The 47,747-nt window shown below is 68.5% G+C and carries 47 protein-coding genes, 2 tRNA genes and 1 other RNA gene; 30 read left to right on the top strand and 20 right to left on the bottom strand.

Annotated features, from left to right (window positions below; all coding sequences use genetic code 11):
* Positions 1 to 43: 43 nt before the first annotated feature.
* From VHL31_RS02280 to VHL31_RS02250, 7 genes are all read left to right on the top strand, one after another.
* Positions 44 to 841 (top strand): ATP-binding cassette domain-containing protein, encoded by a 798-nt coding sequence (locus VHL31_RS02280; protein WP_414653627.1) that lies wholly within the window; start codon positions 44 to 46, stop codon positions 839 to 841.
* Positions 842 to 1,094: 253 nt separating this feature from the next.
* Positions 1,095 to 1,592 (top strand): cupin domain-containing protein, encoded by a 498-nt coding sequence (locus VHL31_RS02275; protein WP_349262342.1) that lies wholly within the window; start codon positions 1,095 to 1,097, stop codon positions 1,590 to 1,592.
* A 231-nt stretch (positions 1,593 to 1,823) separates the two neighbouring features.
* Entirely contained in the window at positions 1,824 to 2,837 is a 1,014-nt protein-coding gene (gene cysP / locus VHL31_RS02270; RefSeq protein WP_329659578.1) for a thiosulfate ABC transporter substrate-binding protein CysP, read from the top strand.
* Between the two features lie 86 nt (positions 2,838 to 2,923).
* Positions 2,924 to 3,748 carry a sulfate ABC transporter permease subunit CysT gene (gene cysT, locus VHL31_RS02265; RefSeq protein ID WP_329659577.1) on the top strand — a complete coding sequence of 275 codons (825 nt, stop codon included), beginning with the start codon at positions 2,924 to 2,926 and terminating at the stop codon, positions 3,746 to 3,748.
* 3 nt (positions 3,749 to 3,751) lie between these two features.
* The gene (gene cysW, locus VHL31_RS02260; RefSeq protein ID WP_329659576.1) at positions 3,752 to 4,597 is read left to right on the top strand and encodes a sulfate ABC transporter permease subunit CysW; all 846 of its coding nucleotides are present in this window, start codon (positions 3,752 to 3,754) and stop codon (positions 4,595 to 4,597) included.
* Between the two features lie 16 nt (positions 4,598 to 4,613).
* Positions 4,614 to 5,615, top strand: a complete 1,002-nt coding sequence (locus VHL31_RS02255; protein WP_329659575.1) for an ornithine cyclodeaminase family protein — start codon at positions 4,614 to 4,616, stop codon at positions 5,613 to 5,615.
* A 26-nt stretch (positions 5,616 to 5,641) separates the two neighbouring features.
* Positions 5,642 to 7,102 (top strand): HAL/PAL/TAL family ammonia-lyase, encoded by a 1,461-nt coding sequence (locus tag VHL31_RS02250; RefSeq protein ID WP_329659574.1) that lies wholly within the window; start codon positions 5,642 to 5,644, stop codon positions 7,100 to 7,102.
* A 45-nt stretch (positions 7,103 to 7,147) separates the two neighbouring features.
* Here VHL31_RS02250 and VHL31_RS02245 read toward each other — a convergent pair whose 3' ends face one another.
* The 4 genes from VHL31_RS02245 to VHL31_RS02230 all read right to left on the bottom strand — a co-directional run bounded on the left by VHL31_RS02245 (position 7,148) and on the right by VHL31_RS02230 (position 11,783).
* Positions 7,148 to 9,790, bottom strand: coding sequence for a valine--tRNA ligase (locus tag VHL31_RS02245; RefSeq protein WP_329659573.1), 2,643 nt, complete (start codon positions 9,788 to 9,790; stop codon positions 7,148 to 7,150).
* A gap of 190 nt (positions 9,791 to 9,980) precedes the next feature.
* Positions 9,981 to 10,559 carry a DUF2497 domain-containing protein gene (locus VHL31_RS02240; RefSeq protein ID WP_329659572.1) on the bottom strand — a complete coding sequence of 193 codons (579 nt, stop codon included), beginning with the start codon at positions 10,557 to 10,559 and terminating at the stop codon, positions 9,981 to 9,983.
* Positions 10,560 to 10,708: 149 nt separating this feature from the next.
* Positions 10,709 to 11,044 (bottom strand): rhodanese-like domain-containing protein, encoded by a 336-nt coding sequence (locus VHL31_RS02235; protein WP_329659571.1) that lies wholly within the window; start codon positions 11,042 to 11,044, stop codon positions 10,709 to 10,711.
* A gap of 16 nt (positions 11,045 to 11,060) precedes the next feature.
* A complete protein-coding gene (locus VHL31_RS02230; protein ID WP_329659570.1) occupies positions 11,061 to 11,783 on the bottom strand; it encodes a protein-L-isoaspartate O-methyltransferase in 723 nt (240 codons plus the stop codon).
* A gap of 82 nt (positions 11,784 to 11,865) precedes the next feature.
* Here VHL31_RS02230 and VHL31_RS02225 point away from each other — a divergent pair.
* The 5 genes from VHL31_RS02225 to VHL31_RS02205 all read left to right on the top strand — a co-directional run bounded on the left by VHL31_RS02225 (position 11,866) and on the right by VHL31_RS02205 (position 16,130).
* Positions 11,866 to 11,940 (top strand) — tRNA-Cys (locus tag VHL31_RS02225).
* 162 nt (positions 11,941 to 12,102) lie between these two features.
* Positions 12,103 to 12,768, top strand: a complete 666-nt coding sequence (locus VHL31_RS02220) for a DUF1003 domain-containing protein (protein ID WP_329659569.1) — start codon at positions 12,103 to 12,105, stop codon at positions 12,766 to 12,768.
* Between the two features lie 105 nt (positions 12,769 to 12,873).
* Positions 12,874 to 13,548 carry an SOS response-associated peptidase gene (locus tag VHL31_RS02215; RefSeq protein ID WP_329659568.1) on the top strand — a complete coding sequence of 225 codons (675 nt, stop codon included), beginning with the start codon at positions 12,874 to 12,876 and terminating at the stop codon, positions 13,546 to 13,548.
* Between the two features lie 248 nt (positions 13,549 to 13,796).
* Positions 13,797 to 15,683: a potassium transporter Kup gene (locus VHL31_RS02210; protein ID WP_329659567.1), complete on the top strand. Its 1,887-nt coding sequence runs from the start codon at positions 13,797 to 13,799 to the stop codon at positions 15,681 to 15,683.
* A gap of 138 nt (positions 15,684 to 15,821) precedes the next feature.
* Positions 15,822 to 16,130: a hypothetical protein gene (locus tag VHL31_RS02205; protein WP_329659566.1), complete on the top strand. Its 309-nt coding sequence runs from the start codon at positions 15,822 to 15,824 to the stop codon at positions 16,128 to 16,130.
* 27 nt (positions 16,131 to 16,157) lie between these two features.
* Here VHL31_RS02205 and VHL31_RS02200 read toward each other — a convergent pair whose 3' ends face one another.
* Positions 16,158 to 17,108 (bottom strand): glyoxylate/hydroxypyruvate reductase A, encoded by a 951-nt coding sequence (locus VHL31_RS02200; RefSeq protein ID WP_329659565.1) that lies wholly within the window; start codon positions 17,106 to 17,108, stop codon positions 16,158 to 16,160.
* 97 nt (positions 17,109 to 17,205) lie between these two features.
* On the opposite strand from VHL31_RS02200, the gene VHL31_RS02195 reads away from it, so the two are divergent.
* Positions 17,206 to 17,281, top strand: a tRNA-Asn gene (locus VHL31_RS02195).
* Between the two features lie 168 nt (positions 17,282 to 17,449).
* Here VHL31_RS02195 and VHL31_RS02190 read toward each other — a convergent pair.
* Positions 17,450 to 18,394 (bottom strand): nucleoside hydrolase, encoded by a 945-nt coding sequence (locus VHL31_RS02190; RefSeq protein WP_329659564.1) that lies wholly within the window; start codon positions 18,392 to 18,394, stop codon positions 17,450 to 17,452.
* 130 nt (positions 18,395 to 18,524) lie between these two features.
* On the opposite strand from VHL31_RS02190, the gene hisG reads away from it, so the two are divergent.
* From hisG to VHL31_RS02155, 7 genes are all read left to right on the top strand, one after another.
* Positions 18,525 to 19,391, top strand: coding sequence for an ATP phosphoribosyltransferase (gene hisG, locus VHL31_RS02185; RefSeq protein ID WP_329659563.1), 867 nt, complete (start codon positions 18,525 to 18,527; stop codon positions 19,389 to 19,391).
* 39 nt (positions 19,392 to 19,430) lie between these two features.
* Positions 19,431 to 20,021, top strand: coding sequence for an imidazoleglycerol-phosphate dehydratase HisB (gene hisB, locus VHL31_RS02180; RefSeq protein WP_329659562.1), 591 nt, complete (start codon positions 19,431 to 19,433; stop codon positions 20,019 to 20,021).
* Positions 20,018 to 20,611: an imidazole glycerol phosphate synthase subunit HisH gene (gene hisH, locus VHL31_RS02175; protein WP_329659561.1), complete on the top strand. Its 594-nt coding sequence runs from the start codon at positions 20,018 to 20,020 to the stop codon at positions 20,609 to 20,611. The genes hisB and hisH overlap by 4 nt, the downstream gene beginning before the upstream one ends.
* 1 nt (position 20,612) lies before the next feature.
* A complete protein-coding gene (gene hisF, locus VHL31_RS02170; protein ID WP_329659560.1) occupies positions 20,613 to 21,365 on the top strand; it encodes an imidazole glycerol phosphate synthase subunit HisF in 753 nt (250 codons plus the stop codon).
* The gene (gene hisE / locus VHL31_RS02165; RefSeq protein ID WP_329659559.1) at positions 21,362 to 22,606 is read left to right on the top strand and encodes a phosphoribosyl-ATP diphosphatase; all 1,245 of its coding nucleotides are present in this window, start codon (positions 21,362 to 21,364) and stop codon (positions 22,604 to 22,606) included. The genes hisF and hisE overlap by 4 nt, the downstream gene beginning before the upstream one ends.
* 99 nt (positions 22,607 to 22,705) lie before the next feature.
* Positions 22,706 to 23,737, top strand: a complete 1,032-nt coding sequence (locus VHL31_RS02160; RefSeq protein WP_329659558.1) for an SDR family oxidoreductase — start codon at positions 22,706 to 22,708, stop codon at positions 23,735 to 23,737.
* Positions 23,738 to 23,802: 65 nt separating this feature from the next.
* Positions 23,803 to 25,428 (top strand): alpha-amylase family protein, encoded by a 1,626-nt coding sequence (locus tag VHL31_RS02155; RefSeq protein ID WP_329659557.1) that lies wholly within the window; start codon positions 23,803 to 23,805, stop codon positions 25,426 to 25,428.
* A 15-nt stretch (positions 25,429 to 25,443) separates the two neighbouring features.
* Here the strand turns inward: VHL31_RS02155 and VHL31_RS02150 are convergent, their stop codons facing one another.
* From VHL31_RS02150 to VHL31_RS02140, 3 genes are read right to left on the bottom strand one after another with little or no spacing between them, the layout of a single operon-like run.
* Positions 25,444 to 27,063, bottom strand: coding sequence for an acyl-CoA dehydrogenase family protein (locus VHL31_RS02150; RefSeq protein ID WP_414653626.1), 1,620 nt, complete (start codon positions 27,061 to 27,063; stop codon positions 25,444 to 25,446).
* On the bottom strand, positions 27,063 to 27,575 hold the full coding sequence (locus tag VHL31_RS02145; RefSeq protein ID WP_329659555.1) for a macro domain-containing protein: 513 nt from the start codon (positions 27,573 to 27,575) through the stop codon (positions 27,063 to 27,065). Before VHL31_RS02145 ends, VHL31_RS02150 begins: the two co-directional genes overlap by 1 nt.
* Positions 27,572 to 29,005 (bottom strand): FAD-binding oxidoreductase, encoded by a 1,434-nt coding sequence (locus VHL31_RS02140; protein WP_329659554.1) that lies wholly within the window; start codon positions 29,003 to 29,005, stop codon positions 27,572 to 27,574. The genes VHL31_RS02145 and VHL31_RS02140 overlap by 4 nt, the downstream gene beginning before the upstream one ends.
* A gap of 76 nt (positions 29,006 to 29,081) precedes the next feature.
* Here VHL31_RS02140 and dapD point away from each other — a divergent pair, with 76 nt between their 5' ends.
* From dapD to VHL31_RS02125, 3 genes are read left to right on the top strand one after another with little or no spacing between them, the layout of a single operon-like run.
* On the top strand, positions 29,082 to 29,924 hold the full coding sequence (gene dapD, locus VHL31_RS02135; RefSeq protein ID WP_349262340.1) for a 2,3,4,5-tetrahydropyridine-2,6-dicarboxylate N-succinyltransferase: 843 nt from the start codon (positions 29,082 to 29,084) through the stop codon (positions 29,922 to 29,924).
* Positions 29,924 to 31,105, top strand: coding sequence for a succinyl-diaminopimelate desuccinylase (gene dapE / locus VHL31_RS02130; RefSeq protein ID WP_329659552.1), 1,182 nt, complete (start codon positions 29,924 to 29,926; stop codon positions 31,103 to 31,105). The genes dapD and dapE overlap by 1 nt, the downstream gene beginning before the upstream one ends.
* Positions 31,102 to 31,674 carry a hypothetical protein gene (locus tag VHL31_RS02125; protein ID WP_329659551.1) on the top strand — a complete coding sequence of 191 codons (573 nt, stop codon included), beginning with the start codon at positions 31,102 to 31,104 and terminating at the stop codon, positions 31,672 to 31,674. The genes dapE and VHL31_RS02125 overlap by 4 nt, the downstream gene beginning before the upstream one ends.
* Here the strand turns inward: VHL31_RS02125 and truA are convergent.
* The 7 genes from truA to ffs all read right to left on the bottom strand — a co-directional run bounded on the left by truA (position 31,641) and on the right by ffs (position 36,980).
* Positions 31,641 to 32,405: a tRNA pseudouridine(38-40) synthase TruA gene (gene truA, locus VHL31_RS02120; protein WP_329659550.1), complete on the bottom strand. Its 765-nt coding sequence runs from the start codon at positions 32,403 to 32,405 to the stop codon at positions 31,641 to 31,643. The genes VHL31_RS02125 and truA overlap by 34 nt on opposite strands.
* Positions 32,405 to 33,352 (bottom strand): methionyl-tRNA formyltransferase, encoded by a 948-nt coding sequence (gene fmt, locus VHL31_RS02115; RefSeq protein ID WP_329659549.1) that lies wholly within the window; start codon positions 33,350 to 33,352, stop codon positions 32,405 to 32,407. The genes truA and fmt overlap by 1 nt, the downstream gene beginning before the upstream one ends.
* Positions 33,342 to 33,854, bottom strand: a complete 513-nt coding sequence (def, locus tag VHL31_RS02110; protein WP_329659548.1) for a peptide deformylase — start codon at positions 33,852 to 33,854, stop codon at positions 33,342 to 33,344. The genes fmt and def overlap by 11 nt, the downstream gene beginning before the upstream one ends.
* A gap of 240 nt (positions 33,855 to 34,094) precedes the next feature.
* Positions 34,095 to 34,703, bottom strand: coding sequence for a recombination mediator RecR (gene recR, locus VHL31_RS02105; protein WP_349262339.1), 609 nt, complete (start codon positions 34,701 to 34,703; stop codon positions 34,095 to 34,097).
* 13 nt (positions 34,704 to 34,716) lie between these two features.
* Complete coding sequence (locus VHL31_RS02100) at positions 34,717 to 35,040, bottom strand: YbaB/EbfC family nucleoid-associated protein (protein ID WP_329659547.1); 324 nt, start codon at positions 35,038 to 35,040, stop codon at positions 34,717 to 34,719.
* Complete coding sequence (locus VHL31_RS02095; RefSeq protein ID WP_329659546.1) at positions 35,037 to 36,809, bottom strand: DNA polymerase III subunit gamma/tau; 1,773 nt, start codon at positions 36,807 to 36,809, stop codon at positions 35,037 to 35,039. The genes VHL31_RS02100 and VHL31_RS02095 overlap by 4 nt, the downstream gene beginning before the upstream one ends.
* Before the next feature lie 75 nt (positions 36,810 to 36,884).
* Positions 36,885 to 36,980, bottom strand: an RNA gene (ffs, locus tag VHL31_RS02090) — signal recognition particle sRNA small type.
* 80 nt (positions 36,981 to 37,060) lie between these two features.
* On the opposite strand from ffs, the gene nudC reads away from it, so the two are divergent.
* The gene (nudC, locus tag VHL31_RS02085) at positions 37,061 to 37,954 is read left to right on the top strand and encodes an NAD(+) diphosphatase (RefSeq protein ID WP_329659545.1); all 894 of its coding nucleotides are present in this window, start codon (positions 37,061 to 37,063) and stop codon (positions 37,952 to 37,954) included.
* A 3-nt stretch (positions 37,955 to 37,957) separates the two neighbouring features.
* Here nudC and purN read toward each other — a convergent pair whose 3' ends face one another.
* Positions 37,958 to 38,605 (bottom strand): phosphoribosylglycinamide formyltransferase, encoded by a 648-nt coding sequence (gene purN, locus VHL31_RS02080; RefSeq protein WP_329659544.1) that lies wholly within the window; start codon positions 38,603 to 38,605, stop codon positions 37,958 to 37,960.
* Positions 38,578 to 39,672 carry a phosphoribosylformylglycinamidine cyclo-ligase gene (purM, locus tag VHL31_RS02075; RefSeq protein WP_329659543.1) on the bottom strand — a complete coding sequence of 365 codons (1,095 nt, stop codon included), beginning with the start codon at positions 39,670 to 39,672 and terminating at the stop codon, positions 38,578 to 38,580. Before purM ends, purN begins: the two co-directional genes overlap by 28 nt.
* Before the next feature lie 119 nt (positions 39,673 to 39,791).
* Here purM and VHL31_RS02070 point away from each other — a divergent pair, with 119 nt between their 5' ends.
* From VHL31_RS02070 to VHL31_RS02050, 5 genes are read left to right on the top strand one after another with little or no spacing between them, the layout of a single operon-like run.
* A complete protein-coding gene (locus VHL31_RS02070) occupies positions 39,792 to 40,910 on the top strand; it encodes a DUF2066 domain-containing protein (RefSeq protein ID WP_329659542.1) in 1,119 nt (372 codons plus the stop codon).
* A complete protein-coding gene (locus VHL31_RS02065) occupies positions 40,859 to 41,491 on the top strand; it encodes a CDP-alcohol phosphatidyltransferase family protein (protein WP_329659541.1) in 633 nt (210 codons plus the stop codon). The genes VHL31_RS02070 and VHL31_RS02065 overlap by 52 nt, the downstream gene beginning before the upstream one ends.
* Positions 41,492 to 41,516: 25 nt before the next feature.
* Positions 41,517 to 42,224: an HdaA/DnaA family protein gene (locus VHL31_RS02060; RefSeq protein ID WP_329659540.1), complete on the top strand. Its 708-nt coding sequence runs from the start codon at positions 41,517 to 41,519 to the stop codon at positions 42,222 to 42,224.
* 5 nt (positions 42,225 to 42,229) lie between these two features.
* Complete coding sequence (locus VHL31_RS02055) at positions 42,230 to 43,009, top strand: SDR family oxidoreductase (protein ID WP_329659539.1); 780 nt, start codon at positions 42,230 to 42,232, stop codon at positions 43,007 to 43,009.
* Positions 43,006 to 44,133 carry an anhydro-N-acetylmuramic acid kinase gene (locus VHL31_RS02050; protein WP_329659538.1) on the top strand — a complete coding sequence of 376 codons (1,128 nt, stop codon included), beginning with the start codon at positions 43,006 to 43,008 and terminating at the stop codon, positions 44,131 to 44,133. Before VHL31_RS02055 ends, VHL31_RS02050 begins: the two co-directional genes overlap by 4 nt.
* 15 nt (positions 44,134 to 44,148) lie before the next feature.
* Here VHL31_RS02050 and cobA read toward each other — a convergent pair whose 3' ends face one another.
* Complete coding sequence (gene cobA / locus VHL31_RS02045) at positions 44,149 to 44,997, bottom strand: uroporphyrinogen-III C-methyltransferase (RefSeq protein ID WP_329659537.1); 849 nt, start codon at positions 44,995 to 44,997, stop codon at positions 44,149 to 44,151.
* Positions 44,994 to 45,650 carry a histidine phosphatase family protein gene (locus VHL31_RS02040; RefSeq protein ID WP_329659536.1) on the bottom strand — a complete coding sequence of 219 codons (657 nt, stop codon included), beginning with the start codon at positions 45,648 to 45,650 and terminating at the stop codon, positions 44,994 to 44,996. The genes cobA and VHL31_RS02040 overlap by 4 nt, the downstream gene beginning before the upstream one ends.
* A gap of 349 nt (positions 45,651 to 45,999) precedes the next feature.
* Here VHL31_RS02040 and VHL31_RS02035 point away from each other — a divergent pair, with 349 nt between their 5' ends.
* On the top strand, positions 46,000 to 47,208 hold the full coding sequence (locus VHL31_RS02035; protein WP_329659535.1) for an FkbM family methyltransferase: 1,209 nt from the start codon (positions 46,000 to 46,002) through the stop codon (positions 47,206 to 47,208).
* Positions 47,209 to 47,747 lie beyond the last annotated feature (539 nt).

Genomic DNA, 47,747 nt, shown 5'->3' with positions numbered 1-47,747 from the left:
CGCGGGACGTGCTGCGGGCTCAGGCCCCGGCGGAAGCGCTGCCATGACCATGCAGCCGGCGGTCGAGATCCGCGACCTCGAGAAGGCCTATCCCGCGCGCTTCTCCCTGTTCGGCCAGACGAGGCCGGCCGTCCACGCGCTCAAGCGGGTGTCGATGGCCGTACCGGCTGGCCGGACGCTGGGCATCGTCGGCGAATCCGGCTGCGGGAAGACCACGCTCGCCCGCTGCCTTGTCGGGCTCATCCGGCCAAGTGGCGGCGCGATCCAGGTGGAGGGGCGGCCGATCGCCGAGCTTGCGGCGGCGGGTCCCAAGGCATTGGGCACCACGGTGCAGTATGTCTTCCAGGACCCGCTATCCTCGCTCAATCCGCGCAAGACGATCCGCCAGATCCTGTCCGCTCCACTCCGATTCCTGGTGGGCATGGGCGCCGGCGATCGCGAGGCCCGGCTGGTCGAGCTGATGCGCTCGGTCGACCTGGAGCCGACATTCCTCGATCGCTACCCGCACGAGTTCTCCGGCGGCCAGGCCCAGCGCGTCGGCATTGCCCGGGCACTGGCGGCGGGTGCGCGGATCATCGTGCTGGACGAGCCTGTCTCTGCCCTCGACGTCTCCGTCCAAGTGCAGGTGCTCCGCCTGCTCGTGGACCTCAAGCGCCGGCATGGCCTGACCTATGTCTTCATCAGCCACGATCTCGCGGTCGTGGAGGCCATCGCCGACGAGGTGGCGGTGATGCAGGCGGGTGAGGTCGTTGAGACGGGGCCGCCCGTCCGGCTGTTCCAGGCGCCCGACCATCCCTACACCCGGCGGCTGATCGCGTCGGTCCCGACATTGGCAAGCTGAGGCTCTTTGCTGGACGGCCTTGGCCGCGGTGACCGGCGCGTGTGGGCACACGACCGGCCTGGTCGGTCCACCCGGGCAGGTGGCGGAAACGTCGACGGACCATTACGAAGCCGGGGTCTCGACCTTCCTGATCCTCGGCTTCGGCCCGCCGGAGGATGCCGGGCAGGCTGGGCGGGAACTCCTGCCGCTGATACGCGCCGACGCGACGCGGACAGGAGAAGGCAGCGCCGGCAAAGGTGGAAGAACTGCAGCCATGACCGAGCAAGCAACGACCGACTGGCGCCATGATGGGGTACGGGTGGTGCCCGGTGACCAACTGGACACGAACACGCCGCAGACGCCGGGCATGAACCGGGCAGCCGCCATCAATTTTGCCAGGGTGGGTGCTCAGAAGCTGTGGGCCGGCACGGTGACGATCCACGCCCATGCCAAGACCGGTGCGCATCATCACGGGGAACTGGAGAGCGTCATCTACGTGCTCCGTGGCCGTGCCCGCATGCGCTGGGGCAACCAGCTCGAGTTCACCGCGGAGGCGGGACCGGGCGACTTCATCTACGTCCCGCCGTTCGTGCCGCACCAGGAGATCAACGCGAGCGACACGGAACCGCTCGAGTGCGTCCTGGTCCGCAGCGACCAGGAGGCGGTGGTGGTCAACCTGGACATCCCGATGGTCGAGAAGCCGGAGACCGTGGCCTGGATCGACCCGATCCACAAGGCGGCGGGCGGCGGCGAGGAGTCCGGCACGGCTTAAACCTGGCTTCAGAATTCATGGGCACCGGCATCAGCCTTCGGTAATTGACAAAGGCGACTGGCAAAGTAGTTTTCTGTCGTTCCGTGTGACCTGCCGATCTTCCTGTCTGCACGACCGGATGGCTTCTCTCCTTTCCTTGTCGGGGTGGCGCGCGTTCAGCAGCCGCCCCGATCTTTCTTCGCCACGCCGGGCAGCGACCGCCGGCCACACAGACAAAGCAGAGGACCGATCATGAAGCGCCGTAGCCTGCTCGCGACCGCCATGGCGCTGCCCTGGGCAATCTCCGTCGCTCGCCCCGCACGCGCCGCCGTTAGCACGATGCTGAACGCCTCCTACGACATCAGCCGCGAGCTGTTCGCGGCGATCAACCCCGCGTTCGCTGCCGCATGGAAGACCAGGACCGGCCAGGACATTTCGATCGAGCAGTCGCATGGCGGCTCGTCGCGGCAGGCCCGGGCGGTGCTGGAGGGGCTGCAGGCGGATGTCGTGACGTTCAACCAGGAGGTCGACATCCAGATCCTCCACGACCGCGGCCAGCTGATCCCGGCCGACTGGAAGTCCAGGCTGCCGTACAACAGCTCTCCCTACTACTCGCTGCCGGCCTTCCTGGTGCGCGCCGGCAACCCGAAGGGCATCAAGGACTGGGACGACCTGGTCAAGGAAGGCACCCAGGTGCTGTTCCCCAACCCGAAGACCTCGGGCAATGCGCGCTACACCTATCTCGCCGCCTACGCCCACGCGCTGGACAAGTCGGGCGGCGACCAGGCGGCAGCCGAAGCCTTCGTGAAGCAGCTCATGGCGAACGTGCCGGTGTTCGACACGGGCGGGCGCGGTGCGACGACCACGTTCGTGGAGCGCGAGCTTGGCGACGCGCTGCTGACCTTCGAGGCGGAAGTGAACGGAATCCGCCGCGAGTACGGCGAGGACAGCTTCGAGGTGGTGATCCCGTCCACCAGCATCCAGGCCGACTTCCCTGTCGCCGTCGTTGACGCGGTAGCTGACCAGCGCGGCTCCCGCGATGTCGCGACCGCGTACCTGGAGTTCCTGTACACGCCAGAGGGCCAGACCATCCTGGCGGAGCACTACAACCGCGTTCGCGACGAGACGGTGGCCGCCAAGTTCGCCGCCCGGTTCCCGCCCGTCCGGCTCTTCACCGTCGACGACGTGTTCGGCGGCTGGGCCAAGGTCAACCAGGAGCACCTGGCCGAAGGCGGCATCCTGGACAGGGTGCTCGTCAACCGCTGATCCGCTCCGGTTGCAAGCTGGACTGGTGCCCTCTCCACCACTAGTCCAGCGACGCCGGGATCATTCCCGTCCAGCCTGAAGGCTTCATGGTGAAGAGAAGCGCCCTGCCGGGGTTCGGCCTCTCCCTCGGGCTGACGCTGAGCTATCTGACGATCATCGTGCTGTTGCCGCTGGCCGCCCTGGTACTGAAGGCGGTGCAGATGGGACCGGCGGAACTGCTGGCGGTCGTGAGCGGTCCCCGTGCGCTGGCCAGCTACCGGGTGACGCTCACCATGGCGGCGGCGGCAACACTGTTCAGCGGCCTTTACGGGCTGCTCCTGGCGTGGATCCTGGTGCGCTACGACTTCCCGGGACGGCGCTTCCTGGACGCGCTGGTCGACCTGCCGTTCGCCCTGCCGACCGCGGTGGCAGGACTGGCGCTGACCGAGCTGTTCGCGAGGAACGGCTGGTTCGGAAGCCTGCTTTCCCCGCTCGGCATCGAGGTCGCCTACGCGCCGGCCGGGATCGCGGTCGCCATGGCGTTCACCAGCTTCCCGTTCGTCGTACGCACGGTGCAGCCGGTGCTGGAGGACCTGGAGGCGGATGCCGAGGAAGCAGCCAGGATGCTGGGAGCGGGTGACTGGCAGATCTTCGCCAGGGTGATCCTGCCGATGGTGCTGCCTGCCTGGGTTGCCGGCTGTGCCCTGGGCTTCGCCCGCTCGCTGGGCGAGTTCGGCGCGGTCGTGTTCATCGCGGGCAACCTTCCGTTCGAGACCGAAGTGACATCGCTGCTGGCCTTCATCCGGCTGGAGGAATTCGACTATCCATCCGCGGCGGGCCTGGCTTGCGTCATGCTGCTGGCGGCCTTCGTCATGTTGACCATCACCAACCTGCTGCAGGCACGCTGGCTGCGCTTTGCGGAGCGGAGCTAGGTCATGCGCGAGCCCACAGCCAGACGCGCTGGCGACGCGCCGCTCGTTCGCCGGACCCTGATCGGCGCCGGCGTCCTTCTCACCCTGCTCTTCCTGGTGGCTCCCGTCGCGGTCGTCTTCGTGCAGGCGCTCGCGGCAGGGTTCGGTCCCTATCTGCAGAACCTGGCCGCACCCGACACGCTGCATGCCATCTGGCTGACCGTGCTGACGGTCCTGGTCGTGCTTCCGGTCAACCTGCTGTTCGGGCTGGCGGCGGCCTGGGCGATCACCCGCTTCTCCTTCCGCGGCAAGTCCTTCCTGGTCACCCTGATCGAGCTGCCCTTCTCGATCTCGCCGATCGTGGCCGGCGTGATCTACCTCTTCCTGTACGGGGCGCAGGGCCTGCTCGGGCCATGGCTGCAGCAGTACGACCTGCGCATCATGTTCTCCGTGCCGGCGATCATCCTGGTCAGCCTGTTCGTGACGAGCCCGTTTGTCGCCCGCGAGCTGATCGCATTCATGCAGACGCAAAGCTCGGAGGACGAGGAGGCGGCCCGCTCGCTGGGCGCGAGCGGCTGGCAGATGTTCATGCGGGTCACCCTGCCGAACATCCGCTGGGCGCTGCTCTATGGCGCCATCCTGTGCACGGCGCGCACGATCGGCGAGTTCGGCGCCGTGTCGGTCGTGTCCGGCAACATTCGCGGCCAGACCAACACCCTGCCGCTGCAGATCGAACTGCTCTACAACGATTACAACGCGGCTGGCGCTTTCGCCGCCGCTTCCGTGCTGGCGCTGATCGGGCTGCTGACCATCCTCGTGAAAGCGTTGGTCGAAGAGTTCGGCCCGAGGGAGCGCAACGAGCAGAGCTGAAGAGGAGGCACCAGGCTTGGCCGAGCTGCACATCACCTGGCTGAACGGTCTGGACGTCGAGGCGCTGGCGCTGACCGACGAGGAGATCATCGGTGCCGTCGAGGGCGGCCTGCGGGCGCAAGGCCTTGGCCAGACCGTGATCGAGCCCAGGATGCACCTCACCCCCGATCCGGCCTTCCACGGCCACTTCAACGTGCTGCGCGGCTATGTGGCGCCGCTGGACCTGGCCGGCGTGAAGGTGGTCGGCGACTTCATGGACAACTGGCGGCAGGGTCTGCCCTCGGAGTTCGGGATCCTCAATCTTTTCGATCCCCGCACGGGCCGTCCGGTCGCGATCCTGGACGCCACGGCGATCACCGAGATGCGGACGGGCGCCGTCACGGCACTCGGCGGCAAATACCTGGCGCCGCCGAACCCGCGGATCCTCGGCCATATCGGCGCGCGGGGGACATCATACTGGAACGTGCGGCTGCTCGACCGGCTGTTCGACTTCGCCGAGATCAGGGTGCATTCGCGGCGGAAGGAGAGCCAGGACGCGTTTGCGGAGCGGCTCAGCCGGGATCTCGGCAAGACGGTGACGGCGGTTTCCGACTGGCATGCCTGCGTCGACGGAGCCGACATCGTGGTGGAGGCGTCGCGGCTGAACGCGCCGGAACCGATGCTGCGGACCGAGTGGATCAAGCGGGGCGCCCTGGTGATGCCCTACGGCACCATGAGCGCCGTGGAGCTGTCGCTGACCGACATCATGGACAAGATCGTGGTCGACGACTGGGGACAGGCCCGCGCGGGCAAGCTCGGCTCGCTGCGGGCCCATGTCGACAGCGGGCGGCTGTCGGAGGCCAACCTCCACGCGGAACTCGGCCAGATCGTGGCGGGGGAGAAGCCAGGTCGCGAGCGGCCGGACGAGACCATCCTGTTCTGGCACCGCGGCCTGTCGCTCAGCGACATTGCGCTGGGCCACACGCTGCTCGACAAGGCCGCACGGCTGGGGATCGGCCAGCGCCTGCGCTACGCATGAAGGTCGTCCGGCTCGGAGCCGGCGAGGTGTCCGCCGACGACATCGTGCTGCTGGCCGGCGGCCGGGCGCGGATCGAGGCCGATCCCGGTCTCCTGGACCGACTGGCGGCAGCGAGACGCACGCTCGAGCAGGTCGCGGCGTCCGGCCAGCGCATCTATGGCCTGAATACCGGCCTCGGCGCCAAGGTCGGTCTGGATGTCGCGGATGCGCCATCTGCGCCCGACCTGTCCGGGTTCCAGAACCGGCTGGTGCGCGGCCGTGCTATTGGCGTTGGCGAACCGATGCCGACCGAGGCGGTGCGCGCGATCATGGCCGCACGCCTTGCCACGTTGGCCCAGGGCGGCTCCGGCATCTCCCCGCATGTCTTCCAGGCCCTGCTCGCCATGCTGGAGGCGGGCGTTCATCCGCTGGTGCCGCAGCGGGGCTCGCTCGGGGAGGGCGACCTCGGACTGCTGGCCCATGTGGCACTCGTGCTGATCGGTGAGGGGCAGGCGGAGTATCAGGGGGAGCTGTCGAGCGGCGGGATGGCGCTGCAGCGGGCGGGGCTGGCTCCCGTACAGCTGGGTGCCAAGGACGGCCTGTCCCTGATCAACGCATCGGCCGTGTCGGTCGCCACCGGCGCGCTGGTCGCCAGGGAGGCTGCCGACTTGGCTGCCTGGCAGGAACAGGCGGGCATGCTCGGGTTTGCCGCCATCCGGGCCAATCCGCTGGTCTTCGATCATCGGGTCCAGCAGGCTCGGTCTGCCGCAGGACAGGTGTCGACCGCAGCGCGGCTGCGCCATCTGCTGGCAGGAACGACATACGAGGCCGTGGCCCTGCAGGATCCGCTGTCGTTCCGCTGCCTCGCGTCGATCTCCAGTGCGCTGCACGACGCCGTCGAGCGCGCGCTGGGAATGGTCGCTGCTGAACTGAACAGTGCCGCGGACAATCCGCTCGTGCTGCAGGAGCCGGACCAGGTCGTTTCGACCGGCAACTTCGCCACCCCGGCCTTTGCCCTGGCGTTCGAGAACCTGGGACTGGCGGTGGCCCACGCAGCTCAGGCGGGAGCTGCCCGGTTCGTGCACCTGAGCAACGGGCAGCGCGCCAGCCTCCCGCGCTCGCTTAGTCCGCATGGCGGCACGGCGGCTGGTTTCGTCCCTCTGCAGAAGACCGTCATGGCGCTCCTGGCCGACCTGCACCGGCATGCGGCACCGGTGATGCTGGATGTCATGCCGGTTTCGGAAGGCGTGGAAGATCACGCCACGCAGAGCCCGCTCGTCGTGGAGAAGACGGCCTCCATGCTGGACGCCTGGCGCCATCTGATCGCGATCGAACTGTTCGCCGCAGCGCAGGCCGCCGACCTCCAGCCAGACCTCCGGCTGGGCGGTGCGCTGCGGGAACTGCACGAAGGCGTCCGCGAGAAGGTGCCGTTCCTGGACGAGGATCGCCCACTTGGTCCCGATGCTCAGCGGCTGCATGACTGGATGGCGGCAGGCGACGCTGGCTGATGGCCCTCGGACTGGATTGGGCTGCTGGCATGCGGCGCCAGCCGATCAGAGTGCCGCCAAGGCTGCCTCGAGCCGCGCTGCCCGCTCGGTCAGCTCCACCACGCGCGTCCTGGTCTCCTCGACCACCTCCGGTTCGGCCTTGGCCAGGAAGCCCGGATTTGCCAGCCGGCCCTGCGCCGATGCTGCGTCCTTCCTCGCCTTGTCGATCTCCTTCGCCAGGCGCTTGCGCTCCGCATCCAGGTCCACGGCGTCACCCAGCGGCAGGACAAAGGTCGCCTCCTCCACGACGAGCTGGACGAGACCTCCTGTCGGGCGCGGTGCATCGACATGGACTGCGCCGATCCGCGCCAAGCGCTCCAGGGCAGGGCGATGCCGCTCGAGCCGCGCCCGGGTGATGTCGGAGGCTTGTTCCACCTGCAGGTCGAGCACGGCGCTGGCCGGCACGTTGACGTCGGCACGCGCGGCCCGGACGGCGGAGATGGCGCCGATGAGCCACTCGATCTCCTGCACGGCCTTGGGATCGATCGTCTCGGCCGCCGGCTCCGGCCAGGGGTCGCGGATCAGCGTTCCCTCCGGAGTCCCGAACAGGCGTGCGTGCAGTTCCTCGGTGACGTACGGCGCCAGCGGGTTGAGAAGCTGGAGCGTCGTGGAGATGACGTAGCCCATGGTGCGCTGCGTCTCGGCAGCCGCCTCCGCATCGTCGCCGCCCTGGAAGAAGGGCTTGGCCAGTTCCAGGTACCAGTCGCAGAACTTGTCCCAGATGAACCGGTAAAGGCCCAGTGCCGCATCGTTGAAACGATAGGCCTCCAGGGCCGCGGTCACCTCGGCGGCGGTCGAGGCCAGCGCTCCCAGGATCCAGCGGTTCAGCTGCTGCCGCGCGTCGGCCGGGCGAAAGGCTGGGTCGAGCACGGCGCCGTTCATCTCGGCAAAGCGGCAGGCATTCCAGAGCTTGGTCACGAAGTTGCGGTAGCCCTGGACGCGGCTCTCGCCGAACTTGATGTCGCGCCCTTGCGCCAGCGAGGCCAGGATGGCGAAGCGCAGCGCATCTGCGCCGTACTCGTCGGCGAGGTCGAGCGGGTCGACCACGTTGCCCTTGGTCTTGGACATCTTCTGGCCGGCTTCGTCGCGGACCAAGCCATGGATGTAGACCGTGCGGAACGGGACGTCGCCCATGAACCAGCAGCCCATCATCATCATCCGGGCGACCCAGAAGAAGATGATGTCAAAGCCGGTCACCAGGACGTCGGTCGGGTAGAAGGCGTCCAGCTCCGGGGTCTTCTCCGGCCAGCCCAGGGTGCTGAACGGCCAGAGGGCAGAGCTGAACCAGGTGTCGAGGACGTCGGGGTCGCGGGTCAGCTCGACGCCGTGGCCATAATGTGCCGACGCGGCGGCCACGGCATCGGCCTCGCTCTCCGCGACGAACACCTGCCCGTCCGGTCCGTACCAGGCCGGGATCTGGTGGCCCCACCAGAGCTGACGGCTGATGCACCAGGGCTGGATGTTGCGCATCCACTCGAAGAACGTGTTCTCGTACTGTCTGGGCACGAACACGGTCTTGCCGCTCTCCACCGCCTCGATCGGGGCCTTTGCCAGCGTCGCCGCATCGCAGTACCACTGGTCGGTCAAAAACGGCTCGATGGGCACGCCGGAGCGGTCGCCGTGCGGAACGGCGTGACGGTGCTTCTCGACCTTGTCGAGCAGGCCCTGCTCCTCCATCGCCTGGACGATCCGCTTGCGGGCCTCGAAGCGGTCGAGGCCGCGATACTCGGGCGGCACCTCGTCGCCGGTGATCCGGCCTTCGCGGTCGAGCACCGAGATCTGCGGCAGGTCGTGCCGCCGGCCGACCTCGAAGTCGTTGAAGTCGTGGGCCGGCGTGATCTTGACGGCACCCGTGCCCTTTTCGGGGTCGGAATAGCTGTCGGCGACGATCCGGAGATGGCGGCCGACCAGCGGCAGGACTGCATGAAGGCCGTGGAGGTGCCGGTAGCGCTCGTCGTCCGGGTGCACGGCCACACCTGTATCGCCCAGCATCGTCTCGGGCCTGGTGGTCGCCACGGTGATGGACTCGCCGGGCCGCTCCAGGATCGGGTAGCGGAAGTGCCAGAGATGTCCGTCCATCTCCGTCTGCACCACCTCCAGATCGGAGATCGCGGTCTGCAGCTTGGGGTCCCAGTTGACCAGCCGCTTGTCCTTGTAGATCAGCCCCTGGCGGTGCAACTCGACAAAGACCTTCGCCACGGCCGCCGACAGGCCTGCATCCATGGTGAAGCGCTCGCGCGACCAGTCCGGCGAGGCACCGAGCCGGCGCAGCTGCCGGCCGATGGCGCCGCCGCTCTCCTCCTTCCAGGCCCAGACCGCCTGGAGAAAGGCCTCGCGGCCCATGGCGCGGCGGTCCTTCCCCTCGGACGCCAGCTTGCGCTCGACCACCATCTGCGTGGCGATGCCGGCATGGTCCATGCCGGGCTGCCAAAGCGCACGGCGACCGCGCTTGCGCTCGAAACGGGTGAGCGTGTCCTGCACCGTGAAGGTCAGGGCATGGCCCATATGGAGGCTGCCCGTGACGTTGGGCGGCGGCATCATCAGGCACCAGGGCTCGCCGTTGCCGCTCGCTACAAAGGCCCCGTGTTCCAACCAGTCGGCATAGAGACGGGCCTCGACCTCGGCCGGTCGGTAGGTCTTGTCGAGCATCGGCGGAATCCTAGTGGTGCCCGGAGCGATGGGCAGAAGCGACCCGCGATGTAAGGGAAAGGACAGGGCGGAACAAGTCGGGGCAGGAACGTCGCCGCCACCGGCCGGTGGTCATCGAACCAGACGGTTCGCCGTCTGCCGAAAGAGATCCCTGCCCATGCGTGCCGGATCAGCGATCAGGCGGAGCCGCTCACTGCAGCTCGGCGCGACGGACCAGTTTCTTGACCTCCTCCTCGACGATCCGCTCCACGACGGCCGGCAGGTTCTTGTCGAACCAGTCCTTCAGCATCGGCTCCAGCATGCTCATCAACAACTGCTCGACCGTCATGCCAGAGATCGGCGACTGCGGCTCGTTGGCATTGGGCGCGGCGGCGCGAGCCAGCTTGGAGAAGGCGGCGGCACTGATGGCGGCCGCGGTGTTCGAAACGAGCGCGCTCTGTTCGGGCATGGACGATTCCTGCTGGACTGGCGCCACCTTTGCAGGGGGAGCTACCGGTGCGGGCGGTTCGGCGGACGGGGCTGGCGCGACACGGACCACCGGTGGATCCTGCTGGGCGGCGAGGGCCGGCACAGGCTGCCGCGGACCATCATCGATCCGATCCGTGAGAACCAGCACGTCATCGCCCGGCCGATCGACCGGCGCAGGCCGCGCCTGACCCGCTTGTGGGCGGGCCTGAGCATCGTCGTCCTCTTCCGCGATGATCCGACGAATGGAGGAGAGGATCTCTTCCATCGAAGGTTCGGGCGCGTCCTTCTCGGGTTCGCTCATCTCGTCCTCGCGCGGTTGCTGCCGCCCCGTCACGTCGCGACGCCGGGCATGCCCGTGTCGCTATGGGAGGCATCGTAGCTCCAAGTCGAGCCCGGTTGCAATCCTGGGTAGAACTAAATCAGTAAATATCGACCGGCTGCGCCACCGGATCAGTATGTCGGCCAGGATGGGTCGATCCGTGCCGACCAGGCCAGGACGCCGCCCGTCAGGTTGCTGACATCGTCCCGTCCGTGCGCGCGCAGCCACTGGGTGATCCGCATGCTGCGGGCGCCCGAGCGGCACACCACCACGATCGGCCGGTCCGTCGGCAGCTCGTCGATCCGCTGCGGCAGGCTGCCCATCGGGATATCCAGGCTTTCCGGGAAGCGGCATATGGCAAGCTCGTGCGGTTCGCGCACGTCCAGGATCACCGGCGCATCCGGTCCCGCACGCCGCTCCGCCAGTTCCTCGACCTCGATGGCCAGCGGCTGTTCGGTCACTGCCATGGTCCCGCCCTGCTGTTCAAAAGGTGAAGGTCGGTGCCGGCCGCAGGGCCGCCACCTCGGGTGCAGCCGCATCGAACGGCGTGACCGTGCCGTAAGCCGATCCGAACTTGGTGACCACCATGACCTTTCCGGCCCGTCCGGAGATGAGCACGGTCACCAGGCGGCCGCCATCGGCGAGCTGCACCTTCAGGTCCTCGGGTATCTGCCGCACCGCACCGGCGATGACGATCACGTCGTAGGGAGCATGGCTGAGGAAACCCGCGGCCGGCTTGCCATGGACGGCGACGACCCTGTCATCACCGAGCTCGCCCAGCAGGCGCTCGACGTCGGCCAGCCGCTCCTTGTCCTCGTCGACGATGAACACGGACTTGGCGATCCGCGACAGAACCGCTGCGGAATAACCGGTGGTGCAGCCCAGCAGCAGCACGTTGTCGGTGGGCTTGATCGACGCTGCCTGCAGCAGTTTGCCCAGGACCAGCGGCTCGATCAGCTGGCGGCCGTTCCCCAGCAGGATGTCCTCGTCGCCATAGGCCACGCCCTTGAGCTCCGGCGGAAGGAAGGCTTCACGCGGCACCGCGCCCATCGCCTCCAGCACGTGCTCGTTGTCGATCGCGCTCGGCCGGAGCTGGGATTCCACCATGAGGCGACGGCGCTCAGCGAAATCGGTCATGTCGATGTCCCAGTTCCCTTCGCCCGCGAGTGCCAGTGGGGCGCGGCCGGTCCATAGCAAGCTGGTCATGGTCCTGTCGATGCGGCTGAACCATGCCGGTCCATTCGGCACGTTGACCCGCACCCCGCGCGAGCCTAGAACCCGCCGGCATGGCCGGATAGCAAAGTGGTAATGCAGCGGACTGCAAATCCGCTATTCGGGGGTTCGATTCCCCCTCCGGCCTCCATCATTGCAACCGGTGCCATGGCTGCCGTCGACAGCGGGCCCGCTGGCTGGCCAGCGCGTGGCGCGTGATCGTTACCCAGGACGTTTGTTCGCGAACAGGCAGGGGATGACGGCGAAGGAGGCAGCCACGGACGAGGCCGTTTGCCGCATCTGCGGAAGGACGTTGCCGTTCCGGGAGCTCACGCCGCTGGGTCTGCTGCGCCCGCAGGTCCTCGACCAGATCCACGCCGAACGGCCGGACCTGGACCCGTCCGGGTTCATCTGCCGCGACGATCTCGACCGTTTCCGGGTCCAGCATGTCCGCAGGGTGCTGCAGGAGCAGATCGGCGAGATCGCCGAACTCGACCAGGCCATGATCGAGCGGCTGGCCAGCCACGACCTGGTGTCCGCCCCGGTGGACGCCGAGATCGACCGGACCACGACGACCGGGCAACGGATCGCGGACCGGGTTGCCGCGTTCGGCGGCAGCTGGACCTTCATCATCCTGTTCGGCGTCGTGCTGGTCGCCTGGATGGCGCTCAACACGGTGATGCTGGGCATGCGGGCCTTCGATCCGTTCCCCTATATCCTGCTCAACCTGATCCTTTCCTGCTTGGCCGCCATCCAGGCGCCGGTGATCATGATGAGCCAGAACCGGCAGGAAGCGCGCGACCGGCGCCGCGCGGAGAACGACTATCTGGTCAACATGAAAGCCGAACTGGAGATCCGCCTCCTGCACGAGAAGCTGGACCATCTGCTCCATCGCGAATGGGCAAGGCTCCTGGAGATCCAGGAGATCCAGATCGAGATGATGCGCGGGCGTGACCGGGAACGGGACGGCACCGGCTGACCTCTCCGCCGCGCCCACGGCAGCGAGCGCCAGGGCAAGGGCGGCACCCAGGTGCGACTCGCAAGGTTGATCGGCAAGGACGGCGCCCGAGGGCGGAGGAAGGCCATGTGCAACCTGTATTCGCTGACCAAGGGTCAGGCCGCCATCCGCGCCTTCACCGGTGCCATGCGCGACACGACCGGCAATCTTCCGCCGATGCCCGCGATCTTTCCCGATCAGATGGCGCCGGTGGTGTTCTCGGCGCAGGATGGCGTGCGCGAGCTGACCATGATGCGCTGGGGCTTTCCGCCGCCGCCAAAGCTCGCCAGCCGCCCTGTCACCAACATCCGTAACGTGCAGAGCCCGTACTGGCGGGGCTGGCTCAAGCCCGGCTGGCGCTGCCTCGTGCTGGCCACCTCATTCTGCGAGTACACCGAGGGCCGCCCGAAGGTGCCGCACTGGTTCGCGCTGGACGAGGAACGGCCGGCCTTCGCCTTCGCGGGACTGTGGCGGCCCTGGACAGGCACGCGCGGCACGAAGGCCGAGCCGGTCACCGGCGAGCACCGCCTCTTTGCCTTTCTTACCTGCGAGGCCAATGACGTCGTTCGGCCGATCCATCCCAAGGCGATGCCCGTCCTGCTGACGACACGGCAGGAGTGCGACGCCTGGCTCACTGGCCCGGTCGACGAGGCGCTCGCCCTGCAGCGGCCGCTGCCGAACGACCGGCTGCAGATCGTGCTGACCGGGCCGCGGGCGGACGAGGGCCTGGAACGGCACGGTCTCGCCGCGAACGAGGCCTGACAAGGCGCAACTGGTCACCGCCCATCCGGACGATCCGCCTGTTCCCGACCTCGATCTGGTCAGAACCACCCCTATCGGGTAGGGCCGGTCTCGCTCATCCAGGGCAGGAGCCTCGGACGCATGCGACCTGGCAGCTTGGAGCAGTTCGGGCGGAATGGCCGTGGCCTGGCGTGGCGCGCGAGCGGAAGTCGCCTGGCGGCCCGCCCAGCGGCTCGTAGGCCGGGCCTCCTGTGGGGACCTAGCTGGCCATGACGGATCAATCTGCAGCGGAAGATGCCGGCCATCCAACGCGCCGCTTCTGGCCGTTGGTCCTGGGCAGCATCGGCGTGGTGTACGGCGACATCGGCACGAGCCCGCTCTACGCCATGCGGGAGTCGCTGCTTCACCTGGGCGACGTACCGACTCCCGAGGAGATCATCGGCATCGTGTCGCTGCTCGTGCGGTCGCTGGTCCTGGTCGTCACGCTCAAATACGTGGCGCTGATCCTGCGTGCCGACAATCGTGGCGAGGGCGGGGCACTCGCTTTGATGTCGCTGGCTCAGACCGCGCTGGCTAAGCGGAGCACCGTCGTTCTCGGCCTGGGCATCGCCGGCGCCGGCCTGTTCTACGGGGATGCGATCCTAACGCCGGCGATCTCGGTGCTGTCGGCCGTCGAGGGGCTGAAGACGGTGAGCCCGGGCGTGCAGCCCTATGTCATCCCGATCGCGCTGACGGTGATCGTTGGCCTCTATGTCGTGCAGTCCTTCGGCACGGCGAAGGTGGCCAGCCTGTTCAGCCCGATCATGGTCGTCTGGTTCCTGGTGATTGCCGCCGTGGGCGTCTCCCATATCGGCAACGCGCCGGAGATCCTCTACGCGCTCAACCCGGCGCATGCGCTGGGCTTCCTGTTCGGCCATGGGCTGCTGGGGTTCGCCGTGCTGGGCTCGGTGTTCCTGGCAGTGACCGGCGCCGAGGCACTGTATGCGGATATGGGTCATTTCGGCCGCAACCCGATCCGGATGGCCTGGCTGGGCTTCGTCTGCCCATCCTTGGTCCTGAACTATGTGGGGCAGGGGGCGTTCGCCCTGGCGGAGCCTGCCGCCATCCAGGATCTCTTCTTCCTCTCGGCGCCGGAATGGGCGCGGCTGCCGATGGTGGTGCTGGCGACGCTGGCCACGATCATCGCCGGCCAGGCGGTCATCACCGGCGCCTACTCGCTGACCCGCCAGGCGATGCAGCTGGGCCTGCTTCCCTATCTCGAGGTGCAGCAGACATCGGAGTCCGAACATGGGCAGATCTATCTGCCCAAGATCAACTGGCTGATGCTGGCGGGCGTCGTGACCCTCGTGCTCCTTTTCGGCAGTTCCAGCCGCCTGGCCTCCGCCTATGGGGTCGCTGTCACCGGCACGATGATCGTCACGAGCCTGCTTGCCGTCGTGGTGCTGGCCCGTTCGTGGCGGTGGGGCGTGCCGCTCGCCCTGCTCGTCGTGGCTCCGTTCCTGGTGATTGACGGTGCCTTCCTCGTCGCCAACCTGCTCAAGCTCCCCGACGGGGGGTATGTCCCGCTCCTGTTCGGCGCGGTGATCATGCTGCTGATGTGGACCTGGATCCGCGGCACCCGGATCGTGTCCGAGAAGGTCCGCCGCGACAGCGCTCCGCTTGCGGCCTTCATCCGGTCCATCGAGAGCTCCGATGTCGTGCGGGTGCCGGGCACTGCGATGTTCCTCACGAGCAACCCGCACAACGCACCGGCTGCCCTTCTCCACAACCTCAAGCACAACAAGGTTGTGCACGAATCGAACGTGCTCGTCACCGTTCGCACCGCCAGCCAGCCCTATGTCGCCGACGCCGAGCGGATCACGCTCACCAAGGTCGCCACCGGCTTCTCGACGCTGGAAATCAGCTACGGCTTCATGGAGGACCCGACACTCCTTCGCGCGCTGAAGAAGGCGCGAGGCGAAGGATTGAAGTTCGACATCATGGGAACGTCGTTTTTCCTCGGGCGCCGCCAGATCCGTCAGGCGGCCAAGGGTGGCATGCCCAGCTGGCAGGACGCCCTCTTCATCCGGATGATGCGGCAGTCCCATGACACGACTGAGTATTACCGCATCCCGCCCGATCGGGTCGTCGAGCTCGGTACCCACGTGACCATCTGAAGGCAGGGTGGCCGGACCGGCCGCGGCCTGTGCTTTTTATCACTTACCCTGTCGAAAGAAGCCGCTATCGTCCCGTCTGTTTTGCGGTGCCACAGGATCATTCCTCCGACACCGCATGGTCACCGACATGAGGTCGCGATGTCCGCCCCCATTGGTTTGCCCTGGTTCCACCGGGACGACTATCCGGATCTCCGACGCATGTTCACCGACGGTGACCGGCTGCCGTACATCTTCGACGACTGGCTTCAGGCAGCGACGGAAACGTACCATCAGTTCCAGGATCTGCGCTTGCCCGTGATCCAGGTCTTGATCCAGCCTGATCCCTTTCGCGCCTGGTGCGCCGACAAGGACCTGCGCCCCGACTACCGGGCCCGCCAGCAGTTCTCGAGCGAGGTGGCGAGGACTTCTAGCCACCATGATGGCCACGTCCTGGCCCTTTGTGCCTGAGACGGCGCGTCCAGCGGTCCTGTTCGGTCAGTAGCCCAGCTGCCGGTCCACCAGCGCGTCGACCGGCTGCCCCGCCAGGAAGCTACGAGCGTTGGCGGCCGCGATCGGGGCGGCACTGCGCGGATCGGTGACGGCCGCCACATGCGGCAGGACGGTCACGCCGGGGTGGCGCCACAACGGATGATCGTCCGGCAGGGGCTCGTCGGGGAACACGTCGAGCACGGCGTGGTCGAGATGCCCGGCGTCCAGCGCAGCGAGGAGATCGGGAAGGACGACATGCTCGCCACGGCCCAGGTTCACGAGGGAGGCGCCCCTCGGCATCTGGGCCAGTCGCTTCCGGTCGAGCAGTGCATGGGTGGCAGCCGTCAGCGGCAGGAGGTTCACCAGGATCTCGCTCTGCGCCAGAATGGCTGCCAGACCAGGCTCGCCTTGGTGGATGGTGACGCCTTGCACGGGCTGGCCATGCCGGCTCCAGCCGGCCACCTGGAACCCGAGTGCCAGGAGCGTGCGGGCGGCCTGCCGTCCCATCTCGCCGGTCCCGAGGATGCCGACTGGCCGCTCGCCGGCCCGTGGCTGCTCGAGGGGCCGCCAAAGGCCGATGGCCGCCTGGGCGCGATAGCGGTGCAACTGCCGATGGAGGCTCAGCACCAGCGTCGCCACCGTCTCCCCCATGGTGGCGGCGAAAGCCGGATCCTTCATGCGGGCCAGCGGCAGCGCCGGCGGCAGGGACGAATCGGCCAGCAGCCCGTCCACGCCGGCCCAAAGACACTGCACGAACCTTGCAGCCGGCCAGTCGCCGAAGGTTCCCGGCGCCGGATCGGCGACGAACAGCACCTCCACCTGCTTGCGGGCGGCCTCCTCAGGCGTGCCGTGCGGCGGGCCCAGCAGAACGGGCGCACCGTCCAGTTCCTCGCTCAGCAGGCGCTGCCACTGGTGGGCACGGGCGGCGGGCAGGCGGGTCAGGAGCGCAAAGCTCATCCAGGATACCGGTTCGCGAGTTGGACAGGCCTTCATCGATGGACGGTCGATACGGTCTTGCCAAGGGCCGGGGGTCCTCTTAAAAGCCACGCCACGTTCCCCGGTAGCTCAGTCGGTAGAGCAAGCGGCTGTTAACCGCTGGGTCGCTGGTTCGAGTCCGGCCCGGGGAGCCATCCTTTGCTGCATGGCGCAGCCACCCCCTCTTCGACAAGTCACCGTCGATCCGTCGCCAATCCTCTTGGCGTGAGCGGATCCGCTTGTGTGGCTGCGTCGTCCATCACGTGGATGGCTTCTGGCCGAGCAGGCCGCGGGCGCTCGCCACGGCCGTCTCGGCCAAGGGATCAGTTCTGGCGCTCGATCGCCTCGTTCACCGCGATCCGCCAATTCTCCTTCAGCTCTTCGGCACCTGCCTTGGGCTCGACATGGTTGCCCTTGCGCGCGAACAGGTTGGGGTAGAGCCAGTAAAGGGCGGCCGTATCGTCCCAGATATAGCCGTCCGCCACGGTGGACGGATCGATGCTCATCATGACCGCGATGGTGGCCGGCAGCCCGGTCGTCGCCAGGCCTTTCACCATGTCGGGTCCCGGCACGAAGCCCTGGCCGGCGTTGCGGGGCAGGGCCACCCAGGTGATCTTCTCGGCGAACGCGTCATCCTCCAGGACCGTCCTGCAGGCTTCGAGGTCATAGCTGCAATTGAATCCGGGCGGCTCGCCCTCGGAGGGCGGCACTCCCTGGGCGACGATCCGGCGCAGCTTGCCGGCGATTTCCGGTCCATAGACCGCGAACGAGCTCCAAGGGCCCAGGTGGAGGACGTCGATGGTCGCGCAATCGCGCACCGCCAGCTGGACCGAATGCGCGAGATAGGTTTCCGGAGGATCCAGCGGAACGGTGGTCGCGAGGAGGTAGCCCAGCCGCTCGGCACTTTCGCGGGCGGGGCGCAGCCAGTCGGGAGAGGTGGGACTGGGTGAGTTCTCGCCGACCAGGATGCGAACGTCCTTGCGGCTCGTCGAGACGAGGTGGGCTGCGGCCGTGGCTCCCTGTTCGGCACGCGTGACCCCGCCCGTCACCACGATCGCCGGTACCTTGTCGGTCGGTACGCTGGCTGCAATGGCCCGCGCATCGTCCAGCGCCATGTCGGTATCGATCAACAGGCAGGCGGCCGCATCGGCGTTGACCCCCGGTGCCGGCCGGCCGGGCTTGAAGATCTCCATGGACGGCATCTTCCCGCAGCCGGCCAAGCCCATCATCGCGGCACCCACGGCCAACAGCCGCCCGAACCTGCTCACAGCGATCCTCCTCCCGACGCGGCAACTTGCCGAACCTTGAGCCCGGTGTTTGCGCAGGGTGGGCCAAAGCGTCTATAGGCGAGCGCGCTTGACCTGCAGCGGGCAGGCAACATTTCCCGGATCCGCCGTCTTGTCCAACCCCACCGTCGTCCACCTGGCCCTGCCCAAGGGGCGGATGCAGGAGAACGTCCAGACCCTCCTGGCCGATGCAGGCATCCGTCTGACCTTCGATCGGCGGGGCTACCGTCCGACCCTGTCGCTGCCGGGCTTCGAGACGAAGCTCCTGAAACCGCAGAACATCGTCGAGATGCTGCATGTCGGCTCGCGCGACGTCGGCTTCGCCGGGGCCGACTGGGTCGCGGAAAAGGAGGTCGAGCTCGTCGAGCTGTTCGACACCGGCATGGACCCGGTGCGGATCGTCGCTGCCTGCGAGCCCTCCTTCCTCCAGGAAGGCCGGCCGCGGCCGGGCCCGTTCCTGGTGGCGACCGAGTACGAGCGCCTGACCCGCCGCTGGCTGGAGCGCGAGCGGCTGGAGGGCCGGGTGGTCCGGACCTACGGTGCCACCGAGGTGTTTCCGCCCGAGGATGCCGACTGCATCGTCGACAACACCTCCACCGGCGCCACGCTGAAGGCGAACGGCCTGGCCATCTTCGCGGAGCTCCTGCGCTCCTCGACCCGGCTCTACGCCCATCCGGGGTCGATGGACGATCCCGCCAAGCGCGAGGTGATCGAGCATCTGGTGGTGCTGGTTCGCTCCGTCATGGATGCGCGCAAGCGGGTGATGGTCGAAATCAATGTGCCGCCAGGTCAGCTGGAAGCCCTGGTCGCAGTCCTGCCCTGCATGCGCTATCCTACCGTCTCGCCGCTGCATGCCGGCACCGGCTTTGCGGTCAAGGCGGCCGTGCCGCGCGATGGGCTGCCCACCCTGATCGCCACGATCAAGGCGGCCGGCGGCACGGACATCGTCGTCTCGGATATCGCGCAGATCGTGCCCTGATCCCTCCTTCGTCCAGTCGTGCCGCCTGGAGCCAATGAATTGAACGACCCCCGCACTGCCACCGTCGAGCGCTCGACCAGCGAGACCGAGATCAGGCTGACGCTCGGCCTGGACGGCACCGGCAAGGCCAGCATCCAGACCGGCATCGGCTTCCTCGACCATATGCTCACCGCCCTGGCCAAGCATGGCCGGCTCGACCTGGACCTGCAGGTGAACGGCGATCTGGATGTCGACGACCATCACAGCGTGGAGGATGCCGCGCTGTCGTTGGGCACGGCCCTGGACCAGGCACTGGGTGACCGGCGCGGGATCGAGCGATTCGCCCATGCCTACGCGCCGCTGGACGAGGCACTGGCGCGGGTCGTGGTGGATCTGTCGGGCCGGCCCTACGCGCGCGTCCAGATCCCGTTCGTGCGGGAGATGGTGGGCGACGTCGCCACCGAGAACCTCGTTCACTTCTTCCAGTCGCTGGCCATGACCGGCCGGCTGGCGCTTCATGTCGACGTGCTGGAAGGCGAGAACGACCACCACAAGGCGGAAGCCGCCTTCAAGGCCCTGGCGATCGCGCTGCGCCGTGCGGTGGCTCGCACCGGCGAGAGCGACGTGCCGAGCACGAAGGGGAGCCTATGACCAGGCAGGTGGTGATCGTTCCCACGGGCGTGGCCAACATCGCGTCGGTACAGGCCGCCTGGGCGCGGATCGGGGCCGAGCCCGTGGTGAGCGACGATCCGGTACGGGTGCGCGATGCGGCCTATGCCATGCTGCCCGGCGTCGGCGCCTTCGGTCCAGCCATGGCGGCGCTCCAGTCCAAGGGGCTGGACGAGGCGTTGCGTCGCCGGGTCGAGGCGGATCGTCCCACCATCTGCATCTGTGTCGGCCACCAACTCCTGTTCGAGAGTTCCGAGGAGAGCCCGGACGTGGCGGGCCTGTGCATCGTGGAAGCGCATATCGGCCGCTTCTCCGACGAGGTGAGGGTGCCCCAGTTCGGCTGGAACCATGTCGAGGCGCAGAGCGGCTGCACGCTGCTCCAGGACGGCTATGCCTACTTCGCCAACAGCTACCGAGCATTGGCCGCACCTGGCTGCTCGGTGGCGTTGGCCGATCATGACGGGCTGTTCGTGGCCGGGCTGGAAATGGGCAACCTACTGGCCTGCCAGTTCCACCCGGAGCTTTCCGGTGCCTATGGACGAGCCCTCATGACCCGCTTTCTGGAGCGCTGACATGCTCACGAAGCGCATCATTCCCTGCCTCGACGTGGCGAACGGCCGTGTCGTCAAGGGCATCCGCTTCCAGGGTCTCCGTGACGCTGGCGATCCTGCCGAGCGAGCTGCGCTCTACGAGGAGCAGGGTGCCGACGAGATCGTCATCCTGGACGTCGCGGCAACGCCCGCCGGCCGGGGGCACCAGCACGAGACCGTGCGCCAGGTGCGCCGGGTGCTGTCGATCCCGCTCACCATCGGAGGCGGCGTGCGCACTGCCGACGATGCAGCCGCCTTGCTGGAAGCCGGGGCAGACAAGGTGAGCGTCAACACGGCAGCCGTGGACCGGCCGGAACTCCTGGCCGAGATCTCGCAGCGTTTCGGCGCCCAGTGCTGCGTGCTGGCCATCGACGCCCGCCAGGACCTGGAAGGCTTCGAGGTCCTCGTCCAGGGCGGCCGGCAGGGCACCGGCAAGGATGCCCTGGCTTGGGCGCAACAGGCGCAGGACCTGGGGGTGGGTGAGATCCTGCTGACCTCCTGGGACCGCGACGGGACGCGCTCCGGCTACGATCTGGAGCTGACCGGCAAGGTTGCCGGCCTCGTGCACGTGCCGGTCATCGCCAGCGGCGGGGCGAACTCTGCCGAGCACATCAAGGAAGCCTTCGAGGCGGGCGCGGATGCCGTGCTTGCCGCTTCCATCTTCCATGACGGCGACACGACGGTGGGCGACGTGAAGACCTATCTGGCCGAGCAGGGCGTGGTGGTGCGGCGATGATCGTCCCCTCGATCGACCTCCAGGGCGGTCAGGCCGTCCAGTTGATCGGCGGCGAGAAAAAGGCGATCGATGCCGGTGATCCCGGACCGATCATGGAACGATTCCGCCTGGCCGGCGACGTCGCGGTGATCGACCTGGATCGCGCGCTTTCCACCGGCGACAACGACGTGGTGATCGAGCGGCTGATCCCGATGGGCCGCGTGCGCGTGGGCGGCGGTATCCGTTCGCTCGAGCGCGCGCTGCACTGGCTGAACAAGGGGGCGTCCCAGATCATCCTGGGCACGGCAGCAAGGCCGGATCTCCTGGCGCAACTGCCGAAGGACCGGCTGATCGCGGCCTTGGACGCGCGCCATGGCGAGGTCGTGGTCGAGGGATGGACGGTCGGGACGGGTGCCACCGTGCTCGACCGGATCGGGCAGCTGAAGCAGCATGTCGGCGGCTTCCTCGTGACCTTCGTCGAGCGCGAGGGTCGCATGCAGGGCACCGACCTGGCCTTCGCCAAGGCCATCGTCGATGCGGCCGCACCGGCCAAGGTCACGATTGCCGGGGGTGTCACCAGCCTGGACGAACTGGCCGAGCTCGACCGGATGAGTGCGGATGCCCAGGTCGGCATGGCGCTCTATTCTGGGCGGATGGACCTGGGCGATGCGATCGCGGCACCGCTCGTCTCCGACCGCCCGGACGGGCTGTTCCCCACGGTCGTGGCCGATGAACGGGGCGTGGCGCTGGGCTTGGTCTATTCGTCGCGCGAATCCATCCGGCACGCGGTGGCCGAGCGCCGGGGCATCTACTGGTCGCGGTCCCGCAACAGCCTCTGGCGCAAGGGCGAGCAGAGCGGCCACATCCAGGAACTCCTGTCGGTCGCGCCCGACTGCGACCGCGACGCGCTGCGCTTCACCGTCCGGCAGCATGGCGTCGGGTTCTGCCATCTCGGCTGCCGTACCTGCTTTGGCGAGGATGGTGGCCTGGGTGCCTTGTCCCGTCTTCTGCTGGACAGGCGCGAACACGCGCCAGAAGGCAGCTACACGGCCCGGCTCTTCGCCGATCCCGATCTTCTCGCCGCCAAGCTCAGGGAGGAATGCGAGGAGCTGATCGAGGCCTCCGACCGCGAGCACGTGGTCCACGAGGCGGCCGACATCCTCTACTTCACCCTGGCGCGCCTGGCCCGTGAGGGTATCGGGCTGGACGAGGTCGAGGCCCATCTCGACCGACGCCATCGCCGCGTGACCAGGCGCGACTGAGCTAGGCACCAGCCACCGGTCGGAACTCTACCTCCCCGTCGCTGTTCATCTTCGTGGATGCCCTCCACGGCAGACCACGCAGCGCAGCTTGGAGGCCAGATGTCGACCGTCGTCAGTTCCGATCCGTCCGCAGGCCGGGTCGTCGTCGTTACGGGCGCTTCGGCCGGCGTCGGCCGGGCAGTGGCCCATCGCTTCGCCCGCGACGGCTATCGGATCGGCCTTCTCGCCCGCGATGCCGACGCGCTGCGCTCCGTCCAGTCGGAAGTCCAGCGGCTGGGCGGCCAGGGCCTCGTCGTGCCGACCGACATGGCCGATGCGGATGCGGTGTTCGCCGCGGCGGCACAGGTCGAGCGCGCGTTCGGCGAGATCGACGTCTGGGTCAACAATGCCATGGCGACCGTGTTCTCCCCGTTCTGGGAGGTCACGCCGGAGGAGTTCCGCCGCGTCACCGAGGTGACCTACCTCGGCTACGTGCATGGGACCATGGCGGCGCTTCGGCACATGCGCCCGAACGACCGCGGCACCATCGTCCAGGTCGGCTCCGCCCTGGCCTATCGCGGCATCCCGCTGCAGTCGGCCTATTGCGGGGCAAAGCATGCCATCCGCGGTTTCACCGATTCGCTGCGCACCGAGCTGCTCTATGCCCAGAGCCGGATCCGCCTGACGGCCGTGCACCTGCCGGCGGTGAACACGCCGCAGTTCAACTGGGCCCGCTCGCATATGGATTGCCAGCCGCGCCCGGCCGGCCCGGTCCACCAGCCGGAGGTGGCCGCTGATGCCATCGTCCATGCGGCGCACCATGCCGAGCGCGAATACTGGCTCGGATCGAGCACGGACATGGCGATCGTGGGCGACATGCTGGCGCCGCAGCTTGTGGACCACTACCTCGCGCGCACGACCTTCGAAGGCCAGTGCCGGCCAGAGAAGATCGAGCCGGACCGCCAGGACAATCTGTTCCAGCCGGTTCCGGGCCGCCACGCGGTCCGCGGGTCGTTCAGCCACGAGGCCAAGGACGATGCCCTCCGCCTGACGGGGTCCACGGTGCGGTTCATGACTGCGGCAGGGGCGCTGGGGCTTGCCGCCATCGCCGGCTTCGCCGCCAGCGCCATGCGCCGCAACGACCGGCGTTGAACGGCCAGCCCAGCCCGCACCGAACCTCGCCGCCCCTCACTCTCCGTCGATAGAGATCCGTCCTCATGCTCGACCTCTGGTACAAGAACGCGGTCATCTACTGCCTCGATGTCGAGGTGTTCATGGATGGCAACGGGGACGGTGTCGGCGACTTCAGCGGGCTGAGCAAACGGCTCGACCATCTGGAGGCCCTGGGGGTCACCTGCATCTGGCTGCTGCCGTTCTACCCCACCCCGAACCGGGACAACGGGTACGACATCAGCGACTATTATGGCGTCGACCCGAGGCTGGGCTCGCTCGGTGACTTCGTGGACTTCATCCGGGCGGCGCGGCATCGCGGCATGCGGGTGATCGTCGACCTCGTCGCGAACCATACCTCGATCGATCACCCCTGGTTCCAGGCCGCCCGCAGCGACCCCGACTCGCCCTTCCGAGACTGGTATGTCTGGTCGAAGGAGAAGCCTGCGGATGCCGATGAGGGGATCATCTTCCCGGGCGTGCAGCACACCACCTGGACCTATGACGAGAAGGCGGGCGAGTACTACTTCCATCGCTTCTATGAGCACCAGGCCGACCTCAATATCGGCAACCCCGCCGTCAAGGAGGAGATCGAGAAGATCATGGGGTTCTGGCTGGAGCTCGGCGTGTCGGGCTTCCGGATCGACGCCGTGCCCTTCCTCATCGAGTACAAGGGGCTGGACAACCCCCCGGACTCGGATCCCCATGCCTACCTGACGGAGCTGCGCGACTTTCTCGCCTGGCGAAAGGCGGAAGCGGTGATGCTCGCCGAGGCCAACATCCCGATGGACCAGGCGGACGAGTATTTCGGCAACGGCGACCGCATGACGATGGTCTTCCATTTCATGCTGAACCAGATGCTGTTCCTGTCCTTTGCCCGCCAGGACGCGACGCCGATGGCCGAGGCCCTGTGCGGGACGCCGAAGATCCCGAAGATCGGCCAGTGGGCGATGTTCCTGCGCAATCACGACGAGATCGACCTGGGCCGGCTGAGCGATGCGGAGCGGGAGGAAGCCTTCGCCGCGTTCGGTCCGGAGCCCGGCATGCAGATCTACAACCGGGGCATCCGCCGTCGTCTGGCACCGATGCTGGGTGGCGACCCGCGCCGGCTGGCGCTGGCGTTCAGCCTCGTGTTCGCGCTGCCTGGCACGCCCGTGCTCTGGTACGGGGACGAGATCGGCATGGGCGAGGACCTTTCGCTACCCGAGCGACATCCCGTGCGCATGCCCATGCAGTGGGACGACGGTCCGAATGGCGGATTTTCGCCAGCACCGGCAGACCAGCTGGTGCGCCGGATGGTCAACAGCGGCGCCTTCGCCTTCGACAAGGTGAACGTGGCAAGCCAGCGCGACGACCCGACCTCGCTCCTGAACCAGGTCCATCGCATGATCCAGGAGCGGCGGGCTCATCCCGAGATCGGCTGGGGCAGCTGCAGCGTTCTCGATCCCGGCGACGCGGCCGTGCTGGCACTGTGCCAGACCTGGAAGGAACGGCGGATCGTGAGCCTGCACAACATCGCCGATCGGCCGGCCGCCGCCCGGATCGATCTCGACCAGAAGCCGAAGCGTGTCCGCCGGATCATCGCCGATCTGGGCGCGCAGCCCATCGACAGCATCGACCAGGCGATCCAGCTCGATCCCTACGGCTTCTGCTGGCTGGAACTGATCGACTAGCGTCGGCTGGCAGCGCTAGCGGATGAAGGCCGCGCCGCTGGCGATCGCAGCCGCCTGTCCCTGCGCCTGCACCAGCACCCGCGCTGCCCAGAACCTGGCCAGGCGGTCGCTCTCCAGGTCGCCGAGTGCCGCCTTCTCGGCCAGCAGCCAGCCTCCGACGACATTGCCGATCAGGGTGAGGTAGAGGCTGGCCGCTGCCGCCTGGTCGTCCGCCGATGCCGTGCGGAGGCTGCGCGTCGAGGCTTCCAGCACGTCCAGGGAGGCCCCGATCTCCTCGCCCAGTGCCAGCGCCGGCAGTCTCGCGCGGATCTGCCCGAACAGCCGCAGCACGGTCTGGCCATCCTCCTGCGGCAGCTTGCGCAGCACCAGATCCTGCGCCTGGATGCCGTTGGTCCCCTCGTAGATCGGCAGGATGCGGGCATCGCGCAGCAACTGGGCAACGCCGGTCTCTTCCACGAACCCCATGCCCCCATGGACCTGGATCGCATCCGAGGCCAGCTCCACCGCCCGGTCGGTGCACCAAGCCTTTGCGATCGGGGTGAGGAGTCCGGCCATCGTCTGGTCGCCGCGATCCAGGGCGGCGGCGGTCAGGTAGCAGATACCGCGCGCAGCACTGGTGGTCGCCTGCATCCGCGTGATGGTGAGGGCAACGTCGGGATGCTCGCCGATCGGCACCGTCGCGCCGCCACGCTTGCCCTGTCGACGTTCCGCTGCGTAGGCGGAAGCGGCCTGCAGCGCGCGCTCGGCGATGCCCAGCCCCTCGACACCGACATTCAGGCGCGCGTTGTTCATCATTGTGAACATGCATTTCAGGCCGGCATGCGGCGCGCCCACCAGCCAGCCGGTAGCCCCGCCATGGTCGCCATAGGCGATGACGCAGGTCGGCGAGCCATGGATGCCGAGCTTCTTTTCCAGGCCGGCCACGCGCCAGTCGTTGCGGCTGCCGTCGGGCAGGCGCTTGGGTACCAGGAAGAGGGAAATGCCCCGGCTCCCCTCCGGAGCATCCGGCAGCCTTGCCAGCACGAGATGGACGACCTGCTCGGTGAAGTCGTGGTCGCCGAAGGTGATGTAGATTTTCTGCCCGGTGATCCGGTAGCTGCCGTTATCGGCGGGCACGGCCCGGGCACGCAAGGCACCCAGGTCGGAGCCCGCCTGCGGCTCGGTCAGGCACATCGCCCCGGTGGCCACGCCCGTCACCATGTCCTGGAGGTAGCGCGCCTTCAGCTCGTCCGACGCATGGTGCAGCAGGGCCTCGATGGCACCCTGGGTGAGCAGCGGTGCCAGGTACCAGGTGAGGTTGGCCGCGTTGAAGCTGTCGGCCACGGCCGTTGCCACGGTCCAGGGCAGGCCCTGGCCGCCGAACTCGTCGGGGAAGGGGAGACCCAGCCAGCCGGCTTCGGTGAACTGCCGCCAGGCATCGGCGAAACCGGTGGCGGTCCGGACTACCCCATTGTCCAGCCAGGTTCCTTCCCGGTCGCCCACCTGGTTCAGCGGGGCCAGCACGCCTGCGGCGAACCGGCCGCCCTCGCGCAGAAGCTGCTCCACCAGCTCATCGTCCAGGCCCGGCAGGAGGTCGGAACCCAGCACCGCCTGGAGGGTCAGGAGCTGGTCGGCGACGGGAGGCGTGAACGGGATCAATAGGGAAGCTCCAGGGCTTGCCGGTGGTAGCGGACGGACGCCTCATCAGCACAGGCGAACACCACGCGCTTGATGCCGCTGGCTGCATGCGCCGCCTTGCGGGTGGCCGCCACCGCGATAGCCGCGGCCCGCTCGGCTGGAAAGCCATGCGCGCCGGTGGCGATCGCCGGGAATGCCACGGACGAGCAGCCAAGGCATGCCGCTTCCGTCAGCGCCTTCTCGTAGCAGCTCGCCAGGAGCCGATCCCCTTCCGGCTCGCCGCCCTGCCAGACCGGTCCGACCGCATGGATCACGAACTTCGCCGGCAATGCGAAGCCAGGCGTCGTTCGCACCTCGCCGGCGCCGCATGGCGCAAGCTTCGCGCAGGCCACCGCGAGGTCCGGCCCGGCCGCACGATGGATGGCGGCGCTGACCCCGCTGCCGGGGGTCAGCTCGGCATTCGCCGCGTTCACGATCGCATCCACGGCAAGCGTGGTGATGTCGGCCTGGCGTGTCGCGAACATGGTCATGGGAGGGGCGCCGGCCCGGTGATCACGCCGGGGTTCAAAAGGTTCATGGGATCGAGCGCTCCCTTCATCTTGGCCATCAGCGCCAGTTCCACCGGGTCCTTCAGCCTCTCGAGCGCCGGCCGTTTCCAGCGCCCGATGCCGTGCTCCGCGGAGAACGAACCGCCCATGGAGGCTACAACCTCGAAGAGCGCGTCCTGGATCCGTGCCCGATCCTCCGCCGTAAGCCGATCGGGGGCGGGAGCCAGGACGTTCACATGAAGATTCCCGTCGCCGAGGTGCCCGAACGGGAATACCACGATGCCCGGGCGCACCTTCGGAAGTACCTCATCGCAGCGCCGGATCAGCTCCGGGATCTGCCAGGTGGCGACGGCCACGTCCGAGCGCCATACCGAACCCTTGCGCGTCATGGCCTCGGATTGTCCCTCGCGCAGCTTCCACATCACCGCGCGTTGCGCGTCGTTCTGAGCGATGGTGCCGTCCACGACGAGCTCGGCCGCCATCGCTTCTTCGAGCAGCCCTTCCAGGTGGCCCAGCAGACCCTCGCGAAAGCTCCAGGCCACCGTCACCAGCACGTGCCAGGGATGGCGGCCTTCGACGATCCTGGCCCCGAAAGCCTGCTCGGCCGCCTCCACCCCCGGATCGGCAATCAGCTCGAAGGCGGAGATGGTCTCGCCCAGCCGGTTGCGGAACAGAGCCAGCAACTCCAGGCCAGCCTCGGGCGTCTCGATCGCCAGCCACACGTCGTGCCGCTCCCTGGGCTTGGGGGCCAAGGCGAGCGTCGCGGCCGTGATGATGCCGAGGGTCCCCTCCGAGCCGATGAAGACCTGCTTCAGGTCATAGCCCGTATTGTCCTTGGGCAACGCCCGCAGCCCCTGCCAGAGCGTCCCGTCCGCCAGCACGACCTCCAGCCCCAGCACCAGCCGGCGGGTCATGCCGTAGCGCAGGACGTTGATGCCGCCGGCGTTGGTGGCGATGTTGCCGCCGATCCGGCAGCTGCCTTCGGCACCGAGCGAGAGCGGGAACAGGCGGTCGGCCCGGTCGGCCGCCTGCTGGACGTCCTGCAGGATGCAGCCGGCTTCGGCTACGAGATAGTCGCCGGACGAGGCGACCTCGCGGATCCGGTTCATCCGCTCAAGGTTCAGGACGACCTGACGGCCGCTCCCGTCGGGAATGTTGCCGCCGACCAGGCCGGTATTGCCGGACTGGGTGACGACCGGCACCAGGTGCCCGGCGCAGGCCCGCAGCACCGCCTGCACCTGGGCCACCTCGCGCGGGCGCACGACCAGATGGCTGGCGCCCGTGGACAGGCTCCAGAAGTCGGTGAGGTAGGGCGCGATCCGAACAGGATCGGTCAGGAGCGCGCCCTCGTCCAGCGATGAGCCCAGTTCGGCAAGGAACGCAGGCGGCAGCCCTTCGTTCGATACGCCCATGGCCCACTCCTCCTCGGATTGACGGCCGAACCGCCGTCACTAGTGTACGGCCGCGTTCATGAAGATGGGAATGCTGATGGACATCGAGGCACTGCGCCACCAGATCGAGGATGCGTTTGCTCGCGCCGCCGAGATCGGTCCGCACACGATGGGTGCGGAGCGCGACGCCGTCGAGACGACGCTGGACCTGCTGGACCAGGGCAAGCTTCGCGTTGCCGAGAAGGTGGACGGGCAGTGGCGCGTCAACCAGTGGGCCAAGAAGGCCGTGCTGCTGTCGTTCCGGCTGAACGCGATGAGCCGGATTGAGGGTGGGCCCGGTGGGTCGGGCTGGTGGGACAAGGTGCCGTCCAAGTTCCAGGGCCGCGATGCCGGCTGGTTCGAGCAGCAGGGCTTCAGGGCCGTCCCCAACGCGGTGGTCCGCCGCTCGGCCTATATCGCGCCGGGCGTGGTGCTGATGCCGTCCTTCGTGAACCTCGGCGCCTATGTCGACAGCGGCACCATGGTAGACACCTGGGCCACGGTTGGTTCCTGCGCGCAGATCGGCCGGAACTGCCACATCTCCGGCGGGGCCGGGATCGGCGGCGTGCTGGAGCCGCTGCAGGCGGGACCCGTCATCATCGAGGACGACTGCTTCATCGGCGCTCGTTCCGAGGTTGCCGAGGGCGTGCTGGTCGAGACGGGCTCTGTCCTGTCGATGGGCGTCTATCTGGGGGCGTCGACCAGGATCATCGATCGCGCGACCGGCGAGGTCTTCAAGGGCCGGGTGCCGCCCTACTCGGTGGTGGTGCCGGGAACACTGCCGGGCAAGCCGCTGCCCGACGGCTCGCCGGGACCCGGCCTCTACTGCGCCGTGATCGTCAAGCGCGTCGATGCGCAGACACGCTCGAAGACCTCCATCAACGAACTGCTCCGCGACTGATGGCATCGCCCGCACCGGCTGGCCTCGACCCCGTCGCCCTTGCGGCGGCCCTGATCCGCTGCCCTTCGGTGACCCCGGCCGAGGCCGGTACGCTCGACCTGCTCGCCCAGGCATTGGAAGGGCTGGGCTTTGCCGTGCACCGGGTGCCGGTCCAAAAGCCGGGGACGGAGCGGGTCGACAATCTGTTCGCCAGGCTGGGCGACACCGGTCCGCATCTCGCCTTTGCCGGCCATGTCGACGTCGTGCCGCCCGGCGACAGCTCCGCCTGGTCGCATGATCCCTTCGCGGGGGTCATCGAGAACGGCCTGCTGTTCGGCCGGGGTGCGGCCGACATGAAGAGCGGCGTGGCCGCGTTCGTGGCGGCGGTCTCGGCCTACCTGGCGAGCCATGGCCGGCCCGCGCACGGCTCTGTCTCGCTGGTGATCACGGGCGACGAGGAGGGGCCGGCGGTGAATGGCACCGAGCCGCTGCTGCGCTGGATGGACGAGCACGGCCATCGGCCGGATGCCTGCCTGGTCGGCGAGCCGACCTCGGTGGAAGCCAACGGCGACATGATGAAGGTCGGGCGGCGCGGCTCGGCCAATGGCCGGCTGGTGGTGCAGGGCCGGCAGGGTCACACCGCCTATCCGCACCGGGCCGACAACCCCGCCCACCGGATCGTGCAGATGCTGGCTCGCATCCTGGGCAGCCCGATCGATGCCGGCAGCGAATTCTTCGAGCCCTCCAACCTGCAGGTGACCTCGATCGACATCGGCAATCCCGCGGGCAACGTGATCCCTGCCGAGGCCACTGCCCGCTTCAACATCCGCTACAACGACCTCCAGACCCGCGAGCGGCTGGAGGCCTGGCTGCACGGCCATTGCGATGCCATCGGCGGCAGCTACCGGCTGGAACTCTCTTCCAGCGGCGATGCCTTCCTGACGCCGCCAGGGCCGTTCACCAAGCTGGTGGCCGCGGCCGCCGAGGCCTGCTTTGGCCGACGCCCGGAAGCCTCGACCAGCGGCGGGACATCCGACGCCCGCTTCGTCAAGCAGTACTGCCCGGTCGTGGAGCTGGGCCTGGTCGGAAGGACGATGCACCAGGTGAACGAGCACGTCCGCACCGAGGATATCGTATCGCTGACGGCCTGCTACCGGACGATCCTCGAGCGCTGGTTCGCGACAGCCCGGAATGGCGGGTGACGGTAGTGGCCATTGCTGATGCCATGCGCGGCTTTGCCGCCGCTTCCCTTCTCGCTCGCGGCAACGCGCGCGGGATCGAACTGCTCGACCTGTCGGTCGAAGGGTTCTGGCGCTCGTTCCAGGCCGTGCTCTGGATCGTGCCGCTCCACGCGCTCGTGATGCTGGCCCTGACGCATACCGCCGCCGATGCGGAGATCCCCATCCCCTGGACGGCAGAGTACATCTCGCTGCTGGCCCGCTTCGCCTTGTTTCCGCTGGTGGCGTTGCTGCTCACCAGGATCCTGGGCCTGACCCAGCGCTACGTGCCGCTGATCACGGCCTGCAACTGGGCAGCCGTGCTGCAGAGCGCGTTCCTGGCGATCAGCCTGCTGCTGATCTCGCTCCTGCCGGAACCGGACCGGCCGATGCTGCAGTTCTTCGCTTTTGCGGCGACCCTCGTCTACAGCTGGTTCGTGATGCGGGCAGCGCTGGCCACCACGGGACTGATCGCCTTCGGCTTCGTGCTGGCCGACATGGTGTCCTCGCTCTGGCTGGATCAGCTGCTCGATCGACTGCTCCAGCTGGGGTAGGCCACCTCGACCAGGGTAAGCCCGTCTGCCGGTGCCGTGGGCCCGGCCAGCCGCCGGTCGCGCGCCGCCAGCACATCCTTCATCCAGCCGCACGGGTGCTTGCCGCTGCCGATCAGCGCCAGCGTGCCTACGATGTTGCGCACCTGATGGTGGAGGAACGAGCGCGCGCGCACGTCCACGATGACGATCTCGCCGTCGCGGTGGATGTGCAGCAGATCCAGCGACTTCAGCGGCGACCGGGCCTGGCAGCTGGTCGCCCGGAAGCTGGAGAAGTCGTGGTAGCCGATCAGGACCTGGGCGGCGTCGTGCATGTGCTCGGGGTCCAGCGGCACCGGATGGTGCCAGACCAGGCCACGGTCGAAGGTGGGCGGTGCCCGCCTCGTCAGGATCCGGTAGCGATAGGCGCGGCCGATCGCCGAGAACCGTGCATGGAACCGCTCGTCGACCCGCCGGACCTCGGTCACGGCCACCGGCTGGGGCCGCAGATAATGGTTCAGGGCGGCACGGAGACGGCCAGGATCAACCTCCCGCTCCAGGTCGAGGTGAGCGACCTGACCGGTCGCATGCACGCCGGTGTCGGTGCGCCCGGCCCCGACGACGCCGATCCGCTCGCCGCTGAAGCGAAACAGGGCCTCTTCCAAAACGGCCTGCACCGATTGCCCGTTGCCCTGCCGCTGCCAGCCCAGGAACGGACGGCCGTCATACTCGACCAGGAGGGCCAGCCGCGGCATCAGGCCGGATCGAAGCGCGTGCCGATCGGCACCGTCCAGCCGCGCAGCAAGTCCGCGGCCGCCATGGCCTTTCTGCCCGGCCGCTGCACGACGTCGAGCCGGATCGCATCCTCCCCGCAGGCCACCAGCAGCGGTGTACCGACCACTTCGCCGGGCGTGCCATGGACGCCTTGCACGACCGTGACGGCGCGGACGCCGATGCGCTCGCCGTTCAAGAGCGCGAACGTTCCCGGGCGGGGCTCCAGGGCGCGCACCATGCGCTCCAGCTGGGCGGCAGGAAGCCGGAAATCGAGGCGTCCCTCATCCCTGCCCAGCTTGGCGGCATAGGTGACGCCGTCGTCTGGCTGCGGCACCGGAACCAGGCTGCCATCCGCCAGCCCCTGCAGGGTCGGCAGGAGAAGGTCCGCCGCCAGCAGCGCCAGCGTCTCGTGGAGTTGCGGTGCCGTGGTGGCAGGGCCGATGGGTACTTCGCCACGGCTATAGACAGGGCCGGTGTCCAGGCCCGTTTCCATGCGGAACAGGCAGACGCCCGTGACCGCGTCGCCGGCCAGGATGGCGCGCTCGATGGGAGCCGCCCCGCGCCAGCGTGGCAGCAGCGAGGCATGGAGGTTGATGCAGCCGAACCGCGGCACGTCCAGCACGGCCGGTGGCAGGATCAGGCCATAGGCTCCGGTGACCACCATGTCCGGCCGATAGGCGGCGAACCGCTCCACCGCTCCCTCGTCCCGGAAACGTGCAGGGGTCTCGACCGGAACTTCCAGCTCCAGGGCCCGCTTGTGCACCTCGGTGCACTGAAGCTGCTGCCCACGGCCCTTGGCTGCCGGCGGGCGGGTATAGACTGCCACCACCTCATGGTCCGAGGAGGCGATCAGCCGTTCCAGGCTCGGCAGGACGAAGCCTGTCGAGCCCATCACGACGACCCGCCAGGGCGTCGCCTCAGCCGGCACGCTGCCGCCGCTGCTTCTCCAGCTTCTTCAGCAGCATCTCGCGCTTGAGCCGGCTCAGACGATCGGTGAACAGCACGCCGTCCAGATGGTCGATCTCGTGCTGGAGGCAGCGGGCCAGGAGCCCCTCGGCCTCGATCTCCTGATCCTGCCCGAGTTCGTCCATGTAGCGAACCTTGACGCTGGCAGCCCGGTTCACCGGCGCGAACTGATTGGGCAGGCTCAGGCAGCCTTCCTCCGCCTCGGCCTGCTCCTCGGACAGCGAGAGCACCTCCGGATTGATCAGGCGGATCGGCTTTGGCTCTTCCTTCGGCCCCACATCGACCACGATCATCCGCTGGGCCACGCCGACCTGAGGCGCGGCCAGGCCGATCCCGGGTGCTGCGTACATCGTCTCCAGCATGTCGTTCAGCAGAGCCCGCACCCGCTCGTCCACCACCGGTACGGGCGCCGCCTTTTGGCGAAGGCGTGGGTCTGGGACTTCCAGGATCGGCAGAAGGGCCATGCAAGCTGCTCATGAAGGGGTGATCGGTTGGTCACGTAGGCAGTGGCACACCCGTGGTCAACCGAAGGGGCGGAGCGGGGGGAGGATGCAGCGACATCTTCCTGAGGATGTCGGGCCATGGCCGCACGTCGACCCTCACGCCAGGCAGCGGACCCGGCACCAGGCGCTCACTCTGTTAACTAGGACGTCAAGCATGCTGCCTCGTATGAGCCAGCGCCTGGGACCAGATTGCGCACCACCTCAGGCGAGCGGCCGCCGTGCCCGGTAAGCCGCCGCCAGCGTCCCCTCGTCCAGGTAGTTGAGCTCGCCACCGACCGGCACGCCGCGGCCGAAACCGGTGACCTGGACGCCCATACCCTGCAGCCGCTCACCGATATAATGCGCGGTGGTCTGGCCCTCGACGGTGGCTCCCAGCCCGAGCACGACCTCTTCCACGCCCTGCTCCTGGATCCGGGCCAGCATCGGGCCGATCCGCAATTCCTCCGGCCCGATCCCGTCCAGCGCGGACAGGCGGCCGCCCAGCACGTGATAGCGGCCCTTGAAGAACCCGGCCCGCTCCACCGCCCAGAGATCCTCGACCTCCTCGACGACGCACAGGCTGGTGCCGTCCCGGCTGGGGTCGCTGCAGATCGAGCAGGGATCGCTCGCATCGAGGTTGCCGCAGACCGAGCAGCGCCGGACCTGCTCGCGGCAGGTTTCCAGCGTGCGGATCAGCGGGGTCATCAATACGTCCGGGCGCTTGAGCAACGCCAGCGCCGCCCGCCTGGCCGAGCGGGGCCCAAGGCCCGGCAGCCGCGAGAGGCGCTTGATCAGCTCGTCGATGGCACCGGGTGCGTTGTTCCTGCTCAGGACGCGGCAGCCTTCAGAACGGCAGCTTCATGCCGGGCGGTAGCGACAGGCCGCCGGTCAGCTTCTGCATCTCGCCCTGCATCTGCTCCTCGATCTTCGCCTTGGCATCGTTGACCGCCGCCACCACGAGGTCCTCCAGGATCTCGACATCGTCCGGCACCAGGAGCGACGGGTCGATCTTGATGCGGCGCATCTCGCCTTTGCCGTTCAGCGTGACCGCGACGAGACCGGCACCAGCCCCGCCCTCGATCTCCATGTCGGCCATCTTCTGCTGCATCTCACCCATCTTCGCCTGCAGCTTCTGGGCTTCCTTGAGCATGTTCCCGAGATTCTTCATGCGCGCTCGATCCTCTTGTCTGGTTCGTCGATGGGTTGGAAGGGGGTCTGGGCAGGAGCGGGCCGAACGTCCTCGATGGTGGCACCTGGGAAGGCATCGAGAATACGTCGAATGGCCGGGTCTTCCGAGAGTTCCGCGATCAGACGGTCGCGCTCGGCGGCCCGCTGCTCGGCAAGCGTCGCCGCACCGCGCTCGTTCACGATTGCGACCATCCAGCGGCGGCCGGTCGTGCGGTGGAGCGCATCCTGCAGCAGGCTCGCCAGGTCCGGCCGCACGCCCGGTTCCGGGCGAATCTCCAGGCGCTGCGGGCTCATGCGGACAAGGTGGACACCCGTCTCCAGCATCGAGGCGAGCATCGGTTCGCCACGGTTGCGCAGAAAGTCGGTCATCGCGGCGAAGTCCGCAAATCCGCCATCACCCGCCGGGGGCGACGAGGACGCCGGCTCGGCCGGTATGGGCCGCAGGGCCGCCGCGGCCACTACCAGCGGAGCGGCCGCAGCCGGTGGCGCACCTCGCTCGGTCAGGTTCGCCACAGGCCCGGCTGGCATCAGCTCAGGGCGGGCCGGCGTTGGACCGCCGGCTGGTGCGGGTCCTGTCCCGCCCAGGCGCTCCAGCTTGCGCAGGAGCTCTGCCGGCGGCGGCAGTTCGGCCAGGCACGCCAGGCGCAGGAGCAGCATCTCCGCGGCCATCGCACCGTCGGCGGCGATCTTCACCTCATCCAGCCCGCGCAGCAGGACCTGCCAGGCCCGTGCTGCCGCCGGCAGGCCGATCCGGCCCGCCAGCGCGACGCCCCTGGCATGCCCGTCGCGGCCGGTATGCCAGCCGGGATCGGCATGGCGATCCAGCTTCAACCGCGACAGCCAATGGCAGGCGCCCAGCAGGTCCTGGATCACCGCGATCGGGTCGGCGCCGCGCGCATGCAGTTCGGCAAAGACGTCGAGCGCCTGTTTCGGCTGCTGGGTCAGCAAGGGTTCCAGGAGGTCCAGCAGGCGGCCCCGGTCGGCCAGGCCAAGCATGTCCGCGACCTCGGCGGCCACCACCTTGCCGCTCCCAAGGGCGATGGCCTGGTCCAGCAGCGAGAGCGAGTCGCGAACGGAGCCCTCGGCGATCCGGGCGATCAGCGCCAGCGCGTCAGCCTCGGCCTCGACCTGCTCCTTCACGCAGATGGCAGCGAGATGGCCGGCCAGCAGGTCCGGCGGTACCCGCTTCAGGTCGAAGCGCTGGCAGCGCGAGACGATGGTGACCGGCACCTTGCGCTGCTCGGTCGTCGCGAACACGAACTTGGTATGCGCCGGCGGCTCTTCCAGCGTCTTGAGCAGCGCCGCGAAGGCGCTGCCGGACAGCATGTGGACCTCGTCGACGATATAGACCTTGGTGCGCAGCGCCGTGGGCCCGTAGCGGACGCTCGCCAGCAGGTCGCGCATGTTGTCGACGCCCGTATGCGTGGCGGCGTCGAGCTCGATGACATCGATGGCATTCTGCGCCTCAATCGAGCGGCAGGGCGTGCACACGCCGCAGGGCTCGGGCGTGGGGCCACCCTTGCCATCCGGCCCTTCGCAATTCAGCGCCTTCGCGATGATCCTTGCGGTCGTGGTCTTGCCGACGCCGCGGATGCCGGTCAGCAGGAAGGCGTGCGCCAGGCGGTTGGAGGCAAAGGCGTTGGTGAGTGTGCGGACCAGCGCATCCTGGCCGACCAGCTCGGACAGTCGCTGCGGCCGATAGGCTCGGGCGAGGACCTTGTAGCCGGACGCGGTGGTGTCGTCTCGCATGCGCCCGTGGAGCTGGTGTCGGACGGCTCCAGGCCGACGAGCGGAGCCTCGCCCATGGAGCTGACCATCGAGTGAGTGGAAGGCCGGCAGCGACCCGGACCGGAACTCGTTGCGGCTGCTTCCTTCCGGACCTGACCGATTTGGCGAGGAGCCCGTCCACCGCCGACCTTCCGAGCCGTATATCGACGCTCGTGCCCGCGCGTGCAAGATGGCAGCGCCCGATTGATGGGTTCCCCCGGAGGTCCGATATCTTGCGCCGTCTGCTCAAGCCACCGCCGCACATCTATTCCGCCGTCGGCTTCGACCGCGCCGCGGCCTTCCGCAAGGACCTGGCCTGGCTGACCCGGCGCCGTAGCGACGTCACCACCCGCGTCATCCTGGCGCATGGCCTGAACCTGTCCGTGCTGGAGGCCGAAGGCGGCCCCCGCGCCGGCTTCCGCACGATTGCCGAACTCGGCCGCGACCTCGACGACAGCGCCGTGTTCCTGGGCGTGGTCGACGACGTGGCCTATTTCGTGATCGACCTGGACGATCCGGCCACCGCGGGCCTGCCGCTGGTCGACCTGCGCACGGTAGGTCCGGTCCTGCCGGCCCACGAGGCCGGCCTGCTGGCCTCTGCCAGGGCGCTCCTGCACTGGCATGCCACGCACCGCTTTTGCGGCAGCTGCGGCACCGAGACCCTGCCGACCGAAGCCGGCCATGCCCGGCACTGCCCAAACTGCGGCCGCGACCATTTCCCACGCACCGATCCGGCCGTCATCGTCCTGGTGACCCATGGGGACCAAGCCCTGCTCGGCCGCTCGCCGCGCTTTCCGCCCGGCATGTACTCGACGCTGGCCGGGTTCGTGGAGCCGGGCGAAAGCCTGGAACAGGCCGTGGAACGCGAGATCCTGGAGGAGTCCGGGGTGCACCTCACGACCATCCAGTACCGCTCCTCGCAGCCCTGGCCGTTCCCTCAGTCGCTCATGCTGGGGTTCCGTGCGACGGCCGCGTCCACCGAGATGCAGATCGACCAGGACGAGCTGGAGGACGCGCTTTGGGTCCCGCGCGACATCCTGGCCGACGACGAGCGATCGCCCGTGAAGCTGCCTCGCGAGGACAGCATCGCCCGCTTCCTGATCGAGGAATGGCTGGACGAGGGCTGACCTTCAGGCGAGCGACGGGTGCACGATCACGGACGGGAAGCCGGGATCGACCCGTACCGTCTCTCCAGTGACGACGGCCCGTCCGGATGCCAGCAGGTCCAGCGCCAGCGGATAGGCCCGGTGCTCGACCTCCATCACCCGCTTCGCCAGCAAGGCCGGATCGTCCGCCGCCAGCACCGGTACCACCCCCTGCACGACGATCGGCCCGTCATCCAGGGCCGGCCGCACGACATGGACGGTGCAGCCATGCAGCCGAACCCCGGCGGCCAGGGCGCGCTCGTGGGTGTGCAGGCCCTTGAACGATGGCAAGAGGGCAGGGTGGATGTTCAGCATCCGGTCGGCCCAGGCCTCGACCAGCTCCGCGCCCAGGATCCGCATGAAGCCGGCAAGGCACACCAGCTCCGCGCCGGTCTCCTGCAAGGCCAGTCCGACTGCCCTGTCGAAGTGCTGCCGGCTGTCGAACCCTCGGTGATCGACCACCGAGGTGGCGATGCCGGCAAGGCGCGCCCGTTCCAGCCCGAAGGCCGAGGCGATGTTCGAGAGCACGTGCACGATCTCGAAGCTGGCTTCCGGCTGCACGCTCCGGTCGATCAGGGCCTGCAGGTTCGAGCCCGAGCCCGAGATCAGGACGGCGACGCGGCGTCGGGCCATGCGTTTTCGATCCCGTGGAACACGACCGGAGCACCCGCGTCGCTGCCGGTGATGCGGCCGATCCGGCTGACCCGCTCGCCTGCCTGCCGGAGCGTCGCCTGGAGCATGTCTGCCCGGTCCGGATCGACCACCAGCACCATGCCGATTCCGGCGTTGAAGGTGCGGCGCAGGTCGGCGCGGGGCAGGCGGCCCGTTGTCGCGAGCCAGCGAAAGACGCCCGGCAGCTCCCAGCTGGCAACATCCAGCGTCGCGGTCATGCCCGGCGGCAGGACCCTGGGCAGGTTCTCTTCCAGGCCGCCGCCGGTGATGTGCGCCAGGGCCTTCACCCCGCCGGCCCCGATCGCCGCCAGGCAGCTCCGCACATAGATCCGGGTCGGCGTCAGCAGGGCGTCGGCCAGCGGCTGGCCGGGCGCGAACGGGGCAGGCGCATCGAGATCAGCCTTCGCTTCGTCCAGGACGAGGCGCACCAGCGAGAAGCCGTTGCTGTGGACGCCGGACGAGGCCAGCCCCAGCAGGACATCGCCCGGCGCGACATCCGGCCGCGGCAGGAGGCGGTCCCGCTCGACCGCGCCCACCGCGAACCCGGCCAGGTCGAAATGGCCGGGGGCATACATCTGCGGCATCTCGGCGGTCTCGCCGCCCACCAGGGCGCAGCCGGCCTGCCGGCAGCCCTCGGCGATCCCCGCCACGATCTTGGCGGCACTGCCGGCATCCAGCTTGCCCGTCGCGAAATAGTCCAGGAAGAACAAGGGCTCCGCACCCTGCACCACCAGGTCGTTCACGCACATCGCCACGAGATCGATGCCGATCGTCTCGATCCGCCCGGTCTTCGCCGCCAGCAGGATCTTGGTGCCGACCCCGTCCGTGGCGGATACGAGCAGCGGGTCGCGGTAGCCGGCTTCCTTCAGGTCGAACAGGGCGCCGAAGCCGCCCAGCGCACCGGTGGCGCCTGGCCGTGCCGTGGCACGGGTCAGCCCGTCGATCCGCCGTACCAGCTCGTTGCCGGCCTCGATGTCCACACCGGCCTCTGCGTACCTGCCGCCGGCTGGCGCATCGGCGTTCTGCATGGGCAAACCTCGGTCGAAATGTAGGCAGAACTTGTCAGGCGGAAGCTCCCGTGGTCACTTCCGCCGCGCGTGCCGGCCCGTTCGGCCGGCTGCTTGTCCTCGCGTCGGGTTGATCTGCCATGGCCGCGCGCCGCCCGTCGATAGCGTTGCTGACGCTCATCGCTCTTCTTCTGCTCGGTTCCGTCTCAGCAACGGATGCACAGACCGTCGACAGCCGCCAGTTCATCGAGCGGGACGTGCCGGCCCAGGCCACGGCGGACGACGCGGTGCAGGCGCGCAACTCCGCGATCGCCAAGGGGCAGGTCCTGGCGCTCGAGCGCCTGATGAGCCGTCTGTCCGGCGTCGCCGACCCGACGCAGCTGCCGAAAGTCGCGGAGGACCGGATCGACCGCTACGTCCGCTCCTTCGAGATCCAGCGCGAGCGTGTCGGCGCCAGGAGCTACGAGGCTGAGATCACGGTCACCTTCCGCCCCGAGCCGGTCCAGGAACTTCTGCAGAGCAACGGCCTCTCCTACGGCATCGTGGAGGTCGTCCCGGCTGTCCTGCTGGCCTATGCCACGGGCGGCGATCCGTTCGCCGATGCGGATCCATGGCGGACGGCGCTGGTCGAAGCCGCGGGCCGGTCGCTGGCCCTCGAGCCCGTGCTGCCGCTGGGCGACGCCGAGGATCTCGCCATCCCGCGCGAAAGCGCCCTGGCCGGCGACCCTGCCGTGCTCAGGCAGCTCGCCGAGCGCTACGGCACGCCTACCGTGCTGGTGGCGGATGCGGTCGCCATGCCGGCGGCGGACGGCTCCACCCTGCTGGACGTGCGCGGCCAGTATCTGTCGCGGGATGGCGATGTCCGGCCGCTGTCGGTCGGGCAGGTGCCACCGGCGCCAGACGGACTTCCCGACTATCAGGCGGCGGCACGGATGCTCCTGGCCTCCCTGGACACCCAGGTCGCGAGCCAGGTGGTGCGCAGCAATGCCACGGTCGAGCTGTTGACCGCGACCGTCCCGCTTGCCGACCTCGCAGCGTGGGTACAAATTAGGCAGGCATTGTCCCAGATCCCGGAGATCCGGACGACCACGGTCGAACGGATCACCCGGAGGGAGGCGCGGGTGGTGCTCGGGCATGTGGGCAGCCTCGACGAACTACGCGATGCAATGCGGGCGCGTGGTCTCGAGCTGAGCCAGGAGAACGAAGGATGGCGGTTGCTTCGAGCGGGCGACCGACCGATGTCAACGATCGGCGGCTGAACGCAGGGCAGCCGTTTCGGGCCGATTCCGTGGTGAACTTCGCCAATGGGCTGACTACGCTCCGGCTGCTGGCAGTGGTGCCGATCGGGCTGCTGATCCAGTCCGGGCACTACGCGGCGGCATTCTGGCTGTTCCTCGCGGCGGGATTGACCGACGTTGCCGACGGGTTCATCGCGAAGCGCTTTGCAGGCATCTCCCGCGTCGGAGTCGTGCTGGACCCGGTGGCCGACAAGATGCTCCTCGTAGGCATCTTCCTGGTGCTGAGCTGGCAGGGCGTGGTGCCGTCCTGGCTGCTGGGCTTGGTGGTCGCCCGCGACCTGTTGCTTTCCTTAGGAACGCTGGTGCTGCGGGCAAGGGTGGAAGGCTTCGAGATCGTGCCGTCCCTGCTCGGGAAGGCCTGCACCTTCGCCCAGCTGATCTATGTGGGTGCCGTGTTGGCCGAGGCCGGCCGGATGTTCTGGTTCGCCTCGGACGTTGCCACCATGACCTTGCCCTTGATGGCGCTGCTCACGATCGCGTCGGGCTGCGCCTACATGATCGGAGCCGTCCGTATCGCCGTCACCGGTGCCGCCCGCTCCTGAAGGTGCGGGCAGGTCGGATCTGACGATGCCGCGTCAGCTCACCCTCGATCTGCCGCACATCGAGAGCACGGACGAGCGCGACTTCCTGCCGTCCTCGTCCAACGCGCAGGCACTGGCGCAACTCGCGCGCTGGCCACGCTGGCCGTCGCCGGTGACCGTCCTGTTCGGGCCGGAAGGATGCGGCAAGACCCATCTGGCCCGGATCTGGGCGGCCCGGGCCAATGCCGTCTGGCTGGACAGCAATGGCCTCTGGCTGATGCCGCCCCGCGACCTCTTCCCATCCCCCGCGACCTGCCTGGTGATCGACGAGGCCGACCTCGCCTGGGACCAGCAGACCCTGTTCCATCTCTTCAACCTCGTGACCGAGCGGCGCGGCAGCCTCCTGATGACCGCGACGCTGCCGCCGTCACGCTGGCCCGTCGACCTGCCGGACCTCCGCTCGCGCCTCATGCTGGCCGCGCCGATCGCCATCGGGCCGCCGGATGACACCTTGCTTGCGGCGCTCTATGTGAAGCAACTGGCCGATCGTGGTCTGCGGCCGGATCCCGGCGTGGTCGAGTGGCTGATCGCGCATGGGCCGCGCTCGTTCGGGTCGGTCCGCCGCATCGTCGGCGAACTCGACCGGGCATCGCTCCGGGCGAGGCGACCGGTCACCATTGCGCTGGCCCGCGGCGTGCTGGTGGATCTCTCGGCCCTGGAAGGTCTGGAGCCGGACGAGGAGCGGGAGGAGTAGAGCTGATGGATCTGGGTATCGCCGGACGCAGGGCGATCATCGGTGGCGCCAGCAAGGGGCTGGGCTTCGCCTGCGCCGATGCCCTGGCGGCCGCCGGCGTCGCGGTCACGATCTGTGCCCGTGGGGAGGCTGCGCTGCAGGATGCGGCCGCCCGCCTGGCCGAGCGGCACGGCGTGACCGTCACGCCCGTTGCCGTGGACGTCACGACGCCTGAAGGCCGCGCGAAGCTGCTGGAAAGCTGCCCCGACCCCGACATCCTGGTGACCAACACTGGCGGCCCGCCGATGGGCGACTGGCGCAGCTTCCCCGACCAGGCCTGGCACGACGCGGTCGATTCGGTGATGCTGACGCCGCTCAGCCTGATCCGGTCCGTGGTCGACGGGATGGCCGAGCGGGGTTTTGGCCGGATCGTCAACATCACCTCGTCGGTCGTGAAGGCGCCGCGTGCCGAGCTGGCGCTGTCGTCCGCCGCACGTGCCGGCCTGACCTCCGCCCTGGTGGGTGTGGGCCGGGACTATGCTGCCCGGAATGTCACCGTGAACAACCTGATGCCGGGACCGTTCCGGACGGCACGGCTCACCGACAACATGAAGGTCCGGGCCGAGCGGACCGGGACGCCGATCGAGCAGATCGAGGCCGGTGCGGTTGCCGCCACGCCGGCCGGCCGGTTCGGCGAGCCGGCGGAACTGGGTGCCTTCTGCGCCTTCCTGTGCTCCGCCCATGCCGGCTTCTTCACCGGCCAGTCGCTGATGCTGGATGGCGGCGCCTTTCCGGGCATGCTGTGACGGTCCCGATCCGGCTGAAGGAGGTCGAGGCACGCGACGACCGGGTCGTGCTGGGCATGATGTCCGGCACGTCCATGGATGGCCTCGACCTGGCGCTGATCCGGGTGGGCAGGGGCACGCGGCCCAAGCTCATGACGCTGGCCCATCGCACGGTGCCCCACCCGGAGCAGCTGGCGCTGAGCCCCAAGCTCTGCCTGGGGCTGGACACCGCCGGGCTGGCGCGGCTGAACACCGCGCTTGGCCGCTTTTATGCCGAGGCCGCCACCCGGTTCTGCGGCGAGCTGGGCCTTCGGCCGGACCTGGTCGGCTTGCACGGGCAGACCGTGTACCACGAGCATGGCGTCACCACGCTGCAGATCGGCGACCCGCACTTTCTGGCTGCGTCCCTGGCCTGTCCGGTCGTGAGCGACTTTCGTTCGGGCGACGTGGCGGTCGGAGGTTCCGGTGCACCGCTCGTCCCGTTCATCGACCGCCTGCTCCTGTCCGATCCCGCCGGCACGGTCGTGGCCCTCAACCTGGGCGGCATCGCCAACATCACGATCCTGCCGAAGGACGGCAGCGTGCTGGGGTTCGACACAGGGCCCGCGAACAGCCTGGTCGATGCGACGGTCCGCGCGCTGACGCAGGGGCGCCTGCGCTACGATGCGGATGGTGCATGGGCTGCTCAGGGCCACGTGGACACCAGGCTGCTGGACGAACTGCTTGCTCATCCGTTCTTCGCGCTTGCACCGCCCCGCTCGACAGGGCCGGAGCAATTCGGGGCGGAGCTGGCCGAGGAGCTGCTGGCACGCGGGCGTGGCGACGAGGCCGACCTGCTGGCAACGCTGACGGAACTGACCGCGCGTTCCGTCGCGGATGCCATCAGACGTCATGCCAGGGACGTGGTAAGGGTCGTCGCGAGCGGTGGCGGCATCCACAACCGCTACCTGATGCAGCGGCTGAGCTTCCATCTCGGCGAGGTTCCCCTGCTGCCTTCCAGCCAGCTCGGGATCGATCCGGACGCCAAGGAGGCCATTGCCTTCGCCCTCCTGGCGTCGCTGCGGGTCGACGGCATCCCGGCCAACCTGCCTGCCGTCACCGGTGCCAGCCGTCCGGTCCTGCTCGGGCGGATCTGCGAGATCTGAACGCGCCGCCGCTCCTCAGGAGCGGCCGGCATTTCCTGAAGCGGGCCGGTGCAGCACCGTGGCGCGGCTGGCCGCCGGCTCCGCCATGTCGGGATCGACCGGCTCCCGCGCCCGGTCGAACCAGGCCAGCCTGTCCCGCAGGCTCACGACGGACCCCACGATCACCATCACCGGCCCGTCGAACCGGCGCCCGGCCACCTTCTCGGGCAGGGTCGCCAGCGTCGCGGCGATCACCTGCTGGACCGGAAGGGTGCCGCTCTCGATGGCGGCGGCCGGGAGATCGGGCGGCAGGCCGTGCTCGATGAGCTTGTTGCAAAGGGCCGCCAGGGACTTCAGCCCCATGTAGATCACGATGGTCTGCCGGGGCTGGCAGATCGCGGTCCAGTTCAGGTCGGGTTCGCCATCCTTGGTGTGGCCGGTGACGAACAGCACGGACTGCGCGTGGTCGCGGTGGGTCAGCGGGATGCCGGCATAGGCGCCCACACCGTTGGCCGCGGACACGCCCGGAACGACCTCGAACGGGATGCCGGCACGCACCAGCGTTTCCAGCTCCTCGCCACCGCGGCCGAACACGAACGGGTCGCCGCCCTTCAGCCGCACGACATTGCGTCCGCTGCGCGCGAGGTCCACCAGAAGCTGGTTGATGTCGTCCTGGGGCAAATGGTGATGGTCTCGGCGCTTGCCGGCGAAGATCCGTTCCGCCCTGGCTGGCACCAGGTCCATGAGTTCCGGCGCGATCAGGCGGTCGTGCACGATGACGTCGGCCTTCTGCAGGACGCGCAGCGCCTTCAGGGTCAACAGCTCGGGGTCGCCCGGCCCGGCACCGACCAGGTAGACTTTGCCCACCGCCAAGAACTTGCTCACGTTGCGCCCGGATCCGACGTTCTGGATGAACGGCACGTCGCCCTAGCATGCAGGCGAACCTCCATGCCAGGGGAGGAGGTTCGCACGGTTTCACCCCCCTGCATGCGATGAAGCGACAAAGGCGCCACGTGGCGCGTCAATGCGTCCCTTGGATCCTGGCCCGCCTGCCAGGCCAGGAGCGCCCTGATCGGCCCGGCATGGCCGATGTGAAGGACCTGCCCCTCCAGGCTGTCGGCGAGCGCCCGATGGGCGGCAAGCGTCCGGTCGAAGACTGCCCGGTAGCTCTCGCCGCCCGGCGGCTCGTTGCCGGCCGGATCATCCCAAAAACGCCAGTAGGCTGGATCTGCCGCCGCCAGCAGGTCGTAGGCCTGTTCTTCCCACCGCCCGAAGCTCTGCTCGACCAGGCGCTCCCCGATGACCAGTCGGGATGGCGGCCGCATTCCTGCCTGGACCAGCAGGTCGAGCGTCTCCTTCGTTCGCCGCAGCGGAGTCACCACGACGACGTCGACATGACCGACCGCCTGGACCAGCCGGGCCAGCTCGTCGTCGTCCACAGGCTCGATAGGCCGATCCGAGCAGCCGACGAAGCAGCCGGTCGACCCGGCGGTGGCGGCATGGCGGAGCAGCAGCCAGCCATGGGCGCCGCTCGTCACCACACTGCTGCCTGTGGCCATCGCCGCAGGCCCTGGGGCAGACGCATCCGTCTTCAGCTTTCGTTAAGCAGGTTGTGCGATAGTGGGTGTCGGACCGATCCTTCCCGGGATGACATGATGCAATCCGCCACCGCTGGCCGCCGACCGATCCCACTGGATCCGGGCCTGCCGCCGAAGGCACCGGTCGAGCTGGAAATACAGGACGGCGTGAGGATCGTCACGGCCAACGACCTGGACGAGATCACGCCTTGGGTTCTGTTCGAGCAGGAAGACTGGTTCGAGGCCGAGCTCGCATGGCTGCGGCGCGTGGTCCAGCCTGGCTGGCAGGTCCTGGATGTCGGCGCCAACCATGGCGTGTACGCGGCATCGCTGGCGGCCCGTGTCGGCCCCACATGGAAGGGTCGTCGCCTGCGAGCCTTCGCCGATCCTGCAGGAGCGGCTGCATCGCACGGTCGCGGCCAATGGCCTGGGGTGGATGGACGTCCAGCACATTGCCCTTGCCGACCATGCCGGCCAGGGCGTGCTCGGCCGATCGGCGTTCAGCGAGACCGCTCATCTGGTGGAGGCAGGGCCCGGCATGGCCGTCCGGGTGGAGACGGTCGACCGGCTGCTCAGCGAACGCGGCATCGCAGCGCCTGATGTCATCAAGATCGACACCGAGGGGCATGAGCGGCCGGTCCTGGACGGGGCGCGCACCGCGTTGGAACGGATGGCGCCGCTGGTGATGTTCGAGGTGGACATGAAGCAGCCCGACGTCACGCTCGAGGCGGGCGAGCGCCTGACAGCACTCGGCTATGACATCTACCACCATGTGGCCGGTCTCACCGTCGCCGTTCCGCTGGATACGTGCTTCCTCGACGGGTTCACCTTGAACCTGATCGGCTGCCGTCCGGAACGGGCGCGAGAGCTGGAAGCGCGCGGACTGCTCGTGACGCCGGCTGCGATCGAGGCAGCGCGGCTGGAGATGCCGCCGCTCCCCTGCCAAGCCGATCTGCCCTGGGACGAGGCGCTGGCCGCACTGAAAGCCTGTCTTTTGCGCAAGGAGGGCCCGCTCGCGCAGCGGGTCGTTCATGCCGAGGCGATGGCGACGTCCTGGCTTAGTGGGCTCCGTGATTTCTCCGACCTCATGGACTACCCCGCCCGACTGACGGGCTTGGTCAGGCTCCTGCAGACGACCGGGGCCAGGCAGGCGGCCTTAGAGGCCATGCGCCCCCTTCTCTACCGGTTCGAGGCCGGCCGGCCAGGCGGCCACGAGCCCGGCCTGCCGATCAGCCCCAGCTTCGATGGCACACCAGCCAGCAGCGATGCCGGTTGGGCAGGGCTGGCCCTGATCGACCAGATGGTCCGGCTCCGCTCGCACGCGGCGTTCTTCGTCGACGACAGCGTCCTGCCGGCACTGGACAGCCTGCGCGACCACCCCGGCTTCTCGCCACGCCTGGAGCGGACCCGACAACTGCTCTACTGCCGCCGTGGCACCCAGCGCTGCATCACCTACGACCGGCGCCTGGTCCCCTCCCGAAACCTCCGTTTCGCCCAGGGCATGCGGGCAGCCGCCTGACCATGGCGCTTTGGCGCCTTTGCGGACGATCGCGTCCACGGTGGGAGGGCAGGGCCATGGTGCCATCCATCCCCCGTCGCCTGGGCCTCCCGACGCCCAGCTCCGGAGACGTTGCGGACAACCGTTCTTCGTCATCGGCCATGTCTCGGGCGAGCGTCTCCCTGGGTGCCGCGAAGGAGGAGATGAAGATGCGGCACGGTGACAGACGCTTTGCAAGTCAGCCGGCCACCTCCACCTGCCGGCAAGGCGCCGGGCTGGAGCGCAGGGTACGGCGACGTGACGACGATCGTGGCTCTGCGTTGGCAGGATGTCCTTTGGCTGCTCGTCCGTAGGCTTGCAGGTTCCTCTGACGCCCTCCAGCCCGACAAGGCCTGTCGCTCGAACCAGATCAGCCGGCGCATGTTATGGAATGGACGCCTCCCGCTTCCCGGCCACGATAGGTGGCCAACTGACGGAGGGAAGCATGTCATTCGACCTTGTAGCCATCGATCTGGGCAAGCAGTCGTTCCACCTTCACGGGGTGGGCAGCGACGGCGTTG

The sequence above is a fragment of the Geminicoccus sp. genome (assembly GCF_036263595.1).
Taxonomy (GTDB): Bacteria; Pseudomonadota; Alphaproteobacteria; order Geminicoccales; family Geminicoccaceae; genus Geminicoccus.
The sequence above is the reverse complement of the archived record's forward strand: the minus strand, read 5'-3'. Positions and strand labels throughout refer to the sequence as shown.

What these genes read in the sequence shown, in the direction of transcription:
- VHL31_RS02280 (WP_414653627.1), top strand. Translation starts at nt 44, where the DNA reads ATGACCATGCAGCCGGCGGTCGAGATCCGCGACCTCGAGAAGGCCTAT.
- VHL31_RS02275 (WP_349262342.1), top strand. Translation starts at nt 1,095, where the DNA reads ATGACCGAGCAAGCAACGACCGACTGGCGCCATGATGGGGTACGGGTG.
- cysP (WP_329659578.1), top strand. Translation starts at nt 1,824, where the DNA reads ATGAAGCGCCGTAGCCTGCTCGCGACCGCCATGGCGCTGCCCTGGGCA.
- cysT (WP_329659577.1), top strand. Translation starts at nt 2,924, where the DNA reads ATGGTGAAGAGAAGCGCCCTGCCGGGGTTCGGCCTCTCCCTCGGGCTG.
- cysW (WP_329659576.1), top strand. Translation starts at nt 3,752, where the DNA reads ATGCGCGAGCCCACAGCCAGACGCGCTGGCGACGCGCCGCTCGTTCGC.
- VHL31_RS02245 (WP_329659573.1), bottom strand. Translation starts at nt 9,790, where the DNA reads ATGCTCGACAAGACCTACCGACCGGCCGAGGTCGAGGCCCGTCTCTAT.
- VHL31_RS02240 (WP_329659572.1), bottom strand. Translation starts at nt 10,559, where the DNA reads ATGAGCGAACCCGAGAAGGACGCGCCCGAACCTTCGATGGAAGAGATC.
- VHL31_RS02235 (WP_329659571.1), bottom strand. Translation starts at nt 11,044, where the DNA reads ATGGCAGTGACCGAACAGCCGCTGGCCATCGAGGTCGAGGAACTGGCG.
- VHL31_RS02230 (WP_329659570.1), bottom strand. Translation starts at nt 11,783, where the DNA reads ATGACCAGCTTGCTATGGACCGGCCGCGCCCCACTGGCACTCGCGGGC.
- VHL31_RS02215 (WP_329659568.1), top strand. Translation starts at nt 12,874, where the DNA reads ATGTGCAACCTGTATTCGCTGACCAAGGGTCAGGCCGCCATCCGCGCC.
- VHL31_RS02210 (WP_329659567.1), top strand. Translation starts at nt 13,797, where the DNA reads ATGACGGATCAATCTGCAGCGGAAGATGCCGGCCATCCAACGCGCCGC.
- VHL31_RS02205 (WP_329659566.1), top strand. Translation starts at nt 15,822, where the DNA reads ATGTCCGCCCCCATTGGTTTGCCCTGGTTCCACCGGGACGACTATCCG.
- VHL31_RS02200 (WP_329659565.1), bottom strand. Translation starts at nt 17,108, where the DNA reads ATGAGCTTTGCGCTCCTGACCCGCCTGCCCGCCGCCCGTGCCCACCAG.
- hisH (WP_329659561.1), top strand. Translation starts at nt 20,018, where the DNA reads ATGACCAGGCAGGTGGTGATCGTTCCCACGGGCGTGGCCAACATCGCG.
- hisF (WP_329659560.1), top strand. Translation starts at nt 20,613, where the DNA reads ATGCTCACGAAGCGCATCATTCCCTGCCTCGACGTGGCGAACGGCCGT.
- hisE (WP_329659559.1), top strand. Translation starts at nt 21,362, where the DNA reads ATGATCGTCCCCTCGATCGACCTCCAGGGCGGTCAGGCCGTCCAGTTG.
- VHL31_RS02160 (WP_329659558.1), top strand. Translation starts at nt 22,706, where the DNA reads ATGTCGACCGTCGTCAGTTCCGATCCGTCCGCAGGCCGGGTCGTCGTC.
- VHL31_RS02155 (WP_329659557.1), top strand. Translation starts at nt 23,803, where the DNA reads ATGCTCGACCTCTGGTACAAGAACGCGGTCATCTACTGCCTCGATGTC.
- VHL31_RS02145 (WP_329659555.1), bottom strand. Translation starts at nt 27,575, where the DNA reads ATGACCATGTTCGCGACACGCCAGGCCGACATCACCACGCTTGCCGTG.
- VHL31_RS02140 (WP_329659554.1), bottom strand. Translation starts at nt 29,005, where the DNA reads ATGGGCGTATCGAACGAAGGGCTGCCGCCTGCGTTCCTTGCCGAACTG.
- dapD (WP_349262340.1), top strand. Translation starts at nt 29,082, where the DNA reads ATGGACATCGAGGCACTGCGCCACCAGATCGAGGATGCGTTTGCTCGC.
- dapE (WP_329659552.1), top strand. Translation starts at nt 29,924, where the DNA reads ATGGCATCGCCCGCACCGGCTGGCCTCGACCCCGTCGCCCTTGCGGCG.
- truA (WP_329659550.1), bottom strand. Translation starts at nt 32,405, where the DNA reads ATGCCGCGGCTGGCCCTCCTGGTCGAGTATGACGGCCGTCCGTTCCTG.
- def (WP_329659548.1), bottom strand. Translation starts at nt 33,854, where the DNA reads ATGGCCCTTCTGCCGATCCTGGAAGTCCCAGACCCACGCCTTCGCCAA.
- VHL31_RS02100 (WP_329659547.1), bottom strand. Translation starts at nt 35,040, where the DNA reads ATGAAGAATCTCGGGAACATGCTCAAGGAAGCCCAGAAGCTGCAGGCG.
- VHL31_RS02095 (WP_329659546.1), bottom strand. Translation starts at nt 36,809, where the DNA reads ATGCGAGACGACACCACCGCGTCCGGCTACAAGGTCCTCGCCCGAGCC.
- purN (WP_329659544.1), bottom strand. Translation starts at nt 38,605, where the DNA reads ATGGCCCGACGCCGCGTCGCCGTCCTGATCTCGGGCTCGGGCTCGAAC.
- purM (WP_329659543.1), bottom strand. Translation starts at nt 39,672, where the DNA reads ATGCAGAACGCCGATGCGCCAGCCGGCGGCAGGTACGCAGAGGCCGGT.
- VHL31_RS02070 (WP_329659542.1), top strand. Translation starts at nt 39,792, where the DNA reads ATGGCCGCGCGCCGCCCGTCGATAGCGTTGCTGACGCTCATCGCTCTT.
- VHL31_RS02065 (WP_329659541.1), top strand. Translation starts at nt 40,859, where the DNA reads ATGGCGGTTGCTTCGAGCGGGCGACCGACCGATGTCAACGATCGGCGG.
- VHL31_RS02060 (WP_329659540.1), top strand. Translation starts at nt 41,517, where the DNA reads ATGCCGCGTCAGCTCACCCTCGATCTGCCGCACATCGAGAGCACGGAC.
- VHL31_RS02055 (WP_329659539.1), top strand. Translation starts at nt 42,230, where the DNA reads ATGGATCTGGGTATCGCCGGACGCAGGGCGATCATCGGTGGCGCCAGC.
- VHL31_RS02035 (WP_329659535.1), top strand. Translation starts at nt 46,000, where the DNA reads ATGGCGTGTACGCGGCATCGCTGGCGGCCCGTGTCGGCCCCACATGGA.